The organism is Marinoscillum sp. 108 (genome assembly GCF_902506655.1).
Lineage (GTDB): Bacteria > Bacteroidota > Bacteroidia > Cytophagales > Cyclobacteriaceae > Marinoscillum > Marinoscillum luteum.
In genome coordinates, this window is record NZ_LR734817.1 from 576,037 (window position 1) to 633,707 (window position 57,671).

The 57,671-nt window shown below is 45.8% G+C and carries 59 protein-coding genes (2 of these 59 only partly in view); 29 read left to right on the forward strand and 30 right to left on the reverse strand.

The genetic code is table 11. The features are described 5' to 3' along the window. From GV030_RS19945 to GV030_RS19955, 3 genes are all read right to left on the reverse strand, one after another. On the reverse strand, positions 1-825 hold the 5' portion of the coding sequence (locus tag GV030_RS19945) for a RagB/SusD family nutrient uptake outer membrane protein (RefSeq protein ID WP_159585116.1). 480 nt of this gene lie to the left of the window's left edge; 825 of the gene's 1,305 nt are visible here — the first part of the coding sequence; it begins with the start codon at positions 823-825; its stop codon lies off the left edge, out of view. Between the two features lie 5 nt (positions 826-830). After that, on the reverse strand, positions 831-3,782 hold the full coding sequence (locus GV030_RS19950; protein ID WP_159585117.1) for a SusC/RagA family TonB-linked outer membrane protein: 2,952 nt from the start codon (positions 3,780-3,782) through the stop codon (positions 831-833). Positions 3,783-3,956: 174 nt separating this feature from the next. Beyond that, a complete protein-coding gene (locus GV030_RS19955) occupies positions 3,957-4,469 on the reverse strand; it encodes an HAD-IIIA family hydrolase (protein ID WP_159585118.1) in 513 nt (170 codons plus the stop codon). A gap of 86 nt (positions 4,470-4,555) precedes the next feature. On the opposite strand from GV030_RS19955, the gene GV030_RS19960 reads away from it, so the two are divergent. Beyond that, entirely contained in the window at positions 4,556-4,945 is a 390-nt protein-coding gene (locus GV030_RS19960; RefSeq protein WP_159585119.1) for a hypothetical protein, read from the forward strand. 28 nt (positions 4,946-4,973) lie between these two features. On the opposite strand, the gene mltB is transcribed toward GV030_RS19960, so the two are convergent. Beyond that, positions 4,974-5,981: a lytic murein transglycosylase B gene (mltB, locus tag GV030_RS19965; RefSeq protein ID WP_159585120.1), complete on the reverse strand. Its 1,008-nt coding sequence runs from the start codon at positions 5,979-5,981 to the stop codon at positions 4,974-4,976. A 93-nt stretch (positions 5,982-6,074) separates the two neighbouring features. Between mltB and GV030_RS19970 the strand changes: the two genes are divergently transcribed. Both GV030_RS19970 and GV030_RS19975 read left to right on the forward strand, forming a co-directional pair. Next, positions 6,075-6,584: an SRPBCC domain-containing protein gene (locus GV030_RS19970; RefSeq protein ID WP_159585121.1), complete on the forward strand. Its 510-nt coding sequence runs from the start codon at positions 6,075-6,077 to the stop codon at positions 6,582-6,584. Further along, complete coding sequence (locus GV030_RS19975) at positions 6,581-7,288, forward strand: VOC family protein (protein ID WP_159585122.1); 708 nt, start codon at positions 6,581-6,583, stop codon at positions 7,286-7,288. Before GV030_RS19970 ends, GV030_RS19975 begins: the two co-directional genes overlap by 4 nt. 47 nt (positions 7,289-7,335) lie before the next feature. Here GV030_RS19975 and GV030_RS19980 read toward each other — a convergent pair whose 3' ends face one another. The 3 genes from GV030_RS19980 to GV030_RS19990 form a co-directional block, all read right to left on the reverse strand. Beyond that, positions 7,336-8,850, reverse strand: a complete 1,515-nt coding sequence (locus tag GV030_RS19980) for an FMN-binding glutamate synthase family protein (RefSeq protein ID WP_159585123.1) — start codon at positions 8,848-8,850, stop codon at positions 7,336-7,338. Positions 8,851-8,956: 106 nt separating this feature from the next. Further along, positions 8,957-9,307 (reverse strand): arsenate reductase family protein, encoded by a 351-nt coding sequence (locus GV030_RS19985; RefSeq protein WP_159585124.1) that lies wholly within the window; start codon positions 9,305-9,307, stop codon positions 8,957-8,959. 9 nt (positions 9,308-9,316) lie between these two features. After that, a complete protein-coding gene (locus tag GV030_RS19990; RefSeq protein WP_159585125.1) occupies positions 9,317-10,405 on the reverse strand; it encodes a PQQ-dependent sugar dehydrogenase in 1,089 nt (362 codons plus the stop codon). Positions 10,406-10,568: 163 nt separating this feature from the next. On the opposite strand from GV030_RS19990, the gene GV030_RS19995 reads away from it, so the two are divergent. The 6 genes from GV030_RS19995 to GV030_RS20020 are packed head-to-tail and all read left to right on the forward strand — an operon-like array spanning position 10,569 to position 15,986. Continuing rightward, a complete protein-coding gene (locus tag GV030_RS19995) occupies positions 10,569-11,258 on the forward strand; it encodes a glycosyltransferase family 2 protein (RefSeq protein WP_159585126.1) in 690 nt (229 codons plus the stop codon). A 14-nt stretch (positions 11,259-11,272) separates the two neighbouring features. Beyond that, a complete protein-coding gene (locus tag GV030_RS20000; protein WP_159585127.1) occupies positions 11,273-12,730 on the forward strand; it encodes a cellulose synthase family protein in 1,458 nt (485 codons plus the stop codon). Further along, a complete protein-coding gene (locus GV030_RS20005) occupies positions 12,711-14,015 on the forward strand; it encodes a glycosyltransferase 87 family protein (RefSeq protein WP_159585128.1) in 1,305 nt (434 codons plus the stop codon). Before GV030_RS20000 ends, GV030_RS20005 begins: the two co-directional genes overlap by 20 nt. Beyond that, entirely contained in the window at positions 13,999-14,502 is a 504-nt protein-coding gene (locus GV030_RS20010) for a rhodanese-like domain-containing protein (protein WP_159585129.1), read from the forward strand. Before GV030_RS20005 ends, GV030_RS20010 begins: the two co-directional genes overlap by 17 nt. Beyond that, complete coding sequence (locus GV030_RS20015; RefSeq protein ID WP_159585130.1) at positions 14,495-15,130, forward strand: TIGR04282 family arsenosugar biosynthesis glycosyltransferase; 636 nt, start codon at positions 14,495-14,497, stop codon at positions 15,128-15,130. The genes GV030_RS20010 and GV030_RS20015 overlap by 8 nt, the downstream gene beginning before the upstream one ends. Then, positions 15,114-15,986, forward strand: coding sequence for a hypothetical protein (locus GV030_RS20020; protein WP_159585131.1), 873 nt, complete (start codon positions 15,114-15,116; stop codon positions 15,984-15,986). Before GV030_RS20015 ends, GV030_RS20020 begins: the two co-directional genes overlap by 17 nt. Positions 15,987-15,995: 9 nt before the next feature. Here the strand turns inward: GV030_RS20020 and GV030_RS20025 are convergent, their stop codons facing one another. Then, complete coding sequence (locus GV030_RS20025) at positions 15,996-16,676, reverse strand: Crp/Fnr family transcriptional regulator (protein WP_159585132.1); 681 nt, start codon at positions 16,674-16,676, stop codon at positions 15,996-15,998. Positions 16,677-16,798: 122 nt separating this feature from the next. On the opposite strand from GV030_RS20025, the gene GV030_RS20030 reads away from it, so the two are divergent. From GV030_RS20030 to GV030_RS20040, 3 genes are read left to right on the forward strand one after another with little or no spacing between them, the layout of a single operon-like run. Beyond that, positions 16,799-17,338, forward strand: coding sequence for a CopD family protein (locus GV030_RS20030; protein ID WP_159585133.1), 540 nt, complete (start codon positions 16,799-16,801; stop codon positions 17,336-17,338). After that, a complete protein-coding gene (locus tag GV030_RS20035) occupies positions 17,335-17,988 on the forward strand; it encodes an SCO family protein (protein WP_159585134.1) in 654 nt (217 codons plus the stop codon). The genes GV030_RS20030 and GV030_RS20035 overlap by 4 nt, the downstream gene beginning before the upstream one ends. Further along, positions 17,975-18,439, forward strand: a complete 465-nt coding sequence (locus GV030_RS20040; protein WP_159585135.1) for a cytochrome c — start codon at positions 17,975-17,977, stop codon at positions 18,437-18,439. Before GV030_RS20035 ends, GV030_RS20040 begins: the two co-directional genes overlap by 14 nt. Here GV030_RS20040 and GV030_RS20045 read toward each other — a convergent pair. From GV030_RS20045 to GV030_RS20065, 5 genes are all read right to left on the reverse strand, one after another. Continuing rightward, the gene (locus tag GV030_RS20045) at positions 18,436-18,828 is read right to left on the reverse strand and encodes a hypothetical protein (protein ID WP_159585136.1); all 393 of its coding nucleotides are present in this window, start codon (positions 18,826-18,828) and stop codon (positions 18,436-18,438) included. The genes GV030_RS20040 and GV030_RS20045 overlap by 4 nt on opposite strands. A 4-nt stretch (positions 18,829-18,832) precedes the next feature. After that, positions 18,833-19,267, reverse strand: coding sequence for a hypothetical protein (locus GV030_RS20050; protein ID WP_159585137.1), 435 nt, complete (start codon positions 19,265-19,267; stop codon positions 18,833-18,835). Positions 19,268-19,269: 2 nt separating this feature from the next. Continuing rightward, positions 19,270-20,505, reverse strand: a complete 1,236-nt coding sequence (locus GV030_RS20055; RefSeq protein WP_159585138.1) for an ABC transporter permease — start codon at positions 20,503-20,505, stop codon at positions 19,270-19,272. Beyond that, positions 20,502-21,128: an ABC transporter ATP-binding protein gene (locus GV030_RS20060; protein WP_159585139.1), complete on the reverse strand. Its 627-nt coding sequence runs from the start codon at positions 21,126-21,128 to the stop codon at positions 20,502-20,504. The genes GV030_RS20055 and GV030_RS20060 overlap by 4 nt, the downstream gene beginning before the upstream one ends. Before the next feature lie 151 nt (positions 21,129-21,279). Beyond that, a complete protein-coding gene (locus GV030_RS20065) occupies positions 21,280-21,810 on the reverse strand; it encodes a DinB family protein (protein WP_159585140.1) in 531 nt (176 codons plus the stop codon). Between the two features lie 247 nt (positions 21,811-22,057). Here GV030_RS20065 and GV030_RS20070 point away from each other — a divergent pair, with 247 nt between their 5' ends. The 3 genes from GV030_RS20070 to GV030_RS20080 all read left to right on the forward strand — a co-directional run bounded on the left by GV030_RS20070 (position 22,058) and on the right by GV030_RS20080 (position 24,818). After that, on the forward strand, positions 22,058-23,329 hold the full coding sequence (locus tag GV030_RS20070) for a sodium:proton antiporter (RefSeq protein WP_159585141.1): 1,272 nt from the start codon (positions 22,058-22,060) through the stop codon (positions 23,327-23,329). A 109-nt stretch (positions 23,330-23,438) separates the two neighbouring features. Then, positions 23,439-24,506: a glutaminyl-peptide cyclotransferase gene (locus tag GV030_RS20075; RefSeq protein ID WP_159585142.1), complete on the forward strand. Its 1,068-nt coding sequence runs from the start codon at positions 23,439-23,441 to the stop codon at positions 24,504-24,506. A 15-nt stretch (positions 24,507-24,521) separates the two neighbouring features. Then, positions 24,522-24,818, forward strand: a complete 297-nt coding sequence (locus tag GV030_RS20080; protein ID WP_159585143.1) for an SCP2 sterol-binding domain-containing protein — start codon at positions 24,522-24,524, stop codon at positions 24,816-24,818. A 78-nt stretch (positions 24,819-24,896) separates the two neighbouring features. Here the strand turns inward: GV030_RS20080 and GV030_RS20085 are convergent, their stop codons facing one another. From GV030_RS20085 to GV030_RS20095, 3 genes are read right to left on the reverse strand one after another with little or no spacing between them, the layout of a single operon-like run. After that, positions 24,897-26,585: a hypothetical protein gene (locus GV030_RS20085; RefSeq protein ID WP_159585144.1), complete on the reverse strand. Its 1,689-nt coding sequence runs from the start codon at positions 26,583-26,585 to the stop codon at positions 24,897-24,899. Between the two features lie 60 nt (positions 26,586-26,645). Further along, the gene (locus tag GV030_RS20090) at positions 26,646-31,643 is read right to left on the reverse strand and encodes a C25 family cysteine peptidase (RefSeq protein WP_159585145.1); all 4,998 of its coding nucleotides are present in this window, start codon (positions 31,641-31,643) and stop codon (positions 26,646-26,648) included. Continuing rightward, positions 31,630-32,709, reverse strand: coding sequence for a PorV/PorQ family protein (locus tag GV030_RS20095; protein ID WP_159585146.1), 1,080 nt, complete (start codon positions 32,707-32,709; stop codon positions 31,630-31,632). Before GV030_RS20095 ends, GV030_RS20090 begins: the two co-directional genes overlap by 14 nt. 240 nt (positions 32,710-32,949) lie before the next feature. Between GV030_RS20095 and GV030_RS20100 the strand changes: the two genes are divergently transcribed. From GV030_RS20100 to GV030_RS20150, 11 genes are all read left to right on the forward strand, one after another. Further along, positions 32,950-33,291 carry a PadR family transcriptional regulator gene (locus GV030_RS20100; protein ID WP_159585147.1) on the forward strand — a complete coding sequence of 114 codons (342 nt, stop codon included), beginning with the start codon at positions 32,950-32,952 and terminating at the stop codon, positions 33,289-33,291. A gap of 5 nt (positions 33,292-33,296) precedes the next feature. After that, positions 33,297-35,741, forward strand: coding sequence for a PspC domain-containing protein (locus GV030_RS20105; RefSeq protein WP_159585148.1), 2,445 nt, complete (start codon positions 33,297-33,299; stop codon positions 35,739-35,741). A gap of 119 nt (positions 35,742-35,860) precedes the next feature. Beyond that, entirely contained in the window at positions 35,861-36,313 is a 453-nt protein-coding gene (locus tag GV030_RS20110) for a GNAT family N-acetyltransferase (protein ID WP_221413415.1), read from the forward strand. Between the two features lie 29 nt (positions 36,314-36,342). Beyond that, positions 36,343-36,966 carry a hypothetical protein gene (locus GV030_RS20115; protein WP_159585149.1) on the forward strand — a complete coding sequence of 208 codons (624 nt, stop codon included), beginning with the start codon at positions 36,343-36,345 and terminating at the stop codon, positions 36,964-36,966. Positions 36,967-37,114: 148 nt separating this feature from the next. Beyond that, entirely contained in the window at positions 37,115-37,702 is a 588-nt protein-coding gene (locus GV030_RS20120) for a hypothetical protein (protein WP_159585150.1), read from the forward strand. 169 nt (positions 37,703-37,871) lie between these two features. Further along, positions 37,872-38,384 (forward strand): RNA polymerase sigma factor, encoded by a 513-nt coding sequence (locus GV030_RS20125; RefSeq protein ID WP_159585151.1) that lies wholly within the window; start codon positions 37,872-37,874, stop codon positions 38,382-38,384. Beyond that, complete coding sequence (locus GV030_RS20130) at positions 38,368-38,790, forward strand: hypothetical protein (RefSeq protein WP_159585152.1); 423 nt, start codon at positions 38,368-38,370, stop codon at positions 38,788-38,790. The genes GV030_RS20125 and GV030_RS20130 overlap by 17 nt, the downstream gene beginning before the upstream one ends. Positions 38,791-38,826: 36 nt before the next feature. After that, positions 38,827-39,345 (forward strand): DUF4252 domain-containing protein, encoded by a 519-nt coding sequence (locus GV030_RS20135; protein WP_159585153.1) that lies wholly within the window; start codon positions 38,827-38,829, stop codon positions 39,343-39,345. Beyond that, on the forward strand, positions 39,335-39,844 hold the full coding sequence (locus GV030_RS20140; protein WP_159585154.1) for a hypothetical protein: 510 nt from the start codon (positions 39,335-39,337) through the stop codon (positions 39,842-39,844). Before GV030_RS20135 ends, GV030_RS20140 begins: the two co-directional genes overlap by 11 nt. Continuing rightward, positions 39,841-40,734: an ABC transporter ATP-binding protein gene (locus GV030_RS20145; protein ID WP_159585155.1), complete on the forward strand. Its 894-nt coding sequence runs from the start codon at positions 39,841-39,843 to the stop codon at positions 40,732-40,734. Before GV030_RS20140 ends, GV030_RS20145 begins: the two co-directional genes overlap by 4 nt. Continuing rightward, positions 40,731-41,558 (forward strand): ABC transporter permease, encoded by an 828-nt coding sequence (locus GV030_RS20150; RefSeq protein WP_159585156.1) that lies wholly within the window; start codon positions 40,731-40,733, stop codon positions 41,556-41,558. The genes GV030_RS20145 and GV030_RS20150 overlap by 4 nt, the downstream gene beginning before the upstream one ends. Positions 41,559-41,797: 239 nt before the next feature. Here the strand turns inward: GV030_RS20150 and GV030_RS20155 are convergent, their stop codons facing one another. The 4 genes from GV030_RS20155 to GV030_RS20170 all read right to left on the reverse strand — a co-directional run bounded on the left by GV030_RS20155 (position 41,798) and on the right by GV030_RS20170 (position 45,742). Next, the gene (locus GV030_RS20155) at positions 41,798-42,136 is read right to left on the reverse strand and encodes a hypothetical protein (RefSeq protein ID WP_159585157.1); all 339 of its coding nucleotides are present in this window, start codon (positions 42,134-42,136) and stop codon (positions 41,798-41,800) included. A gap of 105 nt (positions 42,137-42,241) precedes the next feature. Continuing rightward, positions 42,242-42,964 (reverse strand): helical backbone metal receptor, encoded by a 723-nt coding sequence (locus tag GV030_RS20160; RefSeq protein ID WP_159585158.1) that lies wholly within the window; start codon positions 42,962-42,964, stop codon positions 42,242-42,244. A 35-nt stretch (positions 42,965-42,999) separates the two neighbouring features. Further along, the gene (locus GV030_RS20165) at positions 43,000-44,067 is read right to left on the reverse strand and encodes a M42 family metallopeptidase (protein ID WP_159585159.1); all 1,068 of its coding nucleotides are present in this window, start codon (positions 44,065-44,067) and stop codon (positions 43,000-43,002) included. 88 nt (positions 44,068-44,155) lie between these two features. Continuing rightward, complete coding sequence (locus tag GV030_RS20170) at positions 44,156-45,742, reverse strand: acyl-CoA carboxylase subunit beta (protein ID WP_159585160.1); 1,587 nt, start codon at positions 45,740-45,742, stop codon at positions 44,156-44,158. A 171-nt stretch (positions 45,743-45,913) separates the two neighbouring features. On the opposite strand from GV030_RS20170, the gene GV030_RS20175 reads away from it, so the two are divergent. Continuing rightward, on the forward strand, positions 45,914-46,855 hold the full coding sequence (locus GV030_RS20175; RefSeq protein ID WP_255465614.1) for a Ppx/GppA phosphatase family protein: 942 nt from the start codon (positions 45,914-45,916) through the stop codon (positions 46,853-46,855). Here GV030_RS20175 and GV030_RS20180 read toward each other — a convergent pair. Further along, a complete protein-coding gene (locus GV030_RS20180; RefSeq protein ID WP_159585161.1) occupies positions 46,850-48,430 on the reverse strand; it encodes a DUF4139 domain-containing protein in 1,581 nt (526 codons plus the stop codon). The two genes, GV030_RS20175 and GV030_RS20180, sit on opposite strands and share 6 nt — an antisense overlap. Before the next feature lie 136 nt (positions 48,431-48,566). Between GV030_RS20180 and GV030_RS20185 the strand changes: the two genes are divergently transcribed. Next, positions 48,567-49,649, forward strand: a complete 1,083-nt coding sequence (locus tag GV030_RS20185) for an Ldh family oxidoreductase (RefSeq protein WP_159585162.1) — start codon at positions 48,567-48,569, stop codon at positions 49,647-49,649. Between the two features lie 5 nt (positions 49,650-49,654). After that, complete coding sequence (locus tag GV030_RS20190) at positions 49,655-51,373, forward strand: helix-turn-helix domain-containing protein (RefSeq protein WP_159585163.1); 1,719 nt, start codon at positions 49,655-49,657, stop codon at positions 51,371-51,373. Here GV030_RS20190 and GV030_RS20195 read toward each other — a convergent pair. From GV030_RS20195 to rpsM, 9 genes are all read right to left on the reverse strand, one after another. Continuing rightward, the gene (locus GV030_RS20195) at positions 51,370-51,909 is read right to left on the reverse strand and encodes a hypothetical protein (protein ID WP_159585164.1); all 540 of its coding nucleotides are present in this window, start codon (positions 51,907-51,909) and stop codon (positions 51,370-51,372) included. The two genes, GV030_RS20190 and GV030_RS20195, sit on opposite strands and share 4 nt — an antisense overlap. Next, entirely contained in the window at positions 51,906-52,208 is a 303-nt protein-coding gene (locus tag GV030_RS20200; protein ID WP_159585165.1) for a septum formation initiator family protein, read from the reverse strand. Before GV030_RS20200 ends, GV030_RS20195 begins: the two co-directional genes overlap by 4 nt. 114 nt (positions 52,209-52,322) lie before the next feature. Next, positions 52,323-53,603 carry a phosphopyruvate hydratase gene (gene eno, locus GV030_RS20205; protein ID WP_159585166.1) on the reverse strand — a complete coding sequence of 427 codons (1,281 nt, stop codon included), beginning with the start codon at positions 53,601-53,603 and terminating at the stop codon, positions 52,323-52,325. Next, the gene (carA, locus tag GV030_RS20210; protein WP_159585167.1) at positions 53,600-54,709 is read right to left on the reverse strand and encodes a glutamine-hydrolyzing carbamoyl-phosphate synthase small subunit; all 1,110 of its coding nucleotides are present in this window, start codon (positions 54,707-54,709) and stop codon (positions 53,600-53,602) included. The genes eno and carA overlap by 4 nt, the downstream gene beginning before the upstream one ends. 93 nt (positions 54,710-54,802) lie before the next feature. Then, on the reverse strand, positions 54,803-55,402 hold the full coding sequence (rplQ, locus tag GV030_RS20215) for a 50S ribosomal protein L17 (RefSeq protein ID WP_159585168.1): 600 nt from the start codon (positions 55,400-55,402) through the stop codon (positions 54,803-54,805). Beyond that, the gene (locus GV030_RS20220) at positions 55,402-56,391 is read right to left on the reverse strand and encodes a DNA-directed RNA polymerase subunit alpha (RefSeq protein WP_159585169.1); all 990 of its coding nucleotides are present in this window, start codon (positions 56,389-56,391) and stop codon (positions 55,402-55,404) included. The genes rplQ and GV030_RS20220 overlap by 1 nt, the downstream gene beginning before the upstream one ends. A 27-nt stretch (positions 56,392-56,418) precedes the next feature. Then, complete coding sequence (gene rpsD, locus GV030_RS20225; protein ID WP_159585170.1) at positions 56,419-57,021, reverse strand: 30S ribosomal protein S4; 603 nt, start codon at positions 57,019-57,021, stop codon at positions 56,419-56,421. A gap of 22 nt (positions 57,022-57,043) precedes the next feature. Beyond that, positions 57,044-57,436: a 30S ribosomal protein S11 gene (gene rpsK / locus GV030_RS20230; RefSeq protein ID WP_159585171.1), complete on the reverse strand. Its 393-nt coding sequence runs from the start codon at positions 57,434-57,436 to the stop codon at positions 57,044-57,046. Positions 57,437-57,445: 9 nt separating this feature from the next. Next, a protein-coding gene (rpsM, locus tag GV030_RS20235; RefSeq protein WP_159585172.1) for a 30S ribosomal protein S13 crosses the window boundary here: on the reverse strand, positions 57,446-57,671 show its 3' portion. 152 nt of this gene lie beyond the right edge of the window; 226 of the gene's 378 nt are visible here — the last part of the coding sequence; the start codon falls outside the window, past its right edge; it ends in the stop codon at positions 57,446-57,448.

Below are 57,671 nucleotides of genomic sequence, written 5' to 3' on the forward strand. Positions count from 1 at the left end.
GATCGGGTTGATCTCTTCTGTTCCCACCACTGAATAATAGTGTTTAGGTCCAGCATCAAGGTCACCATTCAAATCCATAAAGGAGTCTCCCAAAGCCTCCAAAGCTCCGGCCTCATCACCGGCATAAAGGGCCACTCTGGCTCTGATAGCCCGGTTAAACTCGCCGAAAGTGGCAGGATCATCAAATCCGGCAAATCCACTGGACAATGAAAACATAAATTCACTACCCGCACCATTCAGATCGGTGTAAGCCTGATCCAATAATAGGGCAATGGCTCCCAGGGCCGCATCATAACCCACGAAAGCTCCCAGATTCTCTGTATCGGCCACATCGATCCTAATACCTCCCTGATACTGCAGGTTGAGGGCGAGCAAATAAGAGTAAGCCTGACAAGTCTTGGCAAAACCTTTCACTCCATTTCGTTCCGCTTCTGTCAGTGTCTCACTGGTATTCGCCATAGCTGTCATCAGAATGTTCGCATTCCTGATCACCTTATACCGGCCTGCATAGGGCCTGGTACCGTAAAACCCGGCATCATCCAACACGGCATCTCCTTTACCCAGGAGCTCACCTGTATATCTGGGATCAGAATTGGTAAAGAAGTAATACTCCCTTCCCAAAATGCCCAGTACGTCATAGTAAAAGCCAATCTCCGAACGCATCAGCTCCTCGGTGCCGGTGATCAGCAAAAGGATGTCCGACTTGGTAGCATCTGCTTCTATATCCACCAGACTAGGATTGTTCGGATCTGATATCTCTTCTATTTCACAAGAAAACACACCTGTGAAAAGAAGGCTTAAAAGTATGTATTTGAAATTTTTCATGATTCTCAGAATTTAACAATTAGGTGAAAATTGTATCTTTTGGAAGAGGGGAAAGGAGTGACCTCCACGCCGGAAGACAAACCCTGACCGCCGAAATTAGAAACTTCCGGATCGTAGCTTCGGTACTCAAAGAAGTTGAGCAAATTATTGGCCGAGACTCCAATCTTCACTGACTTGGCATAGTCCTGCAATACCGGCAACTTGTAATACAGCGCCACCTCACGCAGCCTTACGTAGCTGGCATTTTCTATGTATGGTGCAGTATTGGCACCGAGCTGGCTCAATCGATAATCTCCATTTCCGAGCTCACCTTCAGGATCCAGATCCACCTTGTCAAAGTCCGGGCTGGTACCACTAAGGTCAGAGAGCAAAGCCGTCAGGTTGATGTTTTCACCCCCCTGCTTCCAATGCCAAAGCATGGAGAACTCCAAAGGACCGTAATTCACCTGATTTAAAAAAGACATTTGAAAATCTGGTTGCTGATCGCCAAAAACCACCAAACCATCTTCATCCGGATTGGCACCTACACCAATAATCTCCGTAGGGCTGTGTCCTTCCTTGATCCTAAACTGACCGAGAAAATCGGCAAAACCACCCACCGTATAGGAAGGAATATCTAATCTGGTCACTTCAGAGGTGTTTCTCCAAAAAGACGTGGTGCTTGACCATGAGAAATTTTCTCTTCTTATCAGGTTCATATTCAATCCTATTTCCACACCTCGGTTTTCCATAGTGGCCGCATTAACCACCGCAGTGGTCTGACCAGTAGAGGATGGGATTTGTGCCCTCAACAGCAGGTCGTCCACTTTCTTCACATAATAGGTAGCGTCAATGGAGATTTTTCCATCCATCAGACCGAAATCTATTCCCGTTTCAAATTCAGATTGTCGCTCAGGGGCAATTTCTCTGTTGCCTTTCAGATTGCTGATAATCAAACCACCGGAACCGTCAATATTCACGGCATTCAGAGCGGAAAATTTATCACCGAAAACGGCAAAATTACCCGCTTCTCCATACGCTGCTCTCAGTTTGGTCTGTTGAAGAAAATTCACATTCCAGAAATCGAAATTGTGCAGATTGATGGCAATCGCCCCTTTTGGATAGTAGTAGAGTTTGTTCACATCTCCATTGTTAGAGGATTTATCACCGCGCACTCCGGCCGTGGCAATCACCATGTCGTTGAAGTTTACTTCCTCCTGAATGAAAAAGCCCCTATCCTGCTGAATGATTCGGTTTTGAGCCACACTTACAGAACCAGACTGATCAAGATTGGTCTGGGTTCCATTCATATCGGAGGCAGTTGCAATGATGTTATTCTGATCAAAATCGATAAACGTCAAACCTACCTGAGAAGTAAATGAAAGACCTGATGAGCCTGGAAAAAAATCGTGGATCAAGAATATCGATGCGTTGGAGTTTTGAGTGACTGTATTTCCCTGTACACTCACTCCATTCAAGCCATTGCCATCCTTCTGAAACTGCAGTGTGTTAGGGAAAATAGCTGTTGTGGAAAGTGTGTATTGATCAATCCCTCCATTCACATTCAGTCGCAGAGACTGATTGTCTTGTGTGATCAATCGGGCCACCACAGTTCCACCCACCAGAAACCTGTTCACCGTTTCATTGTTGGTAATGAGGTCTCTCGTCTGCAAAAAGTTGGAAGCGGCATAAGGATTATTCGGATACAGTCCATTGCTTCCCTTTCCCAACTGCGCCCATGAAGGAGTGGCCACAAAGGCTATCCCCATGGTGTTTCCCGAGTTGTCATTGTTGAAAAACCCTCTGTCAGCTGATGAATGAATGTAATTCGTGGATGCCTTCAGGTCGAGCCAGGATGCGATCTTCTGGTCAAGGTTGAGTCTGAAAGAAGTCTTTTCGTAGCCGGTATTCTTCACGATACCTTCGTCATCTTTTCTGGTTATCCCCATAAAGAACTTTGTCTTATCACTACCGCCTGTAGCAGTCACTCTGGAGGTAGATAGAAAACCCTTATTGCCATAAAGCTCATCTTCATAATCATGCAGATTACCTGCGGCCTGGGCGCTTTGAAAGTTGGCCACCTCGTCTGCACCAAAAGCCGCTTCTACCTTGGCTGCATCCCACTCTCGCGTACCCAGCGGGTTAAGAATTTGAGTCACTCCTACGGTTTGTGAAAGTGTGACCTCCGTTTCTCCACGCTCCCCGCGTTTGGTGGTGATGATCACCACACCGCCAGATGCCCGTGATCCGTAGATGGCTGCCGCACTGGCACCTTTCAAAATTTCAATAGAGGCTATGTCTTCCGGGTCTATATCGGCAATACGGTTCGAAGGATTGTCCTGATTGGACTGACTACCTCCACCAGCAGCTGCTGATACCACATTCAAACCGGCCGAAATGGATGAATTGTCCAAATAAACCCCATCAATGATGTAAAGTGGTTCATTGGATCCGTTGATAGAAGTAAGGCCTCTGAGCTTGATGGATATACCTCCACCAGGAGCTCCTGAATTTGAGACGATGTTGGCTCCTTTAAACTTACCATAGAGTGCTCCGTCCATTGTGGACTGATTACTCATTGTTGTCAGCTCTTTAGCAGAAATGGAAGCCACCGAGTTCGCCAAGTTTCCCCGCTTCACGGTAGATGCCAGACCAGATATCACCACCTCATTGAGACGAGTAACATCCTCCTCCAATGTGAGGGTCACATTAGATGAAGCGTCTACTTCGGCGGACTTAAATCCGATAGAAGTCACCAGCAGTCTGGCACCTGCAGGCGCTTTAAGTTTGAATTTCCCATCAAAATCTGTGATGGTTCCGTTGGTAGTTCCCTTTACCATCACGGTGGCACCAGGAAGTGGCTCACCGTTTTCGCCTCCCATTATGGTTCCGCTCACGTCTATTTCCTGAGCCATTGCCACATTCAGGCAGAGTAATGCTAGAAATGTCAAAAGACATCTTGAGTAATGTTGTTTCATAAATGTTCATTTTTGGTTCGGAATAATATACCAATTTTCTGCCTCAGAAAATTGCAAATCACCACCAAAAAAGATCAATTAATTACAATATTTGTATTTATGAAGTAAATACAGATTATTATTTTGTGAATATAATAATCATAGCAGCTACCCAAAGCCGGAAGCCAACAACCACTAACCGTTCTCCATCAAAATCCTCTTGGCTGCAGTCAAAAGATCTGGCTCTACAAAATCGGCCATTTGGTCATCATGACCATCCACCTGAATCGTCTTCAACCCCATCTTGATAGCAGGGATGAGATCTCTTTTTTTGTCTCCCACCATCCACGACTGTGACAGGTCGATATTGAACTTGGCCACAGCTCGCTCAAACATTAGCGTATTGGGCTTTCGCATCAAGGACTCGGAGTAGGTTTCATGGCCGGGAGCATAATAGATTTTATCGATCTGGTGGTTCAGTTCGGCTTGCATAAAGTCGTGACACTCCTGCATCTGCGCACGTGTATAGACTCCTTTGGCAATCCCTGATTGGTTGGTGACTACCACCAGCACATATCCCGCTTCCTTCAGTAAGGTAACAGCCTCGGGCACACCCTTGAGGATGGTAAACCGATCCAAGGAATAAGCATAATCCACATAATCTTTATTGATCACTCCATCGCGATCCAAAAAAACACATTTGTTCATTTTCCGTGATTGTTTCTGGCACAAACTCCCGGCAAATCTATGCGACGAGACGTGCAGGAATCATCTTTTTTTCGTAAAATACAGATATGTTAGATTTTCAAAAGAAAAAGCAGCTCAGCATCCTGGTAAAAATAGCCATGGTAGACGAAGATTTTGCGGACGCTGAGAAAGAGGTGATCAGGAAAATCAGTCAGAAATATGGAGCGACTTCTCAAGAGCTGACAGAAATATTTGACTCTCCGGCCACCGCAGAAAGCCTGGCGCCGATGACCCTCATAGACAAGATGGATTTTATGATGGACTGCATCCTGGTGGTGATCGCCGATGACATGGTCACATCATCCGAAGAATACTTTGCCCGGCAGATGGCTACACGTCTGGGCTTTAATCAGGACGTAGTGGCCTTCCTCATCAAAAACAAGGACGTAAGCCGCGAAGAGATGCGCGAGCTTATGCTGCCCTATCTCGTATCGTAAGAAGGTTGAATTCCATTATTAAATCTCCCTATTGCTTCACTGCTTCATAATCAGCATTGATCGCCTCAGCGAGCTGAAACACAGCCATGGCGTATAATTCACTATGGTTGTACCGGGTGATTACATAGAAATTGTTGAACCCAAACCAATACTCCATTCCATCCTCCTGCTCCAGCTCAATCAAAGCAGCCATGGTAGCAGGCGATAAATTGCCAGACGGCATATAGCCATTGTCACTGTAAAAGCGCAAGGAATTATTGGGTTTTACTCCCGGGGTAAGCTTGGTAGGATTGACCATATTTTTGATGGGTAAGGCCACCAATTCACCTTCTTTCCATCTATGCTCTTTCAGGTAGTTTGCCACACTGGCAATAGCGTCATCGGCCTGCATCAGATTTCTTGAACCTCCTTCGTCGTAGCTCTTGGCATATGCCTGATAACTACTTGGCATAAACTGCGCAAAACCCATGGCCCCGGCATAGGATCCCTTGATCTCGTACATATTCAGGTTCTCCTCCTTCACCAGCAGCAGGAATTTCTCAAGTTCAGCAGTGAAAAATGACGATCGCTTAGGAAACCCAAAAGCCAGGGTATAAAGGGCATCCAGCACCCTGTAGTTCCCTTGTCGCTGACCGTAAAACGTCTCTACACCAATGATCCCAACAATGATTTCCGGCGCCACACCGGTTTTGGAGCTTACATCATTAATTACTACTTTATTTTCTTTCCAAAATTCAACACCGGCAGAGATGCGATCTTCCGTCATGAAAATCTTTCGGTAACGCCCCCAGGTCATAGTGCCTTCAGCAGGTTTTTCCATTTTCCGAATAATACTCTCCTGATACCTGGCATTATTCAGAATCACTGTGACCTCTTCCAGACTCATCTCATTGCGATCGGAAAAACTCCTGGCAAACTCCGCTACCTTCACCTGATCGACCTGTCCGAAACCAGATAAACCCATCGACAATCCCAATAGCACCAAACCCATCGTTTTCTTAAATACACCCATTTTCATCACTTTTTTCCACCTCAAAGGTGGTTTGTTTACAAGACAATAAAAAACCCTCAAAAGTTATTGAATAACGTGTGATGGTGTCCATATTTCAGGATTTTAGTAAATTATGTCATGGCTGATCAAACGTGGAGCACTTTCAGGCGTAAAATTTACATCAACGCCCCTTCCGGGAAAATCTATTGGCATTGGGCCACGAGTAAAGGAATGGAAACGTGGTTTCTCAGAAGTTGTGAATACACAGACAACCGCGAGGTGAAGCGTGCCCGAGAAGAGCACGCACAGGCCGGAGACACCTACCTGTGGTATTGGCACAACTGGGCCGACGGTGAAACAGGCATCATCAACGAGGCAGATGGCAGAACCCATCTGGCATTCTCCTTCTCTGGAGCTCAGGTGACTATTGATCTTGAAGAAAGCAAAGGTGTGACCCTGGTGACGCTCACACAGCACCATATCCCCACAGATGATCGGAGTAAGATGAATGTCTACTATGGCTGTGGTACAGGCTGGACTTTTTGGCTGGCCAACCTGAAGGCTTATCTCGAACATGACGTACTCCTTCATCATACAGCACCTGACATGATGGGCCGCAGTGATTTCTCTGATTTTGTAAATCTATGATGCGCACCCTGATCAGTACCATATTGCTCATTTCTCTTTTCTCCTGCAGCGAGAGTCAGGAGATACAGTTCCGGTCCATGGTGATTCATACGCTCCGGCCTCAGGTTTTGCATGAATGGTATGCAGAGCACCTTGGGTTTGAGCCCGTCCACAAGCAATCCCTGCTTAGGGATGACTTCACGATCCACTTCAAGAGTCCGGAGGAACTTATGGCAGACGCGCCAGATTACAGGCATGGTTTTTTTAAGATTGGATTTCTCACCGATGAATTTGACGACCTTTTCGAGTCGCTTCAGCAGGGCCAGGTGGAGTTCCTGGGTGGTATTTTCAAAGACAACAATCTTTCCAGGCGCTCCTTTCTGATCAAGGATCCCGATGGTAACCGCATCCAGTTTTTCGAAACCAAGGAACAAGGCGGGCTACAGCCTTATTTTCTGGCTTTGCTCACTCCTTCCATTGGTGAAGCGGAAAAATGGTACCAAATGAGGTTTCCGGTAACCAAAACTCACAATCTCGACCTGAGGGAAAAGAAGATCTACATCCGACTATTGGAAGGTGAGGACTTTGCGATAGAAATTATCGAAAACAATGACCAGGTTTCCCCGCGCACGCTTGGTCCTGGATTTCATCAGTTTGAAATTGGGGGCATTGGTACACCTTTCGAAAAAGATAAGGATGGAAACAACATTATCAGTAACCTTTGAACCCAGCGCTTCGCTTTGCTCAAAGGTTACAGAATAGCGTTGGTGCTTTATTCATCCACTCGGTTCAAAACCGAATCCGGGAAGTAGCGATTGGTCAGTGCTACCATCTCGTCTCCTTTCACAAACATGTCTATGGTAATCTCCTCCGTGTGAGAGAGGCCGCAGGCACCCAATAACTCCAGTACTGCATGGATGGTGTTGTGATGGAAATAGTAGACCCGATCAATCTTGTCAGTCACCACCAGTCCTTTGGTGAGCATGGCATTTTGAGTAGCCACACCTGTGGGGCAGTCGTTGGTATTGCAGCGCAGTGCCTGTATACAGCCCAGACTAAACATAAATGCCCGGGCCGAATTGCAAATATCGGCACCCAGTGCTTTCATTCTTAGTATAGAAAAGGCCGTCAGTACCTTCCCACTTGCAATCACTTTCACTTCGTCTCGCAATCCGTACTTCAGCAGGGTGCTGTGTACAAATATGAGTGCGGGCTCTAGTGGTAACCCCACCGAATCAGAAAACTCAAGCGGGGCAGCACCTGTGCCTCCCTCGGCTCCATCTACGGTAATAAAATCCGGCCAGATCTCCAGTGCTTTCATCTTTTGTACCAAAGCGATAAACTCCTCTGTACGACCCACGCACAGCTTAAAGCCAACAGGCTTTCCTTTGGACAATTCTCTCAGGTTCTGAATAAAGTAAAGTAAGTCTTCTGGCCCACGGATATTCTTATGTCCTGGAGGGGAGATGATCATGGTATGAGGCTCCACACCCCTGATCCTGGCAATTTCTTCATTGTTCTTAATGGCCGGAAGTACACCCCCGTGCCCCGGCTTGGCTCCCTGAGAGATTTTCAGCTCTATCATTTTCACCACCGGATTGGCCGCTTTTTCTGCAAAAAGCTCTGGACTAAAATCGCCCTCAGGTGTTCTGCATCCAAAATAACCGGTCCCGATTTGCCATACAAGATCTCCGCCCTCTGCCAGGTGATAGTCTGATACCCCTCCTTCGCCCGTATTGTGGTAAAAGCCTCCCTTTTTCGCACCTCCGTTCAGGGCTCTGACGGCGTTCTTGCTCAAAGCCCCAAAGCTCATGGCAGAAATATTGAGAATAGAGGCACTGTATGGTTGGCCGCACTTGCTACTGCCTATGGTCACCCGGGGAAATTCCTTAACTGGTGGTGTAGCGTAGATAGAATGTCGCAGAGCTTCATAGTGGTCATTGTTGATATCCATCTGGGTACCAAACGGATGCGTGTCATTCACATTCTTAGCCCGGCGATAGACCAACGCCCGGTGGTTCCGGCTATAAGGCTTGCCGTCTGTACTTCGCTCTATGAAATACTGCTGTATCTCCGGAGAGATCATCTCAAAGAAGTATCTGAAATACCCCAGCAGTGGAAAGTTCCTTAAAATGGTATGACTTCTCTGTACCCGGTTATAAAAGCCGATAAAAGCCAGTGGGATTAATACCGTATAGCTCCAAAGCCAGTCCGAGCTATAATAATACCCCACCAAACCAACGGCTATCAGTATGAGGGGTGTAAGGAAATAAAAGGTGTGTCTCATATGTTGTCTAAAGATTGACTGAATGTACGAATCTTGTTCGATAGTTCATTCACTTTAGCACCTTCTTCTGCAAGAAAAGTTACACATAAGACAGTCAGGGCATCTTTTATTCGATTGCATCCTTCACCAGCTCTACATTTTTCTTGCTGTTGCCAATGAAGATCTGGTCATCAATGATGAAAACGGGGCGCTTCAAAAAAGTGTATTCTTCTAAGATGTAGCGCTTGTAATCCTCCTCCATGAGGTTCTTCTCTTTTAGGCCCCAGGCTTTGTATTTCATAGCCACTCTGGAAAACAGCACTTCATACGAACCCGCCAAAGCCTGCATCTCCCCTATTTGGGCTTCCGTAATGGGCTCTTTCTTAATGTCCTGGGTAACGAACTCCTCTCCAATTCCCAGCTCCTTCATGATCCGCGTGCAAGTAGAACACGTGGATAGGTAGTACACTTTTTTCATAGTCAAAAATCAATCTGGTAATAATCTTAAAACACCTTTGCCTTCCACACCGAGGTACACAAATCCATCAGGACCCTGCCTTACACTTCTCACCCGGCCAATCCCCTCCAAGTACTTTTCTTCCTTCATTATCTTGCTTCCCTCTACATCGCACCGGTGCAAATAGCCAAACTTTAAAGACCCAACCAGGAGGTCTCCCTTGAGCTTGCCGTACTTGTCTGAGGTCACAAAATCCATCCCACTGGGGGCAATAGAAGGCACCCAATAAACTTCCGGCTGCTCCATGCCATCCTTGGCGGTAATCTCAGTGAATTTGGTGCCATTGTAATTGATACCATAAGAAATCACCGGCCAGCCATAGTTCTTCTTTGGCCTCATGATATTCACTTCGTCTCCGCCTTTAGGCCCATGCTCGTGCTCCCATACCTCACCTGTTTCCGGGTGTACAGCCAGCCCCTGAGGGTTTCTATGTCCATAGGAATAGATGGTCTGCATGGCAATGGGGTTTCCCACAAAAGGATTGTCTCCGGGCACACTGCCATCATCATTCATTCTGTGAATCTTCCCACAATGGTTGTTCAGTTTTTGAGGGTTCTCATCCCTATTGCCACGATCTCCCACAGAAACATACATATAGCCTGCCTGGTCAAAGACAATGCGCGATCCGTAATGATGCCGGGTGTCTGAGGCAGGTTCCGCCCTAAACACTTCAGCGGACTCCACAAATGCGTTGCCCTGCAGCTTGCCGCGTATCACTGCGGTGGTAGCCAGATTGCCACCCATAGGCTTGGAATAAGACAGATAAACCCATCCGTTTTTCCCAAAATCCGGATGCACTTTCACATCCAGGAGGCCACCCTGCCCCGCCGCTACCACCTCCGGAGTTCCGCTGATGGCTTGCAGTTTGGTGCCATTCCATCTATATAGTGTCCCCGAGATGTCGGTCACCAGCATATCCCCATTGGGTAGCCAGTCCATCCCCCATGGGATGTTAATATCACTGATCACCACCTCAGTGCCAAATGAAAATTCATTGGCAGGCTGTGACCAACCATGGAGTGTTATTAAAAAGAAAAAGGAGAACATCAAATTCTTCATTCAGAAAATGGGGTTTGGTTTAAGGTTTTAAACCTAATCAGTAATTCATTGTTTCGATAACCAATACGTAATTTTCTATCCATCAGATTGCCCTCAATTGTCAGAGATGGGACACCTCCATGGAGGATACATGCATTAAATTTGAAGCGCAAAACACAAAGGCTTGAAAAACGACATCCGGGTCATCATTCCCGCTTTTAATGAGCAAAACGCCGTAGGATTGGTAGTCGATGAAATTCCAAAAAGTTGGGTATCGGAAATCATCGTGGTGGACAATGGGTCTAGCGATGATACATTTGCCCAAGCCGTGCGAAGCGGTGCCACTGCACTGAGGGAGAATCGACGCGGGTATGGCCAGGCCTGCCTAAGAGGAATGGAACATATAGCCAACAGCACCACTCAACCAGACATTGTGGTGTTTTTGGATGGTGACCACTCCGACTACCCTGCGCAGCTACCAGAGCTGGTACAGCCAATTCTCTCGGGAGAAGTTGATCTGGTCATTGGGTCACGCGCATTGGGTCAGAAGGAAAGGGGATCAATGACCCCACAACAGGTGTTTGGAAACTGGCTGGCGACTACACTCATCAGGTGGTTTTACGGGGTGAGCTATACCGATCTTGGACCTTTCAGGGCGGTGCGATACAGCAGTTTGATGGCTATAGGAATGACGGACACCAACTATGGCTGGACAGTGGAAATGCAACTGAAGGCGGCCAAACTCAAACTCAGAACCCTGGATGTGCCTGTGAACTATCGCCAGCGCATAGGAGTTTCGAAAGTCTCGGGCACGGTAAAGGGCACCATCATGGCCGGTTATAAGATTATATTTACCATTTTTAGGCACCTGTAAGCGTATTTGAGTACATGGAGTGGATCGTTATTTTTGGATATTCTTTTGCCCTGCTGATTATTAGTCTTTTCAGCTTGGAACAGCTATACCTGGCCTTTCTCTACCGAAAAGGAAAAAAGAATCATGTCCACAAGCCTCTCCACGAATTCCCGCTCGTGACCGTGCAGTTGCCTATATACAATGAGAAATACGTCATCGAGCGACTCATTGACTGTGTGTGTGCCCTGGACTACCCCAAGGATAAATTGGAGATTCAGGTGCTAGATGACTCCACAGATGAAACCAGTGATTTGGTGGTGGCCAAAATAGCCGAGTGGACTGAAAAAGGAATCAACATCCGTCAGGTGATTCGCTCAGAGCGCATTGGATTTAAAGCAGGGGCCCTCCAATATGGCCTGCAGAAAGCTAGGGGTGAATACATCGCCATATTTGATGCAGATTTTCTCCCCGATTCCGACTTTCTCCTGAAAACATTACCCGCATTTGAAGAAGGCACAGGAATGGTGCAGACACGCTGGGGCCATATCAACCAGGAATACAGCATTCTCACGCGGATGCAGGCCTTCGGGCTGAACGCACACTTTACCGTGGAGCAGGGCGCACGAAACTCCTCTGGTAAATTCATGAACTTTAACGGCACCGCCGGCATCTGGCGAAAGACCTGCATAGAAGAAGCTGGGGGCTGGCAACACGACACACTCACCGAAGATCTGGACCTCAGCTACAGGGCACAGCTCAAGGGGTGGAAGTTTCAATACCTGGAAGATGTGACCAGTCCTGCCGAGCTGCCTGTATTGGTCACGGCCATCAAATCACAGCAGTATCGGTGGAACAAGGGTGCGGCCGAAACGGCCCGAAAGAATTGTGTGAGTATCCTAAAGTCGAGCCAATCCTTTCAGGTGAAGCTGCATGCACTGCTTCATTTGTTCAACAGCTCAGTCTTCCTCTTCTTACTTCTGGCAGCGGTATTGTCGATCCCTGTTTTGTTCGTCAAAAGCACTCAGCCAGTTTTCGAAATCATTTTTAACCTGGGCGGAGTGTTTATCGTCGGCTTTGTGGGAATGACTATCTTCTACTGGGTATCAGCACGAGCGGCTACTCCCCATTTTTCACTGAAGTATTACCTGATTCATTTTCCTTTGTTTCTGACCTTTTCCATGGGCATGGCGCTGCACAATGCCATCGCTGTGACAGAAGGTTATCTGGGCATTAAATCACCCTTCATTCGTACGCCAAAGTTTAATATCAGATCCAAAAAAGACAGTTGGAAAGGGAATAGCTACCTGACCAAAGGAATTGCTCCACTCACCATTATGGAAGGCCTGCTGGCACTGTATTTTGTTTTTGGGGTGGTGACGGGCATCCAAATACAGAACTTTGGCCTCCTCCTTTTTCACACGATGCTCGCCCTGGGGTTTGGAGCGGTGTTTTTCCTTTCGATCAAGCCTTTCAATGATGCCAAAGCAGGATAAAACGGCTGTGCTTGCGGCAGTTTTTATCTTTTTTGCAGGTATTTCTGCGACCGGCCTTCTCATCCCCCGACATCATGGCTGGATGCTACTGTTTGCGTATTTCTCTGCCTTTTTCGCCTACTTCTGGCTTTGCAAAAGCGAGATCAAACTCCATCACCTCCTGGCCATAGGGCTGGCGGCCCGGCTCATCCTGTTCCTGGGACTTCCCTCACTGTCCGATGATCTCTACCGGTTCATTTGGGACGGCACCCTCCTCCGTGAAGGCTTTTCTCCATATGCCCGGTTGCCTGCAGAATACCTCACACAGGGAATTCAAGGTGTGGATCAGCAATTGTACGATCAGCTGAACTCTCAACCGTACTACTCAGTGTATCCACCTCTCAATCAACTGTTTTTTTGGATCAGTGCCTCTATAGGTACCTCCTGGCTGGCTCAAGCCAACGTACTGAGGGTGGTACTGTTGATGGCTGACCTGGGTAGTGTTTACTTTTTATACCGACTACTTCAATTACACCAAAAAGACCTCTCTGTCATCGGCTGGTTTTTTCTCAATCCTTTACTGATTCTGGAAGCCACTGGCAACATACACTTTGAAGGATTGGTCGTCTTTTTCCTTTTGCTTGGCCTATACGCCTTTGAAAAAAACCGGATGATCAGCAGCGGCATTGGACTAGGGCTGGCAGCCGCTACCAAGCTCCTGCCACTGATCTTCCTGCCGGCCATAGTGATTAGAAAATGGTTCAGGGATGGAGCCACTGTGGGGATAGTAGCTGGCCTGGTGGTCAGCATCGGCCTTATCCCGTTTATCAACTCAGCCATTCTTTCGGGCATGCAGTCCAGCCTGGGTCTTTACTTTCAGAAATTTGAATTCAATGCAAGCGTATATTTCCTTTTGCGAGAGGTCGGTTTTTGGCTGAAAGGGTATAATATCATTGGCATACTTGGCCCTGCCCTTTCGGGCATCACCATACTGGGCATAGTGGGACTGGCCCTGAGGGGTCAAAGAAGAAAATGGCCCGTGCACAAAACCATGCTCTTCTCCCTTTCGCTATATCTCCTGCTGGCTACCACTGTACATCCCTGGTATATTTTGCCACTTATCGCCCTTGGGTTACTTTCCGGGTTTTACTATCCCATTACCTGGGCATTGATGATTTTCGTTACCTATTTTGGCTATCAGGAGGCCGGATTCGAACTATCTGCCATTTGGGTTGTTTTGGAATATGGTGTGGTGCTAAGCACCTTTGCAATAGAACTCATCAGATCTCATGAGAAAAGCGCGTAACTTTTTTTTCTTTTTGCTCAGTATCCTTTGGCTTCCTGCCTGCGGGCAAAAGACCTTTGACGAAAAGATGGAAAGTTTATACCGCAATACGGTGCCGGTCATACAGGCTGATAAACTGAAAGACAAACTAACAAAAGAAGGAGTATACCTACTCGACACGCGGGCACCCGAAGAATTTGGCGTAAGCCATATTGCAGGGGCTCATTTGATAGATTTTGATAACTTTAAAATCTCCATGGTGCGGGAGATTCCCAAAGATGCAGAAGTGGTAGTCTACTGCTCTGTGGGCTACCGCAGCGAGCGGATCGGGGAAGAGCTACTGGCTGCAGGCTACCAGCATGTCAGCAATCTTTACGGAGGCATTTTCAACTGGAAAAACCAGGGGAATACAATAATCAATAAAAACAATCTACCCACTGACAGTGTGCACACGTACAATAAAAACTGGTCTCAGTGGCTCTATAATGGCATAAAAGTATATGAGTGACAACAGCGAAAACCTACTGATCATTTTTGTAAAGAACCTGATCCCCGGAGCGGTAAAAACCCGCCTGGCTAAGGATATAGGGATAGATGGAGCACTGGATGTCTACAAGTATCTTGTAGAACACACCTTCGAAGTGACACAGGATCTGGACTGTGCAAAGGCGGTGTTTTATTCGGAGTATGTGGAAATAGAAGACACCTGGGACACAGAAAAATACAAGCTCTTTGTGCAAAAAGGCCCGGATCTGGGAGATAGGATGATGAACGCCTTCAAGCATGGGTTTGATAAGAAATTCAAAAAAGTAGTGATCATAGGGTCTGATTGTTTCGAGCTGAAAGGCACACACATTGAAGAGGCCTTTGATCAATTGGACAAAAACGATATCGTGATAGGACCAGCCACCGATGGAGGGTATTATCTGATCGGGATGAATAAGCTTTACCCGCAGCTTTTTCATGACAAAAAGTACAGCCACGACAAAGTAATGATGGATGTACTCACGGAGATCGGAGAGATGAATGCCAGTTTTCACCTGCTACCTGAACTCAATGACATTGACACCTTTCAGGACCTGAAGGACTCCGACATAGAATTTGAATTTGTAGACCCGGATGATGCAGACCTCTAAACTCCTTTTGATCCTTGTATTTGCCGCTGGTGTATCCAACTCCTGCTCACAGAGTGCTTCTTCGCCTGCAGACCCATACTTGCAAAAAGACTGGGCTAAGAATGCCCTCTGGGATGACGGAAAGGCTGAAGTGATAACCTACGATGCGGAAAGAGTAGTTTACGGGAAATCCCGATCCTTTGAATATACCTATGTACTCGTCAAGGAAACTTTTAATAAGGAGTATCAGGTAAAAACCGATGCTTATAACCGCAATGACTTATATGAGGTCATGAAAATCAATAAGTTTTGTAGGATTCCTACCATGAAGTACCCGTATCATTATCTCACTTCGGTTTTTCTGAAAAGAGATAATGCCAGCCTGGTACACAAACTGACCAACACCTCACAGGAATGGTGCGGTAATACGGCCAAGTCTTTTGTGGAAGATGGAAACAACTACAAGTATCAATACATGAGCTACTGGGATGGACAGGGCAACGGCACGGATAAGCTCAGAAAAGGACCGTGGTTTGAGGATCAGCTAAGCTATACGCTCCGAACATTAAATTTTGAAGAGGGGATTACTTTCGACATCCTCCTCTACCCCATGCAAATCAGCAGCCGGGCAAACCTGCCGGAAGCAGAAATAGCGACCATTTCTATCACCAGGACCAACGCAGAAGACCTGAGTCACATTGACCCGGCCTTTGTCTCCAACCCATGGAAAGTGAACGTGAGTAGGGCTGAAGGGCCTGATCTCTCCTTTTGGATCAACGGTGAGTACCCAAACTACCTGCTCCGAATGGAGGCCACCGATGGTCGCAAGCTCTCCATGAAGAGCTTAATAAGAGATGCCTATTGGGCACACGAGTAAGTAACCTGACTAGCTCAGGCGGGCCATATCCCGAATGAGGATTCTTCTCCGATCAAAGTTGATCACGTTTTCTTCCCGGAGCTCGTTCATCACCGTGGTGACTGTCTGTCTGGAAGTGCCCGTAAGACTGGCAATGTCCTTGTGGGTAAGATGATTCTTAATCATCATTTCAAAACCTACTTTTTGACCTTTTTCCTCCGCCATTTCCTTTAGAAAATCAACGATCCTAGACCTGGCATCCTTGAAGACCAGCGATTCTATCCGGCGCTCCATCTTGCGAAGCCTAAAGCCCAAAATTTTGAAAATCTTAAGACTGAGTTCCTGACTGTCCTTCATCAATTCCTTCAGGTCTTCTATGGTCATCGGGCAGACCCGTGTGTCATCATCCATGGCCTGAGCAAAATCTGACCGCCTGTCCTCTCCCGCCAATGCGAGTTCTCCAAAAACCTCTCCTTTGGTAAGAATGGCTTTTACAATCTCCTTACCTTCCTCAGTGTAGCTCCCTATCTTTATCCGTCCAGAGGCGATCATGTAAATGTTCAGGGAGGGCTGATCAGGGAAATAGATAAATTCATCCTTTTTGAAAACATTGGGGCTGTGCTTTTCCTCCATGCTGGGAGTCTTCGCAGGACACAGTATTTCAAATAAATCTACGTCTTCAAAATACCAGAGCTTAGATTGATCACTCATATGCTAAATTCAAATAGTTAGGAATAGATAAAAGTTTGTTAAGTGTGCCACGGAGTTACATTTTTGTGCAACTTTTGCCGCAACGTAAGTCTAACAACATAAATGCTTAAAATGTCTCATTGATGGACTATTTAAATGTAAAAGCGCTTCATATCATCTTCATTGTCACCTGGTTTGCGGGGCTGTTTTATATTGTGAGGCTTTTCATTTATCAGACTGAGGCGCAGCTTAAACCAGAGCCGGAAAAGACCATTTTGAGCGAACAACTGGCCATTATGGCGCGCAGACTTTGGCTTGGCATTACCTGGCCGTCAGCCATTCTCACCCTGATTTTCGGTTCGTGGCTCCTCATTTTGCAGCCCGCCTGGCTTCAACAATCTTTCATGCACATCAAGCTCACTTTTGTGTTTTTTCTGTTCCTCTATCATTTTAGCTGCCACTACCTCTACAAAAAATTACAAAAAGGAGAAACTAAATTCACCTCCAATCAATTAAGAATCTGGAACGAAGTAGCCACATTGTTTCTGGTGGCCATCGTATTTCTGATCGTTGTAAAAAATCAAATAAGCTGGATATGGGGTACCATCGGCATTTTCACTTTTGCCCTAGCACTCATGCTGGCCATCAAACTTTATAAAAGAATAAGAGAACAATCAAGATGAACAAGTTTAACCTGTTATTCCTCCTAGGGCTAACCCTTTCTGGCTGTGGAGAAGTGAAGTCCAACTACGAGCTCCCCATCCTGGGCCGATCGGAAATTAATGAATCGGTCGTCAATGGCGAAACAGTGTATGACACCATCTATCACACCATTCCCGATTTCCAGTTTGTAGATCAGGACAGCAGCCTGATCACCAATGAAACCTTCTCTGGGCAGGTGTATGTGGCTGATTTCTTTTTTACCTCCTGCCCCACCATATGCCCGGTAATGAAGCAGCAAATGCTGAGGGTATACGAGGCATACAAAGACCATCCTGAAGTGGCGATCCTATCGCACACCATTGACCCGGAATATGACACTGTGGCACTGCTCAATGACTTTGCTGAGCGACTGGGGGTGTCCTCAAACACCTGGCATTTCGTAACGGGAGATAAGGACGAAATCTATGATATTGCTGAGAAAAGCTACATGGTAGTGGCCAATGAAGACGAAACCGCCCCCGGTGGATTCATTCATAGCGGCGCCTTTTTGTTAATTGATCAGCAAAGAAGAATCAGGGGAGTATATGATGGCACAGTGCCAGAGCAGGTGGATATCCTGATCCACGACATTGCCCGACTGACTACCAAAAACACCGATGAAAAACTTTAAACCAACACTCCTCATTCTGGTAATTTTCCTGACCTCTTGTGGTACCTCACCCAAGAAAACCGCAGATGAAAAGCCAGTGGACAGGCGCACGGAAATCCGACTCACTCAATACATGGTGCAGGGGAAGGTGCTCTACCAAACCTACTGCTCCAATTGTCATCAGGCAGATGGCACTGGTCTGGGTAAATTATACCCACCGCTGGCTGGTTCGGATTATTTGATGGCGGACCTCAAAGAAGTGGCCTGCCTCATTAAGAATGGAAAAACTGGTGAGATCATGGTAAATGGTGTCAGCTATAATCAAATGATGCCTGCCAACACTCACCTTACGCCCATTGAAATCGCTGAGATAGTCACCTATATCAGCAACTCCTGGGGAAATGAAGCGGGCATCTCAGCTACACGAGATGTCACCCAGTGGCTCAAAAACTGTGATCAGGCCGAGAATTAATTCAGGGCCTTCTGGCCTTCTTCCAGAGAGCTGAGCATGAGGCGCTTTACCTCTTCTATCTCTTTCAACTGACCTTCAAGATAAGCCTTCACTTCTTCCTCGGATCCGGCAAAATCGGGATCAAAGCCGTGCATCCAGGTCATCATAGATTTATTGGCGGAGCTCACAGCCACCGCCAGTTCGCGATAGCGGGCAGCCGCCGTGGTATCCCCTGCCACAGAGTCAGCCATGGCCAGTAGTTGCTTCTCAGTCATTCTAAGCTCACCCATTTTGGGCATTACCGCATCATGGACTTCCATTACCTGATCCTTCAGTCCTTTGGTGTCCTCCTTTTTCGTTTGGCTACATGCCGCCGCTAAGACCAGGCATATCAAGAGTATTTTCTTCATAGGGTTAATTAGGTTGTAGTTTGGCTCCTTCCAGGATGTACATCAGTTGGTCTACATCAGAATCATTTAATTTTAGCTTTCCAGTAATGGTCACCTTCTTAGCTGTATACTTTACAGACTCGTCAAGGTAGATTTCGGCAACTGACTCAGGACCAGCACCCCCGCAAAAAAAACAGGAAGCCACGGGCACAGATGAAATAATCAGATGATCCGGCTCAAACATCCCTTCGAAAGGGATGATATAGCCCGAAAGCTCTATTTCTTTTCCTTCAATACTTTTGATATCCGGACCAAACTTGGGAACATATATTTCGCCATATTCGTCCTTTGATTTTTCGTATTCGATCTTGCTGAGGGTTTTCCAGTTCTCAGCCGAAGTACCCTGTGCCATCGCACAAGTACCCAACATGATCATCAAGCCGCTTAGTAATAGACGCATATTTATCCTTTTGCTAATGTTTCTGAAATATCTGTTTTATAGGCCAGTACCGCCGGAATCACAGAGGCCAAAAAGCCAATAAGTAAACAACCAAAGAGCACAATCCATTCCTCATTGATAAAATAAAAAGTGCGCGGATTAATCCCCTCCAATGATGATGCCATAGCATACACCACTCCATGAGCAATGAGCAATCCTGAAATCGCCCCCACAAAAGTAATCATCAATCCCTCAAATAAAATGTGGAGTAAAATCTGGCTGCGTGTGGCCCCCATGGATCGCATAATGGCTATATCGTACTTTCGGTCCTTCAGGGAGTTGAGCAAGGCAATGAACACACTTACTGCCGATATAGCGATGATCATCACACCCAAAATATTTAATACCTGAATGCCCACCCCTATGATGTTAAACAACCTGGCAGTTTCAAATGCCGGGGAAGCAGCCTGCATGCTACTCTCTCCATTGATGGCCCGTGGCAACATCACCGCACCCATAGGAGAACGGTACTTTACCAGAAGCGCTGTGATCTGCTCCTCCTCATACTGCTCCTGAGTGACCGTGAGGCCCCAATGATCGATGGAGACCAGTGAGTCTTCTTCGTGTGATTCATGCACCTCTTCATGGCCATGCACCTCCCAGATACTCGCCACCCCCGTCAGGATCAGCTTGTCCAGCACGGTATTGGAGGGCGACATGATCCCCACCACCACAAATGGCTCACTTTCGTGGGCTTCTCCATCTTCAGACAAACCATGCTGACTCTCAAAAGTGTCACCCAATCGAAGGTTCAGCTTTTCGGCTGCCAGAGCACCTACAACCACCTGCATGGGCTCATGAAACCACTCGCCCATCGTCAGTTCAGCTCCATACAAGGCAGCATACGCGTCTGTGGTGCCCACAATCCGGTAGCCAGCGTAGCTGTCGCCCAGAGAAAGGGGAATCACCTCGCCGATGTATCTACTATGGCTCACCTCTGCAGCTTCCTTGAGGTTGATATTCCCTGTGGGAAAATCCACATGAAAGATATTGGCCAGAATCAGCTGGAGGGGGCTTCCTTTGGCACCAATCACCAGGTCCACTCCTTTGGTGTTCTTAGAAATTTCGTTTTCAAGCTCCTTGGAAACCAGCAGAATCAACAGCACCACTGTCACCCCGAAAGCCAACAGGAGCCAGCTCAGAAAACTGCTGAGTGGCTTGGCCAGGATACTTCGCAGACTCAAGTATGGGATATTCATAATGTCAACTGGTTTGGAAACTCACTTTTTACCCGATGGTCATGTGTGGCGATGATCAGGGTGGCCCCGCAGGCCTCAGCCTGGCTCTTCAGCAACCGAACCACTGCGGTACAGCTCTCGTCATCGAGGCTGGCAGTGGGCTCATCACCAAAAATCACCGCTGGCTGGTTGATAACCGATCGGGCAATGGCCACACGCTGAGCCTGCCCCTGGCTTACCTCATAAACCTTCCGATGAGCAAGATCACGAATCTGCAAATCCTCCAATACCTGATTGATCTCCTTGTTTCGTTTTGGCTTGTGACCAAAAAATGTGGCCAATCTGATGTTTTCTTCCACTGTAAGCGACCCGATGAGGTGGGGCTTCTGAAACACAAAACCAATGTGCTGCCCTCTGTATCGATCCAGTGCCGATGAGGACAAAGCTTCCAGGTGAGTGCCTTCTATCACCACCGAACCTGAAGTAGGTCGTAGCAATCCGGACAGCAGATGAAGCAAGGTGGTTTTTCCACAACCCGATGGGCCCAGGATCAACGCATGATCACCCGATGCAACCTCCCAGTCCGGGAAGTTGAGGGCTGCTGCCTCGTCATAGGCAAACTTTAAGTTTTTAGTGACTAACAATTAATATGACTATTTTAATAATATTTTGTAAAATATTTATTAATTTAACTGAGTATTCTCAAAAGACCAGCTAATATGACCTTACTATTCTTTCCTGTTGTCGTCGTGCTTTTCCTATACTATTCATTCAAAGGCAGACTTAAAAAAAGCATCAAGCCTGTTGATGAAGTAGCCGGTTGATCTGATGCCGATGATGAATCAGGTGTGCATTGAAAAACTTCACCATAGCGGGTAAAGTAATTCGCCCAGCCATTGGATGTTTATAAATGCCCTTATTCAGAAACTCATCAGGGTACTCATCCAGAAACGCCTTCAGGTCATCACTTGTTTGGTCGAATAAGGATTTCATTTCTTCTAAATTCCGCTCATTAGACGGGCTGATCACCACTGCAGGCGCTTTTATCTTGATTCTTGAATAAAGGATGATATCATACACTTCCATCCTCACTGAATTGAATAGAGAAGCTCTCGGCATTTGATCTCCCGCGAGTAGCTTTTTCTTACAATAATTAAGGGATCCACTTTCCGCAAAATGCAGATGATCCAACACCTGCAAAACCGACCACTGATTCCCCATCGGCTTCCACCGGAGCTGATCCTCACTACAGGGTTGAAGCTGCCGAAAAAGTGATTCCTTCCCCGCCTGAAGCCGATCATAGTGCACTTGGATTTTCCTATTCATAGTCCGCAAATTATACAAAACAGACCAAATCAATACCCCTTTGGGGACGGGCCAATCTTGCAATAAATGGCAAAAAAAAGTATCTTCGGCATGACTTTCGTGCTGAATGTCGATAAACCACCCAAAGCCGTTGCTCAGCATTAAATTGTGAGCAGGGTCAATTGTAGCCTGTTGATCCTATGTAATATGACGAATAATAAAATAACTTTGCGGTACCAAACGCCTAAACGATTAATCGGCAACACTTATGCACGTATTTGATATTATTGCCCTTTTCATTTTTCTCGCAGGGCTCTTCATATTTGTCAATACCTACTTCCTGAAATTACCGTCTTCCATAGGTCTTATGATCATGGCGATCGTGCTGTCTGTGATCATTTTGATTGTGGGTTTGATTTTTCCCAGTCTTCAGATTGGAGCTGTGGAGCTCGAAGAGTACGATTACGCAGAAGTGCTGTATCATGTGGTACTCTCCTTCATGCTGTTCTCTGGGGCCTTAAACATAGATTTTAAGAAGCTATCCAAACAACGCACCCCCGTACTGATACTGGCTACCACGGGTGTTTTGATTTCCACTTTTGTCATTGGAACCCTAGTCTTCTACATGCTCGAGTTTGTGGGCATAGAACTGCATTATCTCTATTGTCTGGTATTTGGAGCCTTGATCTCCCCAACAGACCCCATAGCGGTTACCAAAACCATCAGAAGGTTCAACCTGGATAAAGAGCTTGAAATCAAGATTGCCGGGGAGTCTCTCTTCAATGATGGTATGGCCGTTGTGCTGGCACTTACCCTGCTGGACATAGCCCATGCGGGCGAAGATCATGCCCTCTCGGTATTTGAAACTGTTTATATCATTGGTGCCGACATTGGTGGAGGAATCTTCATCGGGCTTTTCCTGGGTTATCTGGGATACAGACTACTGAAATATGTAGACAACGATGCAGTAGAGGTAGAAATTCTTATAACTCTGGCCATCGTCATGGCGGGTTCATTTCTCGCGGATTTTATACATGTGTCGTCCAAGCAAGCGGCAGTGGTCATGGGACTGGTCATTGGTAATGAAGGGCGAGGTGAGCACGTAACCAGTGCGGCAGGAGATTATGTTTTTAAATTCTGGAACCTGATGGAGGAATCGCTCGCAGCGATGCTCTTCGTACTCATCGGACTGGAAATGCTGGTGATCCCGCGAAGGCTGGATTATTTCTCAGCGGGGTTCTTTGCTGTCAATATTGTACTGCTGGGAAGATGGATCAGTGTTTACATCCCAATCAAGCTGATGTCAGTCAAGCGGTCTTTTTCGCCCAGTACAATCCCGGTGCTCACCTGGGGTGCCCTTAGGGGAGGTCTGCCCATTGCACTCTCGCTTTCATTGTCAGATTTTCATGGCAAGGATATCATCGTCACCATGACCTACATTGTGGTGGCCTGCTCCGTGCTCTACCAGGGCCTTACGGTACCTTTGTTGATGAAAATGAACTTTACTGAAAAGAAAGAGCGCAAAGTCCACGGACACTAGGTCTGATAGCATCGCCTTTTCAGTATCCAAATACCTTAAGGTTCGTTTGTTCTTGTAGTCCGTACTGCCTTCCGCATTTATTGGGTAATTATACTAATTTTACCGGCTCATGAAAACGACCTACACATTCATAGCATTCGCCTTGGCCTTACTTATAAGCTTGTTTTCCTGTAGCGGAGAAAAGGAAAATGCGGAGGCCAGTCATGGCTCCCCACGAATCAAAAAGCACAGCAAACTGGTGGCTCCCAAAGTGAACTCGGAGTACCTCCTGGGTGATGCTGTAGATTTTTCGATAGAATCAAAAGAAACAATCGACTCCATCGTGCTGGACTACGAAGGACAAGCCAAAACCTATCAGGAGCCGAACTTTCAATGGACCGCCGATCAGGCCAAAACCGGGACTCAAAAACTTCGGGTGACTGTGTATACCAACGGAACCACAGAAACTCACTATCCGAAAATTCGCTTCTTTTCAGATACGCAACCTGAAGCCTACACCTACGAAGTGATTCGAGAACTCCCCCACGACCCGGAAGCCTATGTACAGGGCCTGTTTTTCTTGGATGACACCCTGGTGGAGAGCACAGGGCGAGAAGGACTCTCCAGGCTGAGTAAAACCAACCTACTCACCGCTGAGAAATATCAAACCGTGAACCTATCCAGTCAATACTTTGGCGAAGGAAGTACCGTTTGGGAAAATCAGATCATTCAGCTTACCTGGACTTCTCAGGTGGGCTTTGTATACAACCGGGCGCTGGAGCAGACCAACACCTTTCATTATACCCATGAAGGTTGGGGAGTTACTACTCTGAACAATACTCTGGTGGTAAGTGATGGCACCGAGGTGCTTCACCTGCTCGACCCCAGGGACTTCTCAGAAACCGGACGACTTGAGGTGTATACGCATGATGAAAAAATAGTGAACCTCAATGAATTGGAAATTATTGATGGCCTTATCTATGCCAACGTATATATGGAAGACCTCATTGTGGTGATTGATCCAAAAACAGGCAAAGTGCTACGAAATATAGATATGACAGGTCTGTCGAGTCAGTTTAATCCCCGGGAGATCGATGCACTGAATGGTATTGCACATCATGCGGCTACAGGGCGTACATATGTGACTGGCAAGCTCTGGCCTAAACTTTTTGAAGTTACCTTTAAACCAAAGAACTAATCTTAACAACACAACATGACCCTATCTGAAGCTACCGAAAAAGTAAAGAAACTGGCCGCCAACAATGGTGGAAAAGTAAAAGCCAAAATTAACTTCAAATTTGACGAGGGTTTGATCCACCTCGATGACACTGTAAGCCCCACCATGGTGTCCAATGAGGAGCTCGACGCTTCCTGCACCATCAAATTATCTCTGGAAAACTTTGATAAAATGATGCACGGAAACCTCAATCCGATGATGGCCTTTATGGGTGGAAAAATGAAAATTGATGGCGATAAAGGGGTGGCCATGAAACTAGCCTCATTGTTTTGATGACAAGATAAAATCCCTCTGGACGTGATGACTTCAGATAGCCGTCAGGTCATCACATCCAGATACAAAAATCTAGTTTTAATCAAATAATCTCATTGCAGTTTCAAGAAAATCCTTCGGGGACCGTTTAGTGTTTTCAGGTATCTGTTCCTCTAAACACCAAGAAAATGGGTAGAGAGCCTGATATACTTGGTCTTCAGATATTGGTAGTCTCAGAGGTGATGCATAAATTCTATAGTCGTCTTGGAGTTTGCGTATAGATTTAAGAAAAATCTCCGGATTTTCTCTAATGACATCTGCATTGACTATTAGAGTATCTATATTAATTAATGTTACTCCTCTGATCCTATTTTTGATTGGGCTGCACTCGTTGTCAGACTCCATCTCTTGGTACATCCAATAATTTAAGATGGTGTTCAAACCGATCAAATCAAAAACTCTATCATGGACGATTATTATTGGATAGAATACCAGTTTATCTAAATTCTCCAAATTCGGATCAATTTGAGCAGAATTGGATAATACAAGTTTGACGCTTTGAAGTAATTCTCTTATCGCTTTTCTTTCGCCTTTTTTATTAACAAGAAATTTCAGCTTTAAATCAGCTTCAATTTGCTCCCAATCTCCAGAGGACTTTATGAGTTTGTTAATTAAAACATCCTTACTCTCAAACAATAGAATCTCTGAACCCTTTCGGGAATAATAGTCCGTGAACCCTTTGATTTTGATATCTTCTCCGTGGACATTGAAATGTGTGGCAAAAATACGATCAAGAACATCATATGTTAATGATTTCTCAGAGAAGTCAAAGGAAACTTTTTGTTTCAGTATATCATGGGATTGTTTATCGGGCATTCTACTTTTGAAAAGCCAGTAGATCCCTTTGAATAATTTCTCAGCTAAGAAAAGGTCAAACACAATGATAAAAGAAGACTCGCCTTCCCTAATTAGAGGCTTAGATCTCAAAGTAACAAAATCCACATCTTCATGTTCTTTACCCTTGAAATAGAAATCCTCGAATAAAAGTGAGTTAGCTTGAATCGGATCAAAACTAATTTTAATGAAGTGAGCAGGGCTTGGTTGATTAATCGCAAATTGGATAATTCCAATCAACTGAAATAAATATTGGCGCCAAGTTTCAATGTTGTAATTCTCTAAAATTCCTTGAAGATGTGGTTTCAAAAAATCGTCTCTCTCGATGAATTCAAAGAATTTAAATGATTTGATCAATGAAGCCCCAAAAATCCCTTCAATACTATAATTAGTAAAGTCGTTATCTCTCAACGATTGGCTAAGGTACATAGCAGCCCCTTTGACTCCCATTGGCACTATATTTTCTGTGGATTCTAAAACCTTAGTATCATACGTGGACACCATAAGTTCATTGATGAGCAAATAGTAAAGTAGAATATTAAAATTGACAGTATTTGAATCAAGCTCACCTTGTGAATGACCCTTTTCAACTAAATCCTGAAATAGAGTTAATGAAGCAAATGGATTAACAATTCTCCAGTTGATTTTTTGATCCAGCCTTCTAAATCTAGCTAATATCGGTCCGAGTTCCGGATGGTCCTTACCCAAAAAATGAATGAAAATAGAAACTGGATTTGATTTACATTCATCCCTCCAATCATATGCAATAAGTGATGGCCCAATTTTTAAAAGAGTGTTCTCCGACAATCCATCTAATAGGTTCCTTGGGTCTGGAGGTCGATCATTAAAAAGATCACTAAATCTAAGCATCACACCCTTACTAATTCCCATCATTTAGCCATTTTCGTTATCATCAAATTTGGGAATACCAAAATCTAACCTATCTAGATCTGTTCACCTCAAAATATAAAGCTTGCCAAAACCGTGCTTAAAAGCCCGGTCGGCGTTGGTATTTCTGTGCTCTATCTGCTCTCCGTTCTGGCGAATGAACACCTTGTAGAGGTAGACTCCATTGGCCAGCTGATCACCATACTCATCCCGTCCATCCCAGGCGTATTGGGTGATGTTATTTCCTATTCGTAAGGGGCCTATTTCATCCTGGGTGATTTCACGCACCACCCTGCCTGTCACCGTCATGATTTGAATTTTGATACGGTCGGGCATAGTGCTCCCCGTAAGGGTAAAAACAAACCTGGTCTGGGTAGAAAAGGGATTGGGGTAAGGGTAGAAATGTGTGATGGTAGACTCATTGATCACCTCAAACGAGATCTCATATGGGTACTCACCTGACTGATTGCCACTCTCATCCGTTCCCTGCACCCGAAGGGCATAAACCCCATCCTCCAGTGGGCCAGGCATATAGTTGATTTCGAAATCTTCAGACTCACTGGCCGGGGTATAAGTCACTTTGGGGTTGGCAAAGCTCACCCGCTCGTAATCGCAGGCCTCACATGGAGACTTCAACTCAATGGTGATCCCGGAGGTATCATCTTTATACAAAAACTCATTGTCGTCCTTGAACCGAATCAGGATACTCGGTGTAGGCGACACGATATCTCCATCCAAAATATACCCCCCATCAAAGGTCACATCGAGCACCGGATTGATCTTATCCTCAGTCACCAGAAGGGCATTCAGCTGATTCACCATATTATTCACAGTGTAGAGCTCCGTTTCAGAGGCCTGCACACTCACAAGGACGTTATTATAACCCGTTCTGCCACGCGTATTTTTTATCACCTCTATCCTGGTGGTATCTCCAGGTGCCGGTGCGGCCACCCGGTAATTTTCAGACTCACGATTTCCACTGGTCACATTAGTCACCGCCACCTGCACATTCAATGAATCTGTAAACACAGCATTGGATATATTGGTGAACAAATAATTTCTGCTAAAACCAGCGCCTTCAGCCACCTCTTTAATCTCATAATCCTCAGGTACCAAAATCCCCTCTGCCGGATATTCGTAGTTGACCCCCCAGCTTCTTAGGTTAGGCGGGGTTTGGTCAGCATCATCTGCAAATGCAAAATTAAGCGTCATGTAAGGATATAGATCTGCATCCAATTCGGAGACATCTATCTCTGTGGATCTGCTACCAGAAAAAATCAAATCCTTCTGACCAGTGGGTGATACGCCCGTCACACTGAACTGCCAACTATCGTTTGGTTCGCCATCTACCTCATAATGAAAGCTCTGCCACCTTTTGGCAGGGCCTATCAGCGTGGAACTGAGGCTTCCTGAAGTAAACTTTCCGGTCACCAGCCCCACCAGCTCTATCGCCTGAGATTTTAACGGAACGGCACTTCCATCAGAAGTCACCACCACGGCACTTCCGACAGGGTCTCCTTTCCTACCCAGAAAGATGACCGGCTGTCCGTCGGTCAGTCCTTCAATAGTGGCATTGGCAATGCCAATGTTGTTCAGAGAAGATTTTATCTGTGCATCCCATTTGGAAAACGCTACATAGTCAAAAGAAAACAGCAACACCACGTCTCCATTGTCAATCACAGAGACAATGCTATCAAGGTACCGGGTACTACCCAACACCTGACTTTCATTAAAATTATGAATCATTTGTGGCAGACGTCCGCAGACCAGATCATCATAAACATCTGTACCAAGGAAACCAAACGGCCTATATGGCTGCGCTGACTCTTTATCAAATACCACCGCATTAATGGCGTTCAGTCTTTTGCAGGTAGGGTCGGCGGCATTGTCTGTGAGGAGCAGATTGATTCCATCCACAATCACCTGATAATCCACGTATTCATTGGGGCTGTCGACACCATGTGTATTGATTTGAATGCCCGTTTTTGTCTCCTGAAAACTTAGTTTCTTACTATTCACGTCATAACTAACCCCATGTAATGGATCCTTCTCAAACTGATAGGCTCCCACCTGCGCCCAGCCCTCCGCAGCATCATCCACCAGCGTAAATGACGACTCCACCCACGAGGTGTCTTCATTATCCCGTGCTTCCGAAAACCTCGTGCGCCAGTAGACCGTGGTGCTATCAGGAGCTGAAGTAAGATCCAGCGGATAGCTCATCAGCAGCCCTCCTTCAAGCGATTCATTTTTCAGAAAAGGACTATTATAGGTGGCAGTAGTATCCACCATCAATGAATACACACGGTTTTGCTCCAGCTGATTGGCCGACTGCCAAAGCAACCTGGTCACAGGCTCAGCGATAATAGAATAGTCGACAGGATACAACGGAATCGTATTCCCTTTGGGGATAAACAGCTCAAAATTGGACGTATTATTCCCTTCATTGAGTTCGGTCACGTCATTATCCGGATCCAGCTGAATAAGAAAAGTATTCGTGCCCTCATTGGAGCTCTCCAGATCGTTGTAGAGGGTAAAACTGAGGGTATCCTGCCTCAATACCCTTTCGAAATAGCGACTTACAGTCTCCTGAGAGCCGTCCGGAAAAGTCCTTTGGATCGTGATCTTCAGCGAATCCTTGACAGAGCGCCCGTAGTTTCTCACCGGGATATTAATCTGAAAGCTATCGGCATTGGACAGTACTCTCTCCTGGCCAAATGCTGAGGCATAAGTTTCTAAGGTTTGAATTTCATAGTCTGGCGACTGGGCGCCGAACACTTTCACTGCCGGATCACCCTGCAATACGGTTTGGTACACCTGAGACTGCTCAGTGCCACCCGTACCGTAAACCTCCAAAAACCTCTCGGAAACCAGTTTCGTCAGTTCTCCCAGAGATCGGCCAAATGTTTCGTCAGTTGCAAAAGCAAATTGATAGAAAAGATCAGACCATCGTTTGAGGCTGGAAGAAAGTGCAAAATCTGAATTGGCCATCACCGCGAGAGCCCCGGCATTCGGCGTTCTCATCCAATCTTCTCCAAAAGTGAGGCTGGTGGTGAAGATTTCACCCGCGTTGCAACCATTGACCAGGATCACCGGATATTTTCCTTTATTGGTATATCCATCTGCCGGGTTGGAGGCCCTGCCGATCTCTATATCTGTAACGATGCTACTGGAGTGTCCGAAAAAGGTAATCAAACTTACCCCCTGATTGACTTCCTGAGCCACGTTGATGACTTTCACTGCATCCGTACTGTTTTTGTTAATGTTGGACGCCTTGCCTCCAAGAAAATCCCGCTCGGCAATCGATTTGAAGTTGAGAATATAGTTTTCGAATGATCTCAACTCCCCTGCTGTCTGTCCCCCACTCAGGTGGATCAGATTCTTCCGCCACAACTGATCATATGGAACAGCTTCCATTTCCATTACTTTATCGAGATAGGCCTTCACATCTCCACTATTCAGGGCATTCAAACGCCCGGTGGCCACCTGAGGAGCCAGGTTTCCAGCTTGAGTATCTACACTGAAGAGCAGGTCAGACCCCGGATAGCCAAAAGTGGGCACATAGTGAGTCAAACTTGTCGTTTGGGGGTTATTGCGGTAGTACTTATGGTTGACAGTGGTTCCCTTTCCGATCAGAAAGAGGTACTGTGGGGCGCCGGAATTGAGGGCATATCCCACAAAATTTCTGATCGCTAATGGAGAGGGGTCCCCATAATTAAACTGATCAAAAAGACTGGAGATCTCTACTTTCAGTACATCATAGCCGCCTCCGGCCGAACTTTTACGATAGTTGACATAAGCGGTCACCGGATTCATACCATCCACCAGCTGATCGAGCTTAGGATGTGTGACCAGTAGATAGTTGGCACTGGTAACTGCTAATGGGGTGAGAGTGGCCTTTGAAATGGAAGGCACAGCGGCCGGAGCTTCAAACGCATGCAACACCCGATCAATGGTCAGGTCCGGAAAAACAAACTCCAGCCTGTCTGCAAAGGCAGTGGTGGCCAGGGACTTTGGTGCCACAGGATTGGTAATATCAAACACACGAAGAGAAGACGCCACACTTGTGGGTACTTTCACATACCCCCTTTGAGCACCGGTTGACCCAATGTTGTATGTTTTAGCACCACTGGTGTGATTAAATTTCTGAGCATAGTCTACTTTGACGTATGACACACTGATCACATCTGTTTGTCCTGACAGCCCCTTGGGAGTAACCTGAACCATCAACTCTCCTGAAGTACCCACATCACTCCACTCAAGGGCTCCACTATAATATTTGTGATATCGGGCATCAAAGGTTACCGTGGCAAGGGTTCTCAAATTATTGGTATTTCTACCCACACGAATGTCCACTACATGCTCAAAACTACTGACCCCTATAAGTACCAGTTCGAGCACTGGCTTGGGGCCAGTGGTTTCCACATTGCTCAAAGTATAGTTAAACGTATTAGAAGCATTCTTCGAAATATTACTACCTGTCCATCCTTCTCCGTAATCATACCTGGCTGAGAGGATCTCATTGGTAGAGCCATAGCGCAGGCCCGTGGCGTACGTGCCTACCTGAAGTTTCAACTGGCTATCCGTATGGTAGGGCGTAGCAGTCAGACCTGTGGCGTCTTTGATACTTGAGAATTCCATTCGCTTCCCACTTGTATTGGTCAGATGCCAGGTGAGAAAGTAAGTCGCTGTATCTGAAAATAAATTGTAATAGGTATGTGGTTGTGCCTCTGGAGACACATAGAGCTCTGTATCTGCCTTTCCATCGCTTTTCTTACCATAAAACTCAAAGGAATCTAACCTCCCATCGTTGTTGGTGTCCTGAGTGGCTATGGCCACTTCTTCGCCACGGCGAAAGAGCTGATATCTATTCACGGCAATATTGGCAACAGGCACACCTGCAATGGCCAGCTCATCAGCTGTAACCTTATACACCCCGTCCTTGGCTATTTTGATTTTGTAGTAGCTCTGCTCGTAATTGATCCATTCATTGCCAAAGGTCTGTGCGTTTACCGTCAAGCCCAACAAGATGCACCCCCCCAACAAAAAAACTCTAGTCCACCACATTGAAGTCCACTTTGATTGAAAAAACATGTGAATAAAGTCCTGCTGCCTGATCACCGATATCTGTGAATGCGTAATCAATGGCCACTTCCTGTATTTTAAGTCCAATGCCTACGTTCGGTTGAAAAGTCCACGACTGGCTACCATCAAAATCTTTAATCTGCTGAAACTGTCCTATTCCACCCCTCAAAAACGCCAGCTGCTTATAACCCAGTTCCACGCCCAGTGACGGATCTACCGAAAAGGACTCCGTTCTGATCAGTGTGTTTCTTTTCCCGTCCGTAGTAGTGACCAGATCCAGAGAAGTCATCAATGAAAATTGATCCAGAAAACTAAGTGTTCTGGATGCCCCCAATATCACCCTGGGCAATGTCACCTCCAGGGATCTGCTGTAAAGTTCATTCCCGGTCTGGGCATAAACCTCAGCCAATTCCTCATCTGCTATAGACCAGCTGTTGAACGTACCAAAAAGATCACGTCCCATCAATCCAAAATTCCATGATTTCCAGGTTTTCTGTAAGCCAACGTCCATTCCAAACCCCCAGGATCCTGCAAAATCACCAACAATCCGACGAATGACTTTAACACTCCCCCCTACATCCAACCCTCCCAGTACCCTGAGTCGCCGACTGTAAGAGATCAAAAAAGCATAGTCTGCCGCTGAAAAAAACCGGATGTTATCATAGTTCACTGACCCGTTGGCATCAAAAAGAAGTCGGGTATCAGCAATGTCGTCCACAGCAAACCGAATAACCGAAACACTCAGTGCAGAACTATCATCCAGGCGGGTGGCAAAAGCTCCGTAATCGTAGTTGGAAATACCCGCAAAGTAAGCAGAGTGCATGAGCACTAGTTGATGATCGGGTTCCATTTTGGAGAGTCCGGCAGGATTCCAATAACCTGAGGATGCATCGGCGGTGTGTGAGACCATACTCAACCCAAGACCAAAAGCCCGCGCGTCCACCCCTATGTTCAAAAACTCATTGCTGTATTTAGGCGTGTTATCCTGAGCAGGTAAAACGATGCTGCAAAGCATACCAAAAATGAAAACGAAAACGCCTTTTCCCATTGACCGTTATTTGTTCCTCTAATTTAGATGAAGACTTGAGCTTCTTGAAGACAAAGGTGACAATACTCTGAGTTAAACACCCATAATTTCGATTAAATATAATTTTTCCAAGTTTAAATATATTTTTTTGAAGAATATCGCAAGGTTCGGTAATATTTCTTACTAGGTACTCGGCCATGCATAGTACCTTTCCGTATACACTATCAGTCGTGACGCGGGAAACTCATAAACTCATGGAAAATGAACATTGAAAACACACAAGTACAGATGCGAAAGGGGATTCTGGAGTTTTGCATTCTCCATATCATCGCACGAGGAGAGGTATACGCCTCTGATATGCTCGAAGAGCTTACCTCAGCAAAGATCATGGTAGTGGAAGGTACCCTCTATCCGCTACTCACCCGGCTCAGGAAGGCCGGCCTGGTAGACTATAAATGGGTGGAGTCCAACTCCGGACCACCCCGAAAATACTATACCCTCACTGAAGAAGGCACCTCCTTTCTAAGTGGCCTGGATCAGACCTGGGAAGAACTGGTATCATCCACAGGACGAATCATCTCTGTGAACAAGAACTCAAAATAAAAATCATGAAGAAGACTGTAAGCATAAACATCGGTAGCATCATCTTTCACATAGAGGAAGATGGCTATGATAAACTGAAAAATTATCTTGATTCTGTCAATAGGTACTTCTCCACTTTTGAGGACAGTGGTGAAATCATTGCTGATATAGAAAGCCGGATCGCAGAGATCTTTCTTTCCAAACTTGCGGATGGCCGCCAGACGGTCAATCTGGAAGATGTGGAAGAACTGATAGCCACCATGGGTACCACCCGCGACTTTGAAGCCACCATAGAAGCAGAGCCAGAAGAATCAAAATCCTCCTCAGCTCATGAGGAGCCCAAGGCAGAAGAACCTGCCCCTTCTGGCTCTAAGAGACTCTACCGGGATACGAAAAGAAAAATCCTGGGTGGTGTAGCTGCCGGTATTGCGCATTACTTCCGGATCGACCCCTTATGGATCAGGCTACTGATCGTACTGCTGTTCATCAATGTATTCCTTGGCGGACTCAGCGGGGCCACCTTTTTGGCCTATATCATTTTGTGGATTGTATTACCCCCCAATGAAACACTGGAGGAAGATCAGAAAGTAAAAAAACTGTTCAGAAATTCAGATGAACGAGTCTTAGGGGGTGTGGCCAGTGGTATCGCTTCCTACTTTGGTACAGATACCACGGTGATCAGGCTCTTATTCGTGCTTTCTATATTTCTTGGTGGAGCGGGTATAGTCGCATACATCATCTTATGGATCATTTCGCCTGAGGCCAAAACCATCACCGAGAAAATGCAGATGCAGGGAGAGCCCGTTACCCTCTCCAATATTGAGGAAAACGTAAAAAAAGGTCTCAATGTAAAAGAGGGCGAAGAAAGCCCATTGGTGAAGGTACTGCTATTCCCTTTCCGTCTGATTGCCCTGATTATCAGTGGCATTGGTCGGGTATTGGGGCCGGTGCTTCGCTTTCTGGCCGAACTCATCCGCATCGCCTTTGGGGTGTTGCTGGTTATCTTCGGAGTTTCTACAATGATCGGATTCATAGTAGCCATCTTCGGGATTCTGGGCATTGGAGGCTGGGAAAACTATGTCCGCATTTCGGACTTTCCTATAGAACTTATTCAAAGATCTCTGGATGGATGGTCCATCGGTTCAGTCTTTATCGTAATGTTCATTCCGGCACTTGCAGTGAGTCTATTGGGATTGGTGATTATTTTGAAAAGAAGAGTTGCTAATGCTTACGTGGGCTGGTCATTGTTCACATTGTGGATTGTAGCACTCATTTTTGCCGCCTTTACTGTACCAAGATTTGTTCAGGAATTTGCGGTGGAAGATGACCTGAGGGTAGACAAAACCTATCCGGTAACCGCTGCCACTCCCACCCTGCGACTGAATGATTTAGGCCTTGATACTTTTGATGCGGTGGATCTGCGCCTGAGAGGGCATGAGGATAGTACCTACCAGCTACTCCTAAACATAGAAAGCCGGGGCAAAAGCAAACGTGATGCCCAGGCCAATGCTCAGACCATTGAATACAAAGTGGAACAAAAAGGAGATGATTTTTATTTTGATTCCAAAATCACCTTCCCGAATGAGACGCCGTACAGATTTCAAAATGTTAAGGCTTACTTCTACATCCCTTTTGGGAAAACCTTTAGAATGGAAGAAGATCTGGAAGAAATCCTGATCAACACACTCCACATCAATGGATACCGACCATATCAGATGGAGGGCAATGACTGGGTGTTTGAGCAAGATGGGATTAAATGTCTGACCTGTCCCGACCGATCCTCCAAGAGCTTTGACAAAGAGATGAACAGAAGCGAAAAAAGTGCTTCATACTCCGGATCTGAGAAAATAGACTACCCTTTCGAAGATTTTGATGAAGTGAAAATAGCTTCCTTCTTTGATGTGGATATCAGACAGGGTGACGAATGGCAGGTGACCGTAAAGGGTAATGACGATGACCTGGACGAAGTATATCTCAATCAGGTAGGCGATCGGCTAGAGGTGAAATTCAAAGAGGACAGCTGGGAATGGTGGAAGGATAAACGATCTAATAAAGTGGGCATTTTTATCACCATGCCCAACCTTGAGTACCTCGAAGTTATTGGGGATACCGATGGCGAGGTAAAAGGCTTTGATGATGATGAGATCACCATGGAGCTTACAGGAGCCTGCGACTTGTATGTAAATGTAACTCCCCGAAGACTCGAAGTGCAACTCACAGGGGCCTCCACCATGGAGCTGAGAGGTGAGGCAGCAGAACTTAATGCTGATCTCGTGGGAGCTTCCCGACTAGAAGCCTTTGACTTCTTAGCCCGGCGGGTGGAAGTAAGCGCCATCGGCGCCTCCAAAGCTGAAGTGAATGGCAGTGAAGAAATCGAAATAGAAGCAGCGGGAGTGAGTAAGGTCAAATACAGAGGCACCCGCAATGTGAAAATCGACGAAGACGGCATTAGCTCCGTAGATAGAGACTAAGACTAAAAACAAATAGAATCATTACAGTCTTTCGGTTTGTTTTGGCCCCACAGATGTCTAGCTGTGGGGCTTTTCTTTTTTGAAATCACTATTTTTCCTCCAACAAGAAAACCGAGCACATGATTTCCTTCAGACAAGCTACCCGAACAGACTTGCCCGCCATCATTCAATTACTGGCCGATGACCCACTGGGCCAGCTAAGAGAACAACCTTCCGATCCTCTATCACAGTCCTATTATCAGGCTTTTGAGGTCATAGATCAGGATCCCAATCAGGAACTGATGGTGGTGGTAGAAGCAGAAGAAATCATCGGCACTTTCCAGATGACATTTATACAATACCTCAACTATCAGGGCGGTAGTAGATCCATGATCGAGTCCGTGCGGGTGAGAAAAGATAAACGGGGACAAAAAATTGGTGAAAAAATCATCCTCTGGGCCATAGACCGCTCGAAAAGCAAAGGGGTAAAAATGCTCCAGCTTACCTCCGACAAGAAACGCCCGGATGCCATCAGGTTTTATGAGCGCCATGGTTTTGTAGCCAGCCATGAGGGATTCAAATTACACTTTTAGTAAATTTATAGGCTACCAACCTCGACTCAATGAGACTCACTGTCACCTCAATCTCTGTTATCATTATACTTTTGACGTCCTGCTCCAAGCCTGAAACCTCCAGAGAACCCCATCGTCAGGGACTCACCGAGCGAGGAAAAAAAGCCAATCACGACAAAGCCATTACCTACAGCCTTATCACAGTGGAGATCGGCACTCCTAAAAGTCAGGTAAATGTGGCGGAAGAACACCTCTATGGAAAATTCTTTGGAGACCGGGCAGAGTTTTATATTGTGGAAAACCCTGAGCTCTATGTCTCAAACTCGCAGGTCAACCGACTCACACTCTACTTCATAGACGGTATGCTTTGCAAAAAGAAATACGATCTGGAAAGCGACATCAGCCAGGAACTCATGAAGTCATATGGCAGTTTCAAGTTCAAAGCACTCAATGATTCCACAAGGGATATTTCGAAATCAGAGAAAATTGTATTGAAAACTGATGGCAGCGCGCGAATCAACGAACACCTCAACCGTTTCCAAATGAAATGGGACCAGGAAGAAGTGCTCATCAAGTACCTCATCTTTAAGGATTCGGTACAGGCAGAAATCCACCTGGTGGAAGAGCTCTCAGCTTATAAATACCTGCTGGATCAGGCAGAAGCCAATATTTAATAGTAAATCCGGTTTTGGCGGGAACCAACAGGGATTCCTATCCACCGCTGCATTATTCCCACTCTTCAATTTAAACGCAAGTTGACCCACGGGAATGGCCATAAGCATGCGCTTATTGTATTTCTTTGCAGCCCAACCACCTAATAGAATGAAGAGTTTACTTTACGCCATACTTGTGCTGGTGACTGTGCGCCTATCTGCCAGCGATCCCGAAAAACAGACAAGAATGCCCATGATCAAGGTTTACAAAAATGACCTTGAAAAAGTCTACACTGTATTCTTCGCCGATACACTGGTCCGAACGGTAAAGGTGAGCTTACAGGACAAACGAGGGGCCACACTCATCGAAGAGTCATTTACCGCCAAGGGTTTTTCTAAACCTTTCGGACTTACAGAACTGAAAAACGGAGAATACGAATTTGTGATTTCATATGATGGCACCTCTGTCACCGAGCCCATTGCCTTGCGAAGCGAAAAGGAAATCATGGATGCCAGCATCACGCTGAAAAGAGACTACCCCACCCTCATGGTGAATGTGTCCTCCTACAATATGAACCCAATGAACATCTTCATCTATGACAATTATGATAAGCTGCTAAAGATGCTATATTGGGAGCCTAATGACCGCATGATGACCAAAAACATAGACATGTCACAGTTTGACGGTTATGAAATCAGGGTACAAATTGTGCAGGATGGTATTGACAAATTAGAGCAATTGGTGCCACTTTACTAGATATTAAGAATCAGCTACAGGCCGCTCCCTTCAACCAGGAGCGGCTTTTTTTTAAGCCGACTTCTTCACCTGACTACCTTCCCATCAGGTTCTCCCCCATTCTCACAGGTTTCCATTTTTTATTTCCATCCGCTGTAACTTTAGGTTCAACAGGGCGTCTCCTTTTTGAATGTCACCAAACCAACTCTTCGAAACGCACATAATTCCGGCTACTGGCAAAATGTTCAGGTACGCTAAGTCCATCTTGAAAGAGACGGAGCTGGCACAGGATGTCGTGCAGGAGTGTTTGGCTAAAATCTGGACCAAAAGGCAAATGCTCGAAGGTGTACAGAGCCCGGAGGCATGGGCAATGCGCATTACCCGAAACCAGTGTTACGACTGGGTAAAAACGAATCGGTTTACCGTGATTTCGGATCAGGAAATGGACCAACCCAACAATGACAGTGCAGACTATCAGGCTTTGATGACTGATCAAATGCATTGGCTGGAAAAGGTACTCGACACCCTTTCTCCGAAGCAGCGAGAAATTTATCACCTTCGGGAGATAGAGGAGATGCCTTATCAGGAAATTGCTGAGGTACTTTCCCTGAACCTGAGTGAGGTGAAGGTTTCCCTACACCGAGCTCGAACGAAAATCAGGTCTTCAATGGAAAAAATAGAGTCATATGGAGTCGCGAATTAAAGGATTACTTGAAAAGTACTGGGCCGGTGAGACTTCCATACAGGAAGAAACGGAGCTCAAGGAGCACTTTCGTGAAAACCCGTCTCTCACTTCTGAGGGTTCCTACTTTCGTGAGCTCAACCGACTGAAAGCAGACCCGGAAGTGAAATTCACACATCCGGGACGCGCCGGAAGGAAAGCCAGATGGTCAGTGGCTGCAGTGGTGACCATAGGACTGATGGCCGCCGTACTGGTGATACAGGATGCCCGTAAGCAAAGTGAATTTGCTGTGGAGGATCCCAAAGAAGCCTTTGAGATCACCCGAAAAGCACTGCTGATGGTTTCCTCAGGACTCAATGAAGGCAAAACCTATTCGACTGAAATTAACAATCTCAACAAAGCAGAAGAGCTCATTCGTGAGAACTAAGCATATCTGCCATTCAAAAACTTAAATACTCAAATCATGAAAAAAGGACTATTAATAATCATTCTGAGCGTGTTTTCTGTAAGCCTCATGGCTCAAGGAACGGTGGTCAATAAGTATTTTACAGAACTGGCCGATGACGAAGCATTCACCAAAGTCTCGGTGAGCAGTAAAATGTTCTCTCTTTTCACAGACCTGGAAACGGGCAGTGCCACGGAGGATGAATTTCTGAAGGCGGTGAGCAAACTCAAAGGCCTCAAGATAATCGTAGCGGATAGCATTGGCAATGCAGCCAAGATGTACAACAAAGTACTGATCGATATTCAAAATGCTGGATACGAAGAGCTCATGTCCGTGAAAGATGCAGAGGAAAACATGAAATTCTCCATCAAAGAGAAAGCCGGAAAAATAGAAGAACTGCTCATGGTAGTGGGAGGCAAAAAACGATTTGTCTTACTCAGCCTCTATGGGGAGATCGATCTGAAAAGCATTTCTAAAATAGCCAAATCGATGAAAGTAGATGGTCTGGAAAACCTTAGCAAAATAGATGAAAAATAAATCAGGGAAGTACTTGATCCTGATGATCCTTATGGGGCTGACTACTCAGCCCCTTTTTGCGCAGGAAGACATCCTGAAAACGCTGGTAGAGGACCGGACCGACCATAAATATGTCTTCTACCCCAGCACACTCCGGATGATCAACCTCACCAAAAATCAGGAATACAACGAGTTGGTGAAGGATGTAAGCAAGCTGTACATCTACATGCTGGACAGTGCCATCCGGGCCGACAAAGGCTATCGCAAAATCGCAGAAGGCTATACCAGGCTAGGGTATGATGAGTATGCCATGGCCTATGGCGGAGATCTTTCCCTGGCTATCCTCGGATCTGAGCAAGCCAGTACCAACACCTTCGTTGGGTACCTGATACAGGATGAACTGGCGGTGGCGTTTTATCTGAGTGGCACCATCGCCTGGCAGAAAATCCCCACGCTGCTCAACACCTTAAGAAAGGAAGACCTGTTTAATTTTTTAGACCCCACAAGCCAAGAACATTGAGCAACACTCTCGAAATAAGCGGACTGACCAAGCACTTCGGAAAATTTGTGGCCGTTTCTGACCTCAACCTGACCATCGAAGAAGGACAGGTCTATGGCATCCTTGGCCCCAACGGAAGTGGAAAAACCACCACCCTGGGGATGATACTGGATGTGGTAGCCCCTACTTCCGGTCACTACAAATGGTTCGGGGGCATGTCTCCCATTGACGCCAGAAAACAAATTGGAGCCATCCTGGAAACCCCTTGCTTTTATCCTTACCTCACTGCGGTACAAAACCTGCGAATCACTGCCCACATCAAGCAGTGCCCTGACTCAAGGATAGAGCAGGTGCTGGAGCAGGTAGGGCTCTACGAGCGCAAAGATGACCGATTCAAAAACTATAGTCTGGGTATGAAGCAGCGCCTGTCCATTGCTGCAGCCCTCCTGGCAGACCCTCCGGTGCTCATCCTGGATGAGCCTACCAACGGACTCGATCCTCAGGGAATTGCAGAAATTAGGCAACTGATTCATCACATAGCGGCAGAAGGAAAGACCATCATTATGGCCAGCCACCTACTGGATGAAGTACAGAAAGTGTGCACACATTTCTGCGTGCTCCGCAGAGGTCACAAGCTTCATGAGGGGAGTGTGGACGAAATACTGGGTGAAACCAATGAGATAGAAGTGGTAGCCGAAGACCTGGAGAAGCTGGAAGCACTTCTGGCCGGTAACACCCACATCACCAAGGTCACCAGAGCCAATGGTCAGTTGACCCTGACAGTCACAGATGAGATAAAGAGCGCAGATATTAACCAATATTGCTTTGAGCAGGGGATCACACTGAAAAAACTACTCACCAAGACCCGCTCTCTGGAGCAGGAATTTCTAAAAATACTCAAAGAAAAATGATCAGGGCACTCAAACTGGAATGGCTTAAAATAAGGGACTACAAAACCTTCTGGGTTCTTTTAGGAATGTACGTGTTGGCACTATTGGTGATCTGCTTTGGCGGCATGTTTTTGCTGGAGTATTTGAAATCCAAAGGTGCGGATTTTAACGGGATAGACCCAACCATCTTACCCATCTACGACTTTCCGGACATCTGGCAAAACACCACCTATCTGGGATCATTTCTTAAGGTCCTTCTCGCCTTCATTGTGATCATCTCTGTGAATAATGATCAGGCCTATAATACCCTTCGGCAAAATGTCATTGACGGAATCAGCAAAAAAGAATACCTGGCCAGCAAATTACTTTTTATCGCCGCTCTGGCCCTGATCAGTACCCTATTTCTCTTCCTGTCTGGAATGATCAATGGGGCCATCTATTCTCATGTGTGGGGGAGTCAGTATATCCTGGACGAACTGGAATTTCTGGCCGCCTACTTTTTTGATATCGTGGTGTACTGCTCACTTGCCTTCCTCCTTTCACTGATCATCAAGAAGTCCGGTTTTGTGATCGTGCTACTCTTTCTATACACCCTGATGTTCGAGCCCATTTTGGCGCTCATTCTGGAAGAATCTCCATGGTTCAAGGGGACTTTTTGGGCTGAGATAGCCCCTTTCCTACCCATCAAAGCGCTCAACGGGCTTATTCCGGTGCCTTTCCCAAAGTACGTATTCATGGAAATAGTGGATAACGTACCCATAAAGGCACTCCTCATCGCCACGGGTTGGTTGGTCATCTATCTGAGTGGGATTCTCTTTCTACTGAACAGGAGAGACCTCAAGTAGTGATTTCTTTTCTCAATCCTTTTTTATAGATTTGAGATACCAACAACCTAATCGCAACCGTATGAGTACCCAATCGAAAAGACTCATCAGAAACTTGGCAATTCTGATTGTCGTTCTTGTGGCTACTGCTTACTTAGTAAGTGGAGAGCACATGGAACTTATCTCTAAGCTTTAAATTTCAACTACTTTCAGAAGTGAACAAGCTCCCTTAGGAGGGAGACGGAGGAATTACGTCTGTTTCAGGAGTGACTTTGATCGGCCATGTCGTAGCCCATTTGCTGCATGAACTTCTGCATATCATTCACCAGGGATCGCACGCTGTGGCTGACATTCGATGAGTGACTGTTGGCTTCTACTTCCAGCTGTCTGGCAGTGGCCGAAATTTCATTGGCAGCGATCACCTCACATCTGGCTGCAATATGGTGAGCGATGAAGCCTACTTCTGCAAAGTCTCCATGCCGGGAAGCCAGGGCTAAAAATCGCAATTTTTCGGGCATCTCCCTGACAAAAGCATTGAGTATGCCTTTGAAATAATCCCTATCAATATCTGTTCGAAAATTTTCACCTGTATTTGCCATCCGCTGATTCAATTAGCACCTAATCAAATCTATCTTTCTGATACCTGAAAACAGAATGTTATTAGCCGATCATGGTCAACACATCGATGAATAATAAAAAACGGTCTACGGATCTACCCTGAGAAGTCGCGAACCATACCAGCTATAAGGCTCTCCATCCACGAGTTCAATGCTCGAAGTGGGAAAAACGGCCTGAAGAGCCTCCCGGTCGCCCTCTTGAAATGGATAGGGTTCGGAGCTTAGGAGTATGTGATCTGGTGACAGGTCGGCTATGTCACTTTCGCTCAGCTCAGGATACCTGGCAGCCTGCACCACATTGCGATATCCCAGGTGCTCCAGAAAATGGTGAACATACGTATCTCTACCTGCCGCCATCCAGGGCTTTTTCCAGATCATGTACAATACACTTCCTGATCTTGAATTTTGCAACCCATTCAGTTTAGCTACCAATTGAGTCCGGATGAGATCCCCCTCCGCCTCCATGTTCGTCACTTCGGCAAGCATGCCGATCATTTCCAGACCTTCATTGAGCTGAGTGATGTCGCTCATCCAGACAGGGTAGCGCTCAGAGAGCCTTGTGATCCCTTCCTTATAGTTTTCTTCTTTATTCCCTACTATCAGGTCCGGCTTCAAATCATCAATGACCTCAAAGCGAAAATTCTTGGTGCCTCCTACGATAGGTATAGATGTTGCTTTGTCCTCCGGGTGGATACAAAATTTAGTTCTCCCTACCACATCTACCCCCATATCGATGAGTAATTCGGTAATAGAAGGAACCAGTGAGATGACCCTACGGGGAGGAAAGTTGATTTCTACACTCCTCCCCATTTGATCGTGAAATATGAGCTTTTGGGTGCCCAATGTTATTTCATGTATCGGAAATCCTGACCATCCTTTACCTGAATGACAGTTTCGTAAATGAGCTGAATGGTATTTTCGAGATCATCCTTGGCACAAGTTTCCACCGTAGTGTGCATATACTTAAGCGGGATTGAAATCAAAGCTGAGGCCACACCTTCGTTGCTGTAGGCAAATGCATCTGTATCCGTACCCGTGGAGCGTGAAGCTGCTCTTCTCTGAAAGGGAATCTGCTCCTTTTCAGCAATACCAATGATCATGTCCAGTACATTGTTTTGCACCGCAGGACCATAACAAACCGCCGGACCGTCACCACAGCTGATGTCTCCACTCGTGATTTTATCATACATAGGAGAATTGGTGTCGTGTGTCACGTCGGTAATGATGGCCAGGTTGGGCTTGATCCTGTGAGCGATCATTTCTGCACCCCTCAGTCCTATTTCCTCCTGCACAGCGTTGACTACATAAAGGCCAAAAGGAAGCTCTATGCCATTTTCCTTAATCCGGCGTGCTACTTCCGCAATCATAAAACCACCAATGCGATTGTCCAAAGCACGACCCACCAGGTATTTATCGTTGAGTTCCATCAGCTCATCATCAAAAGTGATCACCGACCCTACGTGGATGCCCATATCCTCGACCTCTTTCTTGGAGCTGGCTCCCACATCTATGAAAATATTCTTCAAGGTCGGAGAATCTTCTTTGTCCTTTCTCACATGAATAGCCGGCCAGCCGAAAATCCCTTTCACCACGCCATTCTTCGTATGAATATTGACACGTTTGGAAGGGGCAATTTGATGATCGGAGCCACCATTGCGCACCACATAGATATAGCCCTGATCAGTGATGTAGTTAACAAACCAGCTGATCTCATCGGCATGTGCCTCTATGACTACTTTGTACTTCGCTTCAGGATTGATGATGGCCGCCACAGACCCATAAGTATCCGTGAAGTAATCATCGATATACGGCCTGATATAGTCCAGCCAAATCTCCTGGCCGCTGGTCTCAAAACCCGTAGGTGATGCATTATTTAAATATTTGAATAAAAAATCTTTACTCTTGCTATCCATATGTTAGTTTGAAAAAATATATCTCTCGTCCTCTGTTTAGTTAGTAAGCGACGAAAGGTCAATATGTTTTTGAAAAAACAGTCCGCTCTTACAAGGGAATATTACCGTGTTTTCTTTTGGGCATATTGTCTACCTTGTTTTCGAGCATGCTAAAGGCCCTGATCAACTTCGAACGGGTATTGTGTGGCAAAATCACCTCATCAATAAATCCTCTCTCAGCCGCCTTATAGGGGTTGGCAAACTTCTCTGTATATTCATCGATTTTCTCCTGCAGCTTCTGATGCGGATCCTCAGCCTTGTCTATTTCTCTCTTGAAAATAATCTCCGAAGCACCCTGAGCGCCCATCACAGCAATCTCAGCGGTAGGCCAGGCAAAATTCATATCAGACCCAATGTGCTTTGAGTTCATTACGTCATAAGCACCACCGTAGGCCTTTCTGGTGATCACGGAAATCCTTGGGACCGTGGCTTCACTGAAAGCATAAAGAAGCTTGGCGCCATTCATGATGATCCCATTCCACTCCTGATCAGTACCGGGTAAGAATCCCGGTACATCCACCAGCACCAGCAGCGGGATATTAAACGCATCACAGAAACGCACGAATCTTGCTGCTTTTTTACTACAGTCATTATCCAGCACACCCGCCATACTCATTGGCTGATTGGCTACTATCCCAATACTGCGTCCGGCCAAATGTGCGAATCCGACAACAATATTATCCGCAAACTTTTCATGTACCTCAAAGAATGATCCCTTATCCACCACACCTTTGATCACATCCTTGATATCGTAAGGTTGGTTGGGGTTATCAGGCAGGATATCATCCAGTGCCGGAATAACCTCATCTCCATTCATCTCATAAGGTAGCCTTGGTGGCTCCTCTTCACAGTTTGAAGGGATATAGGTGAGAAGTCTCTTAATATCTAAAATGCACGCGGCCTCATTTTTAGAAGAGAAGTGAGTGACTCCACTCTTCACACTGTGTGCACTGGCACCACCTAATTCCTCAGAGGTAACATCCTCCTGGGTTACCGTCTTCACCACATTGGGGCCTGTCACAAACATGTAACTGGTCTGCTCCACCATGAAGATAAAATCCGTAATGGCGGGTGAATAGACCGCTCCTCCTGCGCAGGGTCCCATAATGGCAGAAATTTGAGGTACAACACCCGAGGCTCTCGTATTTCTGTAAAAAATATCCGCATATCCACCCAAAGAAACGACGCCTTCCTGGATTCTGGCCCCGCCAGAGTCATTCAGTCCAATCACCGGCGCACCGTTCTTCATGGCCATGTCCATGATCTTCACAATCTTTTCGGCAAAGGTCTCCGAAAGAGATCCACCAAAAACCGTGAAATCCTGACTGAAAACGTAGATCAGGCGTCCATTAACAGTGCCATATCCGGTCACAACACCATCTCCAAGAAATTTCTGTTTGTCAATACCAAAATCTCTACCTCTGTGCACCACAAACTTGCCTATCTCCTGAAAAGAGCCCGGATCAAGTAATAGATCTATTCGCTCTCTGGCAGTGAGTTTGCCTTTTTCATGCTGCTTATCTATTCGGGACTGGCCTCCACCGAGCATTGCCTGCTCATTCATTTGCTCCAGTTCCTCGATTTTCTGGTGAGTTGATTTGACGAAAGATGCCGTTTTTGGCTTTTCTGAACTCATATTTTGGGGTTTAATGCAGTTTAAATTTTCACGGGCAAGTTAATCAATGCAGGGATTCAAATAAAACCTGATTTATCTCAGGATTATCTACGTGATTAATTTGTTACCAAAGATATCCGCAAGTGAGTATTTGGAGATTATAGTATCTTGCGCCCTGAAATTCTGAGGAAAATGAGAATCGCCGTAATAGACATGGGTACCAATACCTTCCACCTGATCCTGGTGGAAGTGGCAAATGATGATTTCCGAATCGTATTCCGAGAAAAAGTCGCCGTGAAAATCGGTGAGAAGGGTATCAATCACGGGATGATCACTGATGAGGCTATAGGTAGGGCGCTAAAAACACTGAAGCATTTCAAAGAGATCATAGAAAAGGAAAAAGCAGATCAGGTATTTGCTACAGCCACCAGCGCCATCCGAAATGCCCACAATGGCAATGACCTGGTGCAAAAGATCAAAGACCAAACAGGAATCGAAACCCGCATCATCTCAGGACTGCAAGAAGCTGAATACATCTATTACGGCGTAAAAAGAGCGCTCCCCATCGGCAAGATGCCAGCGCTTATTATGGACATTGGAGGCGGAAGTATTGAGTTCATTATTGGTACAGATAGTGAAATACTCTGGAAGCAAAGCTTTGAGATTGGTGGTCAGCGGATGGTCGAGAAATTTCAGAAAAGCGATCCCATCACAAATGAACAAATCACTTCTCTGAAAGGCTATCTGAAAGAAAACCTTGAAGAATTATTCGAAGCCTGTACGACTTTCCATCCTAAAACGCTGATAGGTTCATCGGGTACCTTTGATACACTCAGTGATATCTACAGACTGACCAACGGAATAGAAAAAGCAGAGGAAGAAACAGAGTATCCACTGACTTTGGAGGCTTTTGAGCTCATCTATAGTGACCTGCTGCTTAAAACCAGAGCACAACGCCTGGAAATCCCTGGCATGATTCCCCTGCGTGTAGACATGATCGTGGTGGCTTGCGTGCTGATAGACTTTATCATTAGCCAACTTAGTTTAGAGAACATTCGTGTCTCCGCCTATGCCCTCAAAGAGGGAGTGCTGCTCAGCACACTCCACTCCCTGAAAAAAGAATCGGCATCATAGACCGGACACCCGTTTATCCTTGGGGTATTTCACTTCGTACCCAAACTTCATGCTTTTTTCCATGGTGGGCTCCAGCGTAAAACTCCAGGTGAGTAAGCCAGTCTTTTCGTTTCGCTGAGCTCCCCCTAACGCAATCTCACCAATCTCTATATCCGTATTTTTGCTCAATGGAAGCTGATCGAATACCTCTATGTCGATGGATTTGGATCTGTTGTTTTTCACTTTTATTTCATATTGGTAGCTGATCCGTCTCTTATTCCCTATGAGTTGATCATTGGTAAGATCCCGCACAGGCTTGCGGCTGATCTGCACACCCTGGTCCACCCCTAAAGAAATATTCAATCCCTCCAGCTCACCTTCAGGATTCAGATAGGTCTTATTGACAAAACCTCCTTCATAGAAAACACTCATCTCCCCTGGCAGTAAGTCTAAACGCTGCCAATTCTTGGTCTTCGCCACCAGGTACACCCGCTCCGACAATTTCGGGGTAGATTGGTAAAGAAATTCCGCCTCAACCCGTTCTTCCCTGATCGCCACCGTAACTTCTTTTCCTCCTGAAAGAACAGTCACAGGAAGTGCTATCTCATAGTTGACAGAGGTAAGCCCTTCGCTCATTTGTGTATAATCTGCTACCGACTCCATCAGAACCTCTTCCTCCATAGGCACAGGCTCAAAGGCCTCAGACCTGGCTGCCGGCATAGCCAATTTATTTTGATACGGTGCAGCACTAAAAAAATCGAGGTACCAAGGCCGTACTGTGGGCAACCACCCCCCAATAGAAGGATTGGAAGTGCTCAGTGTCAACTTCACATTCTCCCAGTTCTCCCCGCTGTTTTGATACACATTTGCCTTATACAGCAAGTCAATTTTTTGAGCAGACGAAGTGGCCCGAAGATCATAGGTAGGGTTCCAGTATGCACCCGATACTACATAAGAGAGATCCAAATGAACCATTTGCGTCTTGGATGTATTGATATCTACCACCACTTCCCCAGAGACCATTTGCTCCCTGGCATGCTGTTCCTCCAGCTGATTTTTGACTTTTTTCAGCGCTTTATCCAATTCTCTTCTTTCCAGCTGCAACTCATAACCCTTGTCCTTTATGGCCTGAATTCGGATGCGGTAGTATTCCGTCATGGCTTTTAACTCATTCACCCCAAGGTTCTGATTAGCTCCTTTAATGACCTGATTGGCTTTGAGCATTTCTTCTTCAGACTTCAGCGCCCATTGCTGATTGTCCACATTGGCAATTTTACCCTCCAGCAGTTCGATTTTGTCCTTGAGTGATTTCACAGCGTCAGGAAGATTCTCCTCTGTGAGATAATTTTGCCTGAACGTGGTTCCCATAATTATAAAATCACCCTGCCCCTTCACCTGCACAGAATTGGGGTCGAGCATGGAGGATAAACCCGTAAAAACCAGCTGTTTCGTTTCTGGTCCAATGGCAATATTGGATGACCTGGAAACCTGCGCCTGATTTAGAAAAATAGTGACACTTTCTACTTTTGAATCAATGCCCTTTGCAGAGGCCGACCATAGGCCGAAACTCAAAAAACACACGATAATAAATTTCATAAAGTTGGGATTAACGATTAAGATTTTACTTTTTCAACAGCTAAATTGAAGCTTGCTTTATGCTTAATTTATTCTGTAGTAATTTGCCGACCAATTATCTTGCCAAGGATATAATGTTTTACTTAATGATAACTGAATGGTAGTAGCGCACGACTCATTATTTCAATTTACAAAATCTATATTGGAAGCCGCTGGATGTCCCGAAAAGGATGCCCGATTGGGCGCGCAGGTGTTACTGAGTGCGGATCTCCGAGGGGTAGACTCACATGGGGTTGCTCGCTTGGTTGGTTATGTGCGTTTGATTGATAAAAACAGAGTAAATACCCGGCCTGATGTGAAAATTGTTCATGAAACGCCTAGCACGGGTGTTATTGACGGTGATGCAGGACTCGGCCTTGTAGTGGGCCCTGAAGCCATGAACCTGGCCATTGACAAAGCCAAACAGGTGGGTTCGGGATGGGTAGCAGTAAGAAACTCCAACCACTATGGCATAGCGGGGTATCATGCCATGCTCGCACTGAAAGATGACTGCATAGGCATTGCCATGACCAATGCAAGCCCCTTGGTCGCACCAACCTTCAGCAAAGAACGACTGCTGGGCACCAACCCAATTGCCGTAGCCATACCGGCGGATAAGGAACCTCCTTTCGTGCTCGACATGGCTACCACCACTGCTGCCAACGGTAAATTGGAAATACTGCAACGCAAGAATAAACAAGCACCAACCGGATGGATACAGGATGCCTCCGGCCAAAGCACTACTGACCCTAACGGGGTGAAAGACGGTGGCGCATTGTTGCCTTTGGGCGGCGATCGTGAACACGGTTCGCATAAAGGGTACGGGCTTTCGTCAGTTGTGGATATATTGTCTGCGGTACTCTCAGGTGCCAACTACGGTCCCTGGGTTCCACCTTTTGTGGCTTTCATGGAACCAGCAGCAGATCCCGTAGGTAAAGGCATAGGTCATTTTTTTGGCGCAATGCGCATTGATGGATTTAGACCATCAGGAGAATTTAAATCCCACATGGACAACTGGATCGGTCGATTCCGAAATGCTGAACCAATCATGAAAGGTCATGACGTGCTGATCCCGGGTGATCCGGAGCGAAAGCTGGAACATGAACGCAGAAAAGATGGGATACCGCTATTAGATGCTGTTGTAAATGACCTAAAGGGGCTCTCCGACAGGTTTGGGGTGGAGTTCCCAAGTAAAATATAAATTCCGTGAATCAGGAAACCGCTCTTGCCATATTAAAAACAGGACAGAACGTGTACCTCACAGGTTCTGCAGGAACCGGTAAGACCTACCTGATCAATCAATACATTGAATACCTTAGGGTACGGGAAGTACCCCTGGCCATCACAGCTTCTACGGGCATCGCGGCCACACACATCGGGGGACAGACCATCCATTCCTGGTCCGGGATTGGGATTCGCGAAGAAATTACCCCAAAAGACCTGGATCAAATTGCCAAAAACAGACAAACAGTCACCAGAATCAAGGCTGTGCACGTGCTCATCATTGATGAAATCTCGATGCTCTCTGGTAAAGTACTTACAGGCATCAGTGACATCCTCAAACATTTTCGCAAAAGTAAAGCTCCTTTCGGAGGGGTGCAGGTAATCCTCTCGGGTGACTTCTTTCAGCTTCCTCCGGTCAGCAGAACACCCATGACCAACCGGGAAAAGTTTGCCTTTATGGCTCCGGTGTGGGTAGAAGCCAAATTAAAAATCTGCTACCTGAAGCAACAATTTCGTCAAGGTCAGGATACCCTTTCCTTTATCCTTTCAGAAATCAGAAGTCAGGACGTTTCGGATGATTCGTTGGAAAAACTGCGTGAAAAACTGGAAGACACTCAGACCATTCCCGATGCCCTACGGCTCTACACCCACAATGCAGATGTAGATGCCATGAATGCTAAACGGCTGGAAGAAAATCCAAACCCTATTCAGGTATTTTATGCCGAGACCAAAGGCAAATCAAAAATCCTGGAGGGACTGAAGCAATCTGTGCTGGCTGCCCCGGCGCTGGAGCTTAAGGAAGATGCCCGGGTGATGTTTGTCAAGAATAATCCAGAAAAAGGGTATTTCAACGGCAGTACCGGAACAGTGATGGGTTTTGACCGGGAAGAGGGCTATCCAATTGTGAATATGGACTCGGGCAGAACTGTGGTAGCCAAACCCGAAGAATGGACCGTGAGTGATGAGAAAGAGACCATCCTTGCTTCCTACAAGCAAATACCGCTGAGGCTGGCCTGGGCCATTACTGTGCACAAAAGCCAGGGAATGACCCTGGATAATGCTGAAATGGATCTATCTAAAACTTTTGAAGCCGGGCAAGGCTATGTAGCACTCTCTCGTCTGAAAAGCTGGGAAGGTCTGGTTCTTGGGGGTATTAACCGCATTTCGATGGAACTGGACCCTCTGGCTGTTAAAGCTGACAACAGGTTTCAGGAACTCTCAGAAGAGAGCGAAGACTGGCTAAACCACATTCCGAAGGATGAGTTGAATATCGCTTTTCTGGACTTTATTAGCCGCTCCAACGGAACCAATGATGAGGAGACCATCCAGGCCAACCTCAAAAGAGAAAAGAAGTACCACACCAAGGAAAAGAAAGAAAGCACCTATCAAAAAACACTCAAGCTCATCGGAGAAGGTAAAACACTTGAGGAAATTGCCTTCGAAAGAGAACTCTCTCTCGGCACCATTGTAGGGCACCTGGAACGAATAGCTGAAGAGGAAAAAGAGATTGACCTAAGCAAGTTTAAGCCTGACGACAAGACTGTGGCCAAAGTGGAAAAGATCATCCAAAAACTGAAAGATCAAAATCAGGAAGAGTTTTACGACAAAGATGGCAGAGTGAAACTTGGCTTCATCTTCAAAGCCATGAATGGGCAAATGGACTACGAGACCATCCGCCTAACCAGACTATTTGTGGATTAAAATAACCCTGCTACGATTCCTACTCTAAACTGCAAAGGACTATTATAGGGTGAGTTTGAACCATCCTGATAGAGCAGGTTATAAAGCGCAGTAATATTAAAAGCCATATTTCGACCAAGAGGCTCAGAATATCCTATCCCCACAAACCAACTATTGAAATGGTAACGTTCCGGCTCAGGAGCTCCGGGTATAAGAAGTCCAAAATTCAGGTATTCATACTGTGTATACCCAAAAAATTTAGGGGAAAAGTTATACCTCAAGAAAGGACCGCCTCCGTAATTGGATGCCGTGGCCTGACCGAACTTGGTGTACTGGTAAGTAATCTGAAGGCCGGCAGAAAACTGCTCGGTGAATTTGTAACCAATCAGGGGTGAAACACTCAAGTTGAGGTATTGTGTACCCCCACTGAAACCACCACCACCACCAAAATAAATTTTATCTGATAATCCGCCACTACGGCCCGACTGCCGATACTGGGCGTGTGATAGGGTAATCCCTAATAGTAAGAAAAAACCCAGGTAAAATTTAATCTTCATTCTTCCTCTACAATGATGTATAGATCCTCAGACTCTTTTTTCATCAGATACTTTTCGCGGGCCAGCTTTTCAAGCAGCTCCTTGTTATTGAGGAGTGCCTCACGATCATTTTTCACTTCCACGATTTTGTGCTCATAAAACTCCTTTGCATTCTCTAACTCGGCTTGCTTATGCCCTAGTTTGATTTGAGTAATAATGTCGTTGGAATCAAAAAAAAGCATCCAGATGAGGAAGAATAACGCAGATAAGAAATAGAAGTTCTTGAATATCCGGGGTACTTTTTCGTAGAAGCGCTTCATAGTTGGACTTAAAGATAAAAAAAAGAGCTGAATTCCATCCTTCATAAAGAACGGCAGTTCAACTCTTTTAGTTTTTGAATGTCAGAAAGGGGCTCAAAGCCCACTCATCTCTGTTTATTTAGCTGTTGGGTACTTGGCCATTTCGCCCAGTTCCTCTTCTATTCTCAACAACTGATTGTATTTAGCCATTCTGTCAGACCTTGACATAGATCCTGTTTTAATCTGGCCAGTGTTCAATGCCACGGAAATGTCAGCGATGGTGTTGTCTTCTGTCTCTCCTGATCTGTGAGAAACCACTGCAGTCCATCCGGCTTTATGAGCCATCTCAATTGCTGCGAAAGTTTCTGACAAAGTTCCAATCTGATTTACTTTGATCAGGATAGAATTGGCAGCCTTCTCCTTGATTCCTTTTTCAAGAAATTTCACATTGGTAACCAATAGATCATCACCTACCAACTGGCACTTGCTACCAATTTTCTCAGTGAGGAGTTTCCAGCCTTCCCAGTCGTTTTCATCACATCCATCCTCAATACTGTCGATTGGATACTTCTCTACCAAAGAGGCCAAATAGTCTACCTGCTCAGCGCTGGTACGCACTTTACCGCTCTCTCCTTCAAACTTGGCGTAGTTGTATTTTCCACCTTCAAAAAACTCTGAAGAAGCACAGTCCATCGCAATGGTGATGTCTTTACCAGCCTTGTAACCAGCTTTATCGATCGCCTTCAATACAGCATCCAATGCTTCCTCTGTACCACCTGAGAAATTAGGTGCAAATCCACCCTCATCACCCACAGCAGTACTCAATCCTTTATCCTTAATGATGCTTTTCAGGTTGTGGAATACCTCAGCACCCATTCGCAAAGCTTCGCTGAAAGAAGGAGCTCCTACAGGTCGGATCATAAATTCCTGAAATGCAATCGGTGCATCCGAGTGCGATCCACCATTGATGATGTTCATCATAGGTACAGGAAGAACGTGTGCATTCACCCCTCCCAAATAACGATAAAGTGACTGCCCTGACTCCTCAGCTGCCGCTTTGGCTACAGCCAAAGAAACACCAAGGATAGCATTAGCTCCCAGCTTACTCTTGTTATGCGTGCCATCCAGCTCAATCATCACATCATCTATCAGCTTCTGCTCAAATACAGAGATGCCTACAATCTCAGGGGCAATGTGCTCATTCACATTTTCCACTGCCTTCAAAACACCTTTTCCTAAGTACTTGGACTTATCCCCGTCGCGTAACTCGACAGCCTCATGCTCGCCCGTAGATGCTCCAGAAGGAACAGCCGCACGGCCCATAAAACCATTTTCCGTATAGACGTCTACTTCCACTGTAGGATTACCTCTGGAGTCGAGAATCTGTCTTGCATGTACACTTTCAATAATACTCATGATTTCTGATCTTTAATTAGTTGTATAAAATCGTCAAATAGATAGGCAGAATCATGGGGTCCTGGGGATGATTCTGGATGATACTGCACGGAGAAAGCTGGCTTATTGACCAACCTTAGTCCCTCTACAGTATTATCATTTAGATCGAGATGGGTAAGTTCTGCTGTTGTTGAGTTTTTTAAAGAGTCCATGTTCACCGAAAAACCGTGATTCTGTGAAGTCACTTCGCTCTTTCCTGTTTGCAAATTTTTCACGGGATGGTTAAGTCCTCTGTGACCATGGTGCATTTTAAAGGTATCTATATCCACCGCCCTGGCCAGAAGCTGATTGCCCAGACATATACCGAAAATGGGGTAATCTTTTACCAATATGCCTTTCACCGTCTCCACGGCGTAGTCCATAGCCGCGGGATCTCCAGGGCCATTAGACAGAAAGTAACCGTCAGGATTCCATGCTTCCATTTCAGAGAGGGTAGCATTCGCAGGGAATACCTTGCAATGACAATCACGCTCTACGAAATTCTTAAGAATGGATCTTTTGATCCCGAAATCCATGACCGCAATTCGCAAGCCTGTATTTTCCTGACCTACTTCATAAGCGGTTTTGGTGGTCACCACACTGGAAAGCTCTAACGATTCCATGCTCGGCACCTCACTTAGCTTCGTTTTCAATGCATCCAGATCAAAAATCTCAGACGTGATCACTGCATTCATGGCGCCCTTGGTGCGAATATGTCTTACCAACATTCTTGTATCCACATCTGTGATACCAACAGTGTTGTGCTTTTCCAGATATTCATGTAACCCTTCAGAAGCTGTCTTGCGGCTATATTGATGGGTGAAGTCATTCACCACCAATCCCTTGATCATCGGGTGCGCAGACTCATCTTCATCTACATGAACTCCATAGTTTCCTATGTGTGGTGTGGTATTCACAATGATCTGACCGTAGTAGGAAGGATCTGTGTAGATCTCCTGATAACCGGTCATTCCTGTGTTAAAACATATTTCGCCTCCGGAAGTACCGGTTTTCCCTATCGAATATCCTTCAAAGAGAGAACCGTCTTCTAATAGCAGGAGGGCTTTTTTTCTTTCTGGTTGCTTCATGGCTTGCAAAAATAAGAAATTATCGTTCACAAATCAGACATAAAAAAAGGGATTAGGTCAACACCCAATCCCTTTTATATCTCTTAACTTAAGTTATTCACTTTTCTCTTTTTCTTCTGTGTCATCAGAAGCCTCGTTAGTAGGCTCTTCCTCAGTAGACTCAGCAGCAGCTTCCTCGATCACCTCTTCTGCTACCGCAGCTTCGGCCACCGGCTCCTCTACCACCACTGCTTCTTCTACAGCTGCAGTTTCAGCAGACTCCCCACCTTTCTTACCACCTCTTCTTGATCTTCTGGTCTTAGCTTTTGCAGCATCAGAATCCTGAAGCAACAACTCATTGAAGTCTACCAGCTCCATCATACACATTTCTGCGTTATCACCCAGTCTGATACCGGTTTTGATGATTCTGGTGTATCCACCTGGTCTTGAAGAAATCTTCTCTGCGATAGGGCCGAAAAGCTCCTGTACAGATACTTTATCCTGCAGGTATGAAAAAGCAATCCTTCTGGAGTGAGTAGTATCGGTCTTTGCTTTTGTGATCAAAGGCTCCACATACTTTCTCAAAGCTTTTGCTTTCGCTACAGTGGTGTTGATTCTCTTATGCAGAATCAAGGAAGAAGCCATATTCGACAACATCGCCTTTCTGTGAGATGCTGTTCTTCCAAGATGATTAAATTTCTTTCCGTGTCTCATTATTCTTCTTCCAATTTATATTTCGAAAGATCCATACCAAAAGTTAGTCCTTTGTCAGCCACAAGCTGCTCTAGTTCCGCCAGGGATTTCTTTCCGAAATTCCTAAACTTCATCATATCAGATATTTCAAGATTCACCAAATCTCCTAATGTTCTCACATCTGCAGCTTTCAAGCAATTGTATGCTCTTACTGACAGATCAAGGTCATTAAGTGATGTTTTCAACAACTTCCTCATGTGAAGCAGCTCTTCATCAACCTGCTCAGGCTCTCCCTGCTCCTGAGATTCCAGGATCATGTTCTGATCAGAGAAAAGCATGAAGTGCTTAATAAGAATATTAGCGGCACCTTTCAAAGCATTCTCTGGATGTATAGAACCATCGGTCTCAATATCAAGAATCAACTGCTCATAGTCAGTTTTCTGCTCTACCCTTGTGTTCTCTACACTATACTTTACATTCTTAATAGGCGTAAAGATAGAGTCGATCGCAATGTATCCGAAGTTCTGATCAGCAGGTTTGTTATCATCAGCAGCTACATAGCCTCTTCCCTTTTCTACGCTGATTTCAATTTCAAACTGAGCTTTTTCGTCAAGATTACAAATCACCAAATCCGGGTTAAGGATTTCGAATGAAGTGGTACCCTTAGCAATGTCTCCAGCAGTGAACTGTCTTGTATTAGAAACAGATACAGTGATTGTAGTATCAGCTACATCTGAGATTTTCTTAAATCTTACCATTTTAAGATTCAGGATGATTTCGCTCACATCTTCCACTACCCCTTCGATAGTAGAAAACTCATGCAAAACTCCAGGTATCTTAATGGCGGTGATCGCGTAACCCTCCAAAGATGAGAGAAGTATTCTTCTCAAGGCATTACCTACTGTAACGCCGTAGCCCTTTTCGAGAGGTTTGAAGGTGAACAAGCCGTGAAAATCATCGGCCTTCTCCATCACCACTTTCTCCGGCATTTGAAATGCTAGAATTGACATATTCTTTTCTTTATTTATTGAAAAATCTTACTTAGAGTACAATTCAACGATCAACTGCTCCTTGATGTTCTCTGGTATCTCTTCTCTGGTTGGAGAATTCAAAAACTTCCCTACCATGCCAGAGGCATCCCACTCCAGCCAAGAGTATCTTTTGGCATTGCCAGAAAGACTATCAGATATGGCTTCCAGTGATTTTGACTTCTCTCTTACTCCGATAAGATCACCTTCTTTCAGTGTGAATGAAGGAATGTTTACGATATCACCATTCACGGTAATATGCTTATGACCTACTAGCTGACGAGCTGCTCTTCTTGTAGGAGCAATGCCCAATCTGAATACTGTGTTATCCAAACGCGCCTCAAGGAGTTGCAAAAGGATCTCACCAGTAATTCCACTTTTACGTGAAGCTTTTTCGAAAATATTAGAGAATTGCTTCTCCAACACTCCGTAGGTATATTTTGCCTTCTGCTTTTCAGCAAGCTGAATTGCGTATTCAGACTGCTTTCTTCTTCTACCTCTACCGTGCTGTCCAGGAGGATAGTTCTTCTTCTGCAAAGCCTTGCTGGCTCCGAAGATAGGTTCTCCGAACTTCCTAGATATTTTTGTTTTAGGCCCTGTATATCTTGCCATTTTATCCCAGTATTTTTAGCTATTAAACTCTTCTTCTTTTCGGTGGACGACATCCGTTGTGAGGCATCGGCGTAACATCCTTAATGATAGTTACTTCAATACCACTGTTCTGGATGGTTCTGATTGCGGACTCTCTACCTGCACCTGGTCCCTTTACAAAGACCTCAACCTTCCTAAGTCCCTGCTCGTAAGCTTTAGCTGAACAGTCCTGGGCTGCAACCTGCGCCGCATATGGAGTGTTCTTCTTAGAACCTTTAAAACCCATTTTACCGGCCGAAGCCCAAGAGATCACTTGTCCCTGACCGTTGGTCAAAGAAATAATGATGTTGTTAAAAGTAGCCTGGATGTGGGCCTGACCCAATGCATCTACTGCTACTACTCTCTTTTTTGCCTTATCTTTTCTTTTCTGAGCCATGTCTATTGATTACTTAACAGCCTTCTTCTTGTTAGCTACAGTTTTACGTTTACCTTTTCTTGTTCGGGCATTGTTTTTAGTCTTTTGACCCCTCACAGGAAGACCTTTTCTATGCCTAAGTCCACGGTAGCATCCAATATCCAACAAGCGCTTAATGTTAAGCTGCACTTCTGATTTCAATACACCCTCCACTTTGAAATTTTCAGCAATGATCGTTCTGATGGCACCTGACTCA

Excerpts from the sequence above, each read along its gene's own strand:
- GV030_RS19950 (WP_159585117.1), bottom strand. The coding sequence starts at position 3,782 with ATGAAACAACATTACTCAAGATGTCTTTTGACATTTCTAGCATTACTC.
- GV030_RS19955 (WP_159585118.1), bottom strand. The coding sequence starts at position 4,469 with ATGAACAAATGTGTTTTTTTGGATCGCGATGGAGTGATCAATAAAGAT.
- GV030_RS19960 (WP_159585119.1), top strand. The coding sequence starts at position 4,556 with ATGTTAGATTTTCAAAAGAAAAAGCAGCTCAGCATCCTGGTAAAAATA.
- GV030_RS19970 (WP_159585121.1), top strand. The coding sequence starts at position 6,075 with ATGGCTGATCAAACGTGGAGCACTTTCAGGCGTAAAATTTACATCAAC.
- GV030_RS19975 (WP_159585122.1), top strand. The coding sequence starts at position 6,581 with ATGATGCGCACCCTGATCAGTACCATATTGCTCATTTCTCTTTTCTCC.
- GV030_RS19980 (WP_159585123.1), bottom strand. The coding sequence starts at position 8,850 with ATGAGACACACCTTTTATTTCCTTACACCCCTCATACTGATAGCCGTT.
- GV030_RS19985 (WP_159585124.1), bottom strand. The coding sequence starts at position 9,307 with ATGAAAAAAGTGTACTACCTATCCACGTGTTCTACTTGCACGCGGATC.
- GV030_RS19990 (WP_159585125.1), bottom strand. The coding sequence starts at position 10,405 with ATGAAGAATTTGATGTTCTCCTTTTTCTTTTTAATAACACTCCATGGT.
- GV030_RS20000 (WP_159585127.1), top strand. The coding sequence starts at position 11,273 with ATGGAGTGGATCGTTATTTTTGGATATTCTTTTGCCCTGCTGATTATT.
- GV030_RS20005 (WP_159585128.1), top strand. The coding sequence starts at position 12,711 with ATGATGCCAAAGCAGGATAAAACGGCTGTGCTTGCGGCAGTTTTTATC.
- GV030_RS20010 (WP_159585129.1), top strand. The coding sequence starts at position 13,999 with ATGAGAAAAGCGCGTAACTTTTTTTTCTTTTTGCTCAGTATCCTTTGG.
- GV030_RS20015 (WP_159585130.1), top strand. The coding sequence starts at position 14,495 with ATGAGTGACAACAGCGAAAACCTACTGATCATTTTTGTAAAGAACCTG.
- GV030_RS20020 (WP_159585131.1), top strand. The coding sequence starts at position 15,114 with ATGATGCAGACCTCTAAACTCCTTTTGATCCTTGTATTTGCCGCTGGT.
- GV030_RS20025 (WP_159585132.1), bottom strand. The coding sequence starts at position 16,676 with ATGAGTGATCAATCTAAGCTCTGGTATTTTGAAGACGTAGATTTATTT.
- GV030_RS20030 (WP_159585133.1), top strand. The coding sequence starts at position 16,799 with ATGGACTATTTAAATGTAAAAGCGCTTCATATCATCTTCATTGTCACC.
- GV030_RS20035 (WP_159585134.1), top strand. The coding sequence starts at position 17,335 with ATGAACAAGTTTAACCTGTTATTCCTCCTAGGGCTAACCCTTTCTGGC.
- GV030_RS20040 (WP_159585135.1), top strand. The coding sequence starts at position 17,975 with ATGAAAAACTTTAAACCAACACTCCTCATTCTGGTAATTTTCCTGACC.
- GV030_RS20045 (WP_159585136.1), bottom strand. The coding sequence starts at position 18,828 with ATGAAGAAAATACTCTTGATATGCCTGGTCTTAGCGGCGGCATGTAGC.
- GV030_RS20050 (WP_159585137.1), bottom strand. The coding sequence starts at position 19,267 with ATGCGTCTATTACTAAGCGGCTTGATGATCATGTTGGGTACTTGTGCG.
- GV030_RS20055 (WP_159585138.1), bottom strand. The coding sequence starts at position 20,505 with ATGAATATCCCATACTTGAGTCTGCGAAGTATCCTGGCCAAGCCACTC.
- GV030_RS20065 (WP_159585140.1), bottom strand. The coding sequence starts at position 21,810 with ATGAATAGGAAAATCCAAGTGCACTATGATCGGCTTCAGGCGGGGAAG.
- GV030_RS20070 (WP_159585141.1), top strand. The coding sequence starts at position 22,058 with ATGCACGTATTTGATATTATTGCCCTTTTCATTTTTCTCGCAGGGCTC.
- GV030_RS20075 (WP_159585142.1), top strand. The coding sequence starts at position 23,439 with ATGAAAACGACCTACACATTCATAGCATTCGCCTTGGCCTTACTTATA.
- GV030_RS20080 (WP_159585143.1), top strand. The coding sequence starts at position 24,522 with ATGACCCTATCTGAAGCTACCGAAAAAGTAAAGAAACTGGCCGCCAAC.
- GV030_RS20085 (WP_159585144.1), bottom strand. The coding sequence starts at position 26,585 with ATGATGGGAATTAGTAAGGGTGTGATGCTTAGATTTAGTGATCTTTTT.
- GV030_RS20090 (WP_159585145.1), bottom strand. The coding sequence starts at position 31,643 with ATGTGGTGGACTAGAGTTTTTTTGTTGGGGGGGTGCATCTTGTTGGGC.
- GV030_RS20095 (WP_159585146.1), bottom strand. The coding sequence starts at position 32,709 with ATGGGAAAAGGCGTTTTCGTTTTCATTTTTGGTATGCTTTGCAGCATC.
- GV030_RS20100 (WP_159585147.1), top strand. The coding sequence starts at position 32,950 with ATGAACATTGAAAACACACAAGTACAGATGCGAAAGGGGATTCTGGAG.
- GV030_RS20105 (WP_159585148.1), top strand. The coding sequence starts at position 33,297 with ATGAAGAAGACTGTAAGCATAAACATCGGTAGCATCATCTTTCACATA.
- GV030_RS20110 (WP_221413415.1), top strand. The coding sequence starts at position 35,861 with ATGATTTCCTTCAGACAAGCTACCCGAACAGACTTGCCCGCCATCATT.
- GV030_RS20115 (WP_159585149.1), top strand. The coding sequence starts at position 36,343 with ATGAGACTCACTGTCACCTCAATCTCTGTTATCATTATACTTTTGACG.
- GV030_RS20120 (WP_159585150.1), top strand. The coding sequence starts at position 37,115 with ATGAAGAGTTTACTTTACGCCATACTTGTGCTGGTGACTGTGCGCCTA.
- GV030_RS20125 (WP_159585151.1), top strand. The coding sequence starts at position 37,872 with ATGTCACCAAACCAACTCTTCGAAACGCACATAATTCCGGCTACTGGC.
- GV030_RS20130 (WP_159585152.1), top strand. The coding sequence starts at position 38,368 with ATGGAGTCGCGAATTAAAGGATTACTTGAAAAGTACTGGGCCGGTGAG.
- GV030_RS20135 (WP_159585153.1), top strand. The coding sequence starts at position 38,827 with ATGAAAAAAGGACTATTAATAATCATTCTGAGCGTGTTTTCTGTAAGC.
- GV030_RS20140 (WP_159585154.1), top strand. The coding sequence starts at position 39,335 with ATGAAAAATAAATCAGGGAAGTACTTGATCCTGATGATCCTTATGGGG.
- GV030_RS20150 (WP_159585156.1), top strand. The coding sequence starts at position 40,731 with ATGATCAGGGCACTCAAACTGGAATGGCTTAAAATAAGGGACTACAAA.
- GV030_RS20155 (WP_159585157.1), bottom strand. The coding sequence starts at position 42,136 with ATGGCAAATACAGGTGAAAATTTTCGAACAGATATTGATAGGGATTAT.
- GV030_RS20160 (WP_159585158.1), bottom strand. The coding sequence starts at position 42,964 with ATGGGGAGGAGTGTAGAAATCAACTTTCCTCCCCGTAGGGTCATCTCA.
- GV030_RS20165 (WP_159585159.1), bottom strand. The coding sequence starts at position 44,067 with ATGGATAGCAAGAGTAAAGATTTTTTATTCAAATATTTAAATAATGCA.
- GV030_RS20170 (WP_159585160.1), bottom strand. The coding sequence starts at position 45,742 with ATGAGTTCAGAAAAGCCAAAAACGGCATCTTTCGTCAAATCAACTCAC.
- GV030_RS20175 (WP_255465614.1), top strand. The coding sequence starts at position 45,914 with ATGAGAATCGCCGTAATAGACATGGGTACCAATACCTTCCACCTGATC.
- GV030_RS20180 (WP_159585161.1), bottom strand. The coding sequence starts at position 48,430 with ATGAAATTTATTATCGTGTGTTTTTTGAGTTTCGGCCTATGGTCGGCC.
- GV030_RS20185 (WP_159585162.1), top strand. The coding sequence starts at position 48,567 with ATGGTAGTAGCGCACGACTCATTATTTCAATTTACAAAATCTATATTG.
- GV030_RS20195 (WP_159585164.1), bottom strand. The coding sequence starts at position 51,909 with ATGAAGATTAAATTTTACCTGGGTTTTTTCTTACTATTAGGGATTACC.
- GV030_RS20200 (WP_159585165.1), bottom strand. The coding sequence starts at position 52,208 with ATGAAGCGCTTCTACGAAAAAGTACCCCGGATATTCAAGAACTTCTAT.
- eno (WP_159585166.1), bottom strand. The coding sequence starts at position 53,603 with ATGAGTATTATTGAAAGTGTACATGCAAGACAGATTCTCGACTCCAGA.
- carA (WP_159585167.1), bottom strand. The coding sequence starts at position 54,709 with ATGAAGCAACCAGAAAGAAAAAAAGCCCTCCTGCTATTAGAAGACGGT.
- rplQ (WP_159585168.1), bottom strand. The coding sequence starts at position 55,402 with ATGAGACACGGAAAGAAATTTAATCATCTTGGAAGAACAGCATCTCAC.
- GV030_RS20220 (WP_159585169.1), bottom strand. The coding sequence starts at position 56,391 with ATGTCAATTCTAGCATTTCAAATGCCGGAGAAAGTGGTGATGGAGAAG.
- rpsD (WP_159585170.1), bottom strand. The coding sequence starts at position 57,021 with ATGGCAAGATATACAGGGCCTAAAACAAAAATATCTAGGAAGTTCGGA.
- rpsK (WP_159585171.1), bottom strand. The coding sequence starts at position 57,436 with ATGGCTCAGAAAAGAAAAGATAAGGCAAAAAAGAGAGTAGTAGCAGTA.